This window comes from Brevinematia bacterium (assembly GCA_039630355.1).
Classification (GTDB): domain Bacteria; phylum Spirochaetota; class Brevinematia; order DTOW01; family DTOW01; genus SKYB106.
Genome location: JBCNVF010000013.1, coordinates 1 through 57,671 on the forward strand (window position 1 = coordinate 1; position 57,671 = coordinate 57,671).

A 57,671-nucleotide genomic window follows, 5' to 3' on the forward strand; every position below is an offset into this window, starting at 1 on the left:
TAGGGGATAGGTATCCTGGTGGTAAGGTGGAGAGGAGGGAGGTGGTGATAAGGGAGGATGAATTGAGGAAGGTTGGGCTGAGTATTGAGGATGTTAAGAAGGAGTGGCTGAAGGTGTATGATATGTATGTTGAGGAGGAGAGAAAAAGAGGGGAAACAGGGTTTGAGGATATTGAGAAAATAGAATATTTTGAGACAGTACCTAATCCACGCTTTTTAGGTGGAAGGACATACATGTTTGGTAAGAGACTGATGAGTAAATACCTCGACCAAGCAACTTTGAAAAAGATATTCCTACAAGAGGGAAAGGTAGGGGATCTGTTTATCGAGAAGGTATACTACTCTGAGAAGTACGGTGCTTTTTTAGTGCTCTGGAAAAGAGTTTTCGACGGATATATTCAGGAGGAGATTTTATGTTTGATGGATAATAGGCTTGATATAGTTTGGTTTCTGAATATTAGTCAGTTGTTAGGGGGGAGTATTACAGGGAGTATATTGTTTTACACTAAAGGAGGTGATATTGTGTTAAGAGGAAGGGATAATTTTTTGATTCTTAGAGACATTATTTACAAGTATTAGGGGGATGGGTGTTATGGGAGTAGTTAAGGTGTTAGGAGTGGTAGTATTCTGGGTGGTTTTTGGTAGACAGTAAAGGTAACTTTCTTAAGTTAACTTGAGGTATGAAAAAGTTAACAAATATAATTTTTGTCTGATTCATTTAGGAGGAGGATATGAGGAAGTTGTATGTAGTGCTGATGGTTATCTTTGTAGTAGGTAGTGTATGGGCTGAGTTTGAGAGGTATGTTATTGATACGAAGGTTGGGGCTGAGGAATTTGCAAATGTTGAAGTAGTAGAAGAGGTAAGTTCTAAGGCTGTTGGTTGCAGTGTTAGTTGGGTTCTTGAGGATACTGGAATTTATTTGCAAAACAGAGGAGTTTTTGGAATCCAGAGTGACTTAACTATTAGGGGAAGTAGATTTAATCAGACTTCTGTTGCAGTGAATGGTGTTGTAATGAATGATATACAGAGTGGGCACTTGAATCTTTCTCTTCCTATTACAATCTATGATGTGGGGGTTTTGGGTGTTCAGAAGTCTGGGAATTCTACTATCTACGGTAGTGATGCAATCGGTGGGGTTGTGGACTTTAAGTTTTGGGATGTTCCGGAGGAAAATGTGAAGATTAAGCTATATTCGGGTGATTATGGTCTTATTGGCAGTGTTGCTTCGGTCTCAAGGGGTTTTGGTCCTATAGGGATTAGGCTTTCGTTTGATAGAAAGAGAAGTGATGGATATAGGTTCAATACGGACTTTGATACTTGGATTGCAAACTTAACTTTACTTTCAAAATTTTATGGATTTGATGCTTTAGCTTTTGTTGGGCATCTTGAAAAGTTCTATGGAGCTAGTAAGTTTTATAGAACTGAGGCTAGGGAGAGAGAGATTGTCACTATGTCTATGTTTGCTCTTTCAAAAGATAACTTTAAGTTTAATGTGTTTTATAAAAGGAGTTTGGACAATTATACCGTTAATATAGTGGTTCCTAATTCTCAGGTGAATACTCACAATAAAGCTAGTGGCGGTGTAGATATTCAAAATACATTTAGTTTTGGAGACTTGGGCAATTTGTTTGTTAAGCTTGAAGGTAGGTGGAATGTAATAGACAGTGTTGCTGATATTGGTGGTGTTGTTACTAACCTTCTTGGTAATAGATATGACATACCATTTGCAGTTGTTGGTGAATATGGTATTATGCCCTTAGAAGCTCTTTCGCTTGCCTTGGGACTTAGAGCAGATTTTTGGTATGTTGGTGATAGGAGATACGGTATTATTCTCTCACCTTCGTTTAAGAGTTACTATTACCTACTACCATCTTTGAAAGTTTCGGGAAGTGCTAATAGATTTTTCAGGGTACCTACTTATGTGGAGTTGTATTACTACGATGGGGTAGCTTTTGGTAATACTAACCTTCTGCCAGAAGAGGGATGGAACTATGAGTTGAATCTTTCTTATTTCTTTGACAGGGGGAAGAAAACTTTTGCATACATTTCTGGTTTTTGGAGGGATAGCCTTAATGTTATAGATTTTGCTGATGATAAGACTATTCCTGGGATCAGGTATGAAGCTACGAACATAAGGTGGATCAGTGGTGGAGGCGTTGAAGTTGGTTTAAACTTTGATACCACTATGCTTCTAAATAATGATGGTAAGGTTAAAGTGTTCTACGCTTATGCAAAGTTTGATTCTGGTGTTCCTCTTAATTTCACTTTCAGGTATGATAAATACTTGGAGCATCAACTTAATGTCTCGGTTTTACAGAAGTTTGGAAGACTTGAGTTGTATCTTCTTACAAGTCTGAGGAATAGGTTTGAAGGAAGAGACAGTGCTGGTAATCTACTACCTTATACTACCTATACTCTTGTCAATGGTAGGTTGGCTTGGGAGGTTCTGAGTGGTTGTAAGGTTTTTGTTGAGGGATATAACTTAGGAGATGTAGGGTATGAGGACATAAGTGGTGTTAAGATGCCGGGAAGGTGGATATGGGCCGGGATGGAGTTTAATATGATGTAGATGGAGGTTACTGGGGTTTAGAGTTACTTTGAAAGAGTTTGCTTTAATGTTTTAAAATTAGCTTCTACCCTACTACTGGGGAAGAAAATGAAATTTCACATAAATTCAGATGTTCTTGGAAAATTGCTAAAGCCGGTTGTCAAAGCATCTTCTTCTAATAGGACTCTTCAGATTCTTAACCATATCCACTTTAGGGTTGGTGGCGGTGGAGTGGAAATAGTTGGAGCGAATCCTGAGTATACAGTTAGGGTTAAGGAATGGGCAGATGTTGAGTCTGAGGGAGAGTTTTTGGCATTAGGGGATAAGTTTTTTCAGATAGTGAAGGTGCTTCCACCTGATCTCGTAACAATAGAGCAGAGTGGCGAAGGAAGTATTTTAATAAGGTCCAGGAGTAAAGCTACAAGCTTTTTGCTCCAAACAGTGTCTGTTGAAGAGTATCCTAAGCAGATACTTGAAAGTATTGAGACATCTTACAACCTAGAGGTTTCTCAAGGTGAAATGAAAAAGATCGTTAGAAAGCTTATAAAGTTTTGTTCCGATAGTGATACATTACAGGCAGTTTTCACCGGTTTTCTGTTTGATTTGAGAGAAAATGGTAGGCTTGTTGTGGTTACTACTGATACCAAGAGAATGGGTGTGTTTTATTCTTCATACAGATCTGAGGATGGGTATAGAAACATTAAGTTTGTTGTTCCTTCGGATACTCTTGAGATACTTGAGGATGTGTTATCTGATGAAGGACCTTTGAAAGTAGGGATAAACTATGATGAAGAGCAAAGTGTAAGGAATGTTGTATTTACTACTCATTCGCTTACGATCTCCTCTTCGGTCATATCCGGCACTTTTCCAAACTATGAGGCGGTTATACCGGAAACTTTAGCTAACTATGCGATTATAAATAGGAAAGATCTTGAGGAAGCTATAAAGAGGGTTTCTGTGATTTCGGATAGGGAGAGTAATAGAGTGATATTTTCGTTTGATTCTGAGAAATTGACTGTAAAAACAGAGAACAGTATTTTAGGGCAAGCTAGCGAGGTTATTCCTTGTAGGTTTTTTGGAAACCCTGATTACGTGTGCTTTAATTACGAGTTCATACTTGACTACCTCTCTACCTTAGAAAGCGAAGAGTTTTACTGGGGCTTTAACCACTACGAACATGTAAACAAGTTCTGGTCTGAGAAGGAGAAGGAATTCATCCATGTTGCAATGCCTTTGAGGAGGGTGTGATGCCCGGGGTTGAGGCTTCTTCTCTCAGAAGAGGTCACATTATCTTGGTAGATGGGAAGTTTTTCATGGTTATTGACAATCAGCACATAAAGTTAGGCAGAGGGGGAGCAAACTCTAGGCTTAGGTTGAGGTCATTGGAGAGTGGTAATATAGTAGAGAAAACATTTGGTTCAGATACAATAATTGAGAAACCCGAAGTTGAAGTTAGGGAGATGAATGTAATTTACATTGATGAAGATAATGTCGGGGTTATGGATAGCGAAACCTATGAGCAGTACGATATTCCTAGAGCTACGGTAGGGGATAGTATTCTTTACCTAAAAGAAGGGGTTAATGTTATTGGATACATAAGTAGCGGGACTATAATAACAATCTTACCACCAGATTTTGTTGAGCTTAGGGTTGTTGAAACAGATCCTGGGCTTAGGGGAGATACGGTGAGTGGGGGATCTAAACCTGCTAAGCTTGAGACTGGGCTTGTGGTGCAGGTTCCGCTTTTCGTACAGATAGGAGATGTAGTTAAGGTTGATACTAGGGAGAATAGATATGTAGAGAGAGTGAAGTGATGTTTAGGAAGGTTGTTATTTTTATAGCGGGAAGGTATATAAACTTTTCTGGTAGGGATATAATATCAAAGATTTCGCTGGTTTCATTTTTGTCAGTTGTTGTGGGAGTTGCTACCTCAGTTGTTGTTCTTTCAATAACTAATGGATTTAGAGAGGACTTGAAGGACAAGATGATAGGTAAGGATGCCCACATTTTGGTCATAGGAAGGGGATTGGGAATAGAAAACTATGAGTTTTTGATCAATGACATTAGAGCAAATCTTAAGTGGGCTAAGGAAGTTGAACCTTACTACCAGGGACAAGGGTTACTCCGAAGATGGGGTGATAATATCCATGGAACTTTAGTAATGGGAGTGACAACTAACTCTATTAGAAGGTATAGTAGGTACTTTAAGTTGATTGATGGTAGCTATGAGCTTGGAGATGGTGAAATACTTCTTGGTGAGACACTTGCATACAACCTCAGGGCAAGAGTAGGTTCAGAAATAGAGGTTATCGTTAAACCACCTGTGGAGGGTGAGCTTCCTAGGATTAGAAAAGTCAGGGTTAAGGGAATTTTTTCTGCCGGTTATGGAGAGTATGATAGTATTTTGTCGGTTTTGCTCCTGAAAGATGCTCAGAAGTTGTATCAGGTTGGGAATATAGCTTACGGGGTAAGCATAATGGTTGATAATGTTGATAAGGTTAAGGAGTATAAGTATGCAATACTCAACCGTTATTCTGGTGCTTTCATTGTTCTAACTTGGCAAGAGACAAACAGGAATCTTTTTGAGGCGTTGCATAACCAGAAGACTGTGATGTTCTTGGTATTGTTCTTATTCTTCGTTGTAGTATCGTTTGGAATAATTGGAACTATGATGTCGCTTGCTCTGGACAAAAAATCAGAGATCGCCATCTTAAAGGCAATAGGCATGCATAGTAGAGATATACTTCAGATTTTTACAATAGCTGGAGCAGTTCTTGGAACTGTTGGTAGTTTTTTCGGTCTCTTGATAGGTGTATTTATCTCAATAAATCTTGAAGCTATAACATTGGGGATAGAGGATTTTGTAAATTATGTCCTCTTTAATCTTTCATATCCTGTTGCTAAGGTTGTGAACCCTTTTATCAGTTATCCGGAGAAGTTTGAGTTTTTTAAGAGCAATGTTTACTATATAAAGTCTTTCCCCACTAAGGTTGAGTTTGGAGATTTGATTTTGATCTCTTTGTTTGCAGTGAGTGTGTCGGTGTTTGCTTCTCTGATTCCAGCACTTAGAGCTTCAAAGTTAAAGCCTGCAGAAATTCTTAGAAATGAATAAAAGTCAGAGTATGGAAACAAACCTAGTTACCTGAGTTTTGTTTTCTCTTTTTCCAGTATTCAACTTGGTATATGTTGACATACTTTTGGTGTTCTTGATAGGTTCTGGAGAAAACATGAGTTCCATCATTTTTGGACACAAAGTATAGGTAGTCGGTATCGTAAGGCATAACTGCTGCCTTTAGTGATTCTAGTGAAGGGTTTGAGATAGGTGTCTTTGGTAGCCCTCTGCGGGTGTAGGTGTTGTATGGAGTATCATATTGTAGGTGCCACTTGTGCAGATTGTTGTTTTTCCACATATTAAGGTCCATAAGGCCGTATATTACCGTAGCACATGATGCTAGATGAATACCTCTATTTAGCCTATTGTGAAAAACCGAAGAAACAAGATACTTCTCATCTTTGGGTCTTCCTGCTTCTTTCTCTATTATTGATGCCAGTGTGACTGCCTGCTCAAAGGTTAGCCCAACTTTGCTTGCAAGGTAAGAGTATTCTTCTCTGTCTACGAGTTTAAAAAAGGTGTTGACAAATAGCTCAACTATTTTGTCAGGTTTATCTTTGTAGTAGAATGGAATGTAGTAGGTGGATGGGAATAGGAACCCCTCAAGTCTGTCAGATTTTATGTTATACTTTCTAAGAAGGTCTGGATTCTTTACTGCTTTTACTATTTCTCCTGGTTTGGTTAATTTTGCCTCGGCAAGGATTCTGTCAATATCGTAAGATGTTGCTCCTTCAGGGATCCTTACCTTTATGGTATAAATTTTCTCGTTTAGCAAAATGTCTATTATCTGAAATACATTCATTTTTGATGTTACTTTATAAGCTGAGGGGACGATCTTTTTTTCCAATCCTACGATTCGTGAAAGAAAGATAAATATTCTTCTGTCCTTAATGATTCCTTCATTCTCTAGTTTTTTCCCAATGCTGTGAAGGGTATCCCCCTTTTCAACTATCAAAATATACTCTTTGTATTCTCCGCTGGCTTCTTCAAACAAGAAAATGTAGGTTATTATTCCTGCAACTATAATTAAGGTCAAGAGAGAAAGAAGAAGAAAGATTTTCTGAAAAGGAGGATTGCGTTTGATCATAAGTATATTATAATGGATAATCCAAAAGTTTTCTACTTCATTTCGTTCCATGCTCAATGAGTTCCAAAATTTAACAACTAGTATGCTCCTTTCGTGGTTTCATCAAGACTGGGTAAATGCTTTTCTTGATGATCGCTCAAAAGCCTGGTATGAAGTGGAGTTTTGTAACTGACGAAAACTAGAGGAGATAAGTAAGGAAAGATTTGTAATTTTGCCTACTTGCCTAGTGGAGATTGGAATTTATTGAAAAATCCAGTTTTTCTGGAGGATTATCAAGTTTTATTGTGTTATGCTAGTTGCGGGCTGTTTGGAATTTGGTGTGGATTTTTATTATATTTTTTCCAAGGAAGTTGAGGATGGTGGTTACTCCTGAGGATATAAGGAAGGATTTTCCAATTTTTCAGAGGAGGGTTAGAGGCAAGGAACTGGTTTATCTTGATAATGCTGCAACTTCGCAGAAGCCTATTCAGGTGATTTCAAGAATTGAGAGTTACTATAAAACTCAGAATGCTAATATCCATAGAAGTATACACATATTAAGTTACGAATCTACTGTTGAGTATGAGGAGGCTCATAGGAAGGTTGCTAGGTTCATAAATGCTAGAAGTTGGCGTGAGGTAATTTTTGTAAGAAATGCTACTGAGGGGATAAATCTTGTTGCGTACGCTTATGGGTTGAATAAGCTTAGGGAAGGTGATGAGATAGTGTTAGCTATTTCGGAACATCATTCTAACTTAGTTCCGTGGCAATTTGTTTGTAGAAAAACTGGTGCAAGGCTGAGATTCATAGATGTTGATGAAGATTATAGACTAAAATTGGATGAATTTAAGCAAATTTTGTCTGAGAGAACAAAGATAGTTAGTATTGGTCATGTGTCAAACATAACGGGTGTGATAAATCCGATTAGGGAAGTAGTTTCCTTAGCCAAGGAAGTAGGAGCTTTGACGATTATTGATGGTGCTCAAGGACTTCCTCATCTTAAAGTAGATGTGCAGGATGTGGGGTGTGATTTTTACATAGCTACTGGTCATAAGATGTGTGGTCCTACGGGGATAGGTTTTGTATATGGTAAGGAGGAGATATTATCAGAAATGGAACCATTTCTATATGGTGGTGATATGATAGATACTGTTACGCTTGAGACAAGTACTTGGAATGAGCTTCCTTGGAAGTTTGAATCAGGGACTGCTAATATTGCTGGAGGTATTGGGCTTGGTGCTGCTGTTGACTACCTTGAGGGAATAACTATGACGGTTGTTGAGGAGATTGAGAGGGATCTTACCGAATATGCTTTGGATGTGCTTTTGGGGGTAGAAGGACTGAGACTGTTTGGTCCTAGGGATGTTAGAGATAGGATAGGGGTTTTTTCATTTATGCTGGATGGAATTCATCCGCATGATGTAGCACATATCCTTGACAGGGAAGGGATAGCCATAAGGTCTGGACATCACTGTGCTCAGCCTTTTCTTAATAGGATAGGTGCTGAAAGTGGAACGGCAAGAGTGAGTACTTATATATACAATACGAAGTCTGATATTGACAGGCTTGCTGAAGCTCTGGAAAAAGTTAAGAAGATTTTTAGAGTTTAGTAAAATTTTGGGTTTGTATGAGGGTTTAAAATTTTTGAAAGTTTTTACTAAGACGAAAATAGAAAGTATGGGTATGAGATACTGCTTAGTGATTGTATTACTTTTCATCACGGGGCTATTGGCTTACTCGGAAACGGTTAAGTTGAAGGAGATAGCTACTGTGTGTGTAGGAGAGGAATTGATTCAGGGTTATGGATTAGTTGTTGGGTTAAAGGGCACAGGTGATTCTACGAGGAATTACTCAACTGCAAAGACGATTTCAGATCACCTTAGGGAGTTTGGGTTAGATGTTGCTCCGACGAACTTTTTTGCTAGAAACTCTGCTTCTGTGGTTGTTTCTGCTAGAATTTCACGAAACCTGAGAGAAGGAGTTTCTTTTGATGTTAATGTTTCTTCTCTATTTGACGCAAGATCGTTGGAGGGAGGCTTTTTGTTGAAGACACCCTTGAAGGATAGTGAGGGGAGGATTGTAGGATTTGCTCAGGGAAATGTAACTACGCCTAAGGGAAGTGTAAGAACAACGGGTGTTGTTCCGAACGGAGGGATATTGGTCCTAGATCTTGGTTCGGAATTTGAGAATAGGGTTTTGAAAATATCTTTTGATAATGTTTCGCCTTCTACCGTGAATTTAGCTGTTAAATCACTTAGGGAAAAATTTAGTGGTTTGAATGTTCGGGTGGTAAATCTTTCTTGTCTGGAGGTAGAGGTGCCTGAGGAGTTTCAGGGGAATGAGTTTGAGTTTATAGCAAAACTTATGGAGACAGAGGTTGATGTATTGGAGGAGGCGTTTGTGGTTGTGGATCAAAAAAGTGCAACGGTAGTGATAACTGGAGATGTTAAACTTTATCCTGTAAGTGTCTCGTATAAGGGGATGAAGGTAATATCTTCAGAGTTTGGCACTTTTTTTGAAAGTGGCGAAATATATAGCATTCCGTCAACCAGTCTAAAGGGGTTTGTAGATGCTCTGTCAAAGATTGGTGTGAAGGCTGAGGATCTTATTCAGATACTTTTGTTAATGAGGGATGCTGGGGGAATAAAAGCAAGATTTATTGTGAAATAAGGAATTTCAACAAAGTCTAAAGCTTACGATTAAGTATAGTTTCTTTTTCTTTCTCTCGCAATCCCTGTCGGGACTGGGTGAATACTCTTCTTGATAAGCGTCTAGGAGATTTGGTGCAGGGTGAGGTTTGGGACTGAGGAGCGCTAAGACGAGTTGAGTAAGTAAGGAAAAGTTTGGAATCTTGTCTACTTGCCTTTTTCTAGAAAATTCTCAAGCTAATCCGATATTATACCTAGGAGATCTTTATGAGGGTGAGAGTTTTTGTGTACATAGTATTTATAATACTGCTGTTATTGGTTTCGCTAGAAGGTTTTTGTGATAGGTTGACGATTGTTACGCTTGATGGGTCTGTGATAAATGTGCCAATGAATCCTCAATATACTAATATCACGATAAGGATAAGGACGGAGTATGGTGAGCTTGGTTTCAATATAACTTCAATTCAAAAGATACTGTTGGTGACGAATAATATTCACAGTGTGCAAACATTTAAGGGGGAAGTGATTAGAGGGACAATAACTTCGCCTAATATAGTTGTTCCAACTAAATATGGTAGCTTAACGATTCCTCCTGGTGAGATAGGAAAGCTTATAGTAGTAGTTACTAACAAAAGCTTCTGATAGAGGGGAAGGATTTGGAGGGGATTATACCCCTCCTTTGTATTAATACTCAATGTCACTCATTCCAGGCTGATGTTGATCTTTTTTCTTTTCTGGTTTTTCCGCAACTAATGTTTCTGTTGTTAGTAGCAATGAAGCTACGCTTATTGCGTTTTGTATAGCAATTCTTACTACTTTAGCTGGGTCAATAACTCCATCTTTTGCAAGATCCTCAACCCATTTATCGGTTAAGGCGTTGTAACCGAAGCCAAACTTAGCATTCTTAACTTTTTCAACTGCTACTGCTCCATCTATACCAGCGTTTTCACAGATTTGCCTTAGAGGTTCTTCAAGGGATTTTTTAACGATCTCTATACCGATTTTTTCTTCAGGGAACTCAACTGTGATATCGTCCAGTTTATTAGCTAGGTATAAGTAGGTGACACCACCGCCTGGCACGATTCCTTCCTCAACTGCTGCTTTAGTGGCGTGCAATGCATCTTCAATTCTGGATTTTCTTTCTTTTACTTCTACTTCGGTAGCTCCACCAACCTTTATAACAGCTACGCCTCCAGAGAGTTTTGCTAGCCTTTCCTGTAATTTTTCTCTGTCATAGTCGGAGGTTGTTTCCTGGATTTGTTTCTTAATCTGAGCTATTCTTGCTTGGATGTCTTTTTGGCTTCCAGCCCCGTTTATGATGGTAGTGTTTTCTTTATCAACCTTAACTTTTTCTGCTCTTCCGAGCATGTCAATGGTGGTATTTTCCAGTTTCATACCTTTTTCTTCGGAGACAACCTGTCCACCTGTTAGGATAGCAATGTCTTCTAACATTGCTTTTCTTCTCTCTCCAAAGGCAGGAGCTTTAACTGCGACACTTAGTAGTCCGCCTCTTAGTTTATTGTAGATTAGGGTTGCGAGTGCTTCTCCTTCAACATCTTCAGCGATTATGAGCAAGGGTTTACCAGATTGAGCGATTTTTTCTAGAAGTGGAACAATCTCTCTTACGGAAGAAAGCTTTTTGTCGTAGATGAGGATGAATGGGTTTTCAAGCTCAGCAGTCATTGTTTCGGCGTTAGTTACCATGTAGGGTGAAATGTACCCTCTGTCAAACTGCATTCCTTCAACAACTTCAAGGGTGGTTTCTAAGGATTTACCTTCTTCAACCGTTATAACTCCATCTCTACCAACTTTTTCCATAGCTTGTGCGAGTAGTTCACCAACTTTGGTGTCGTTGTTAGCGGAGATTGTAGCAACATTCTTTATGTCTTCGCTAGACTGAACCTGTTTTGCTATTTTCTTTATCTCATCTGCGATCTTCTGTGAGGCTTTGTCAATGCCTCTTTTGATCATCATAGGATTGGTTCCTGCAGTGACGTTTTTGATACCTTCCTTTACAATAGCTAGGGTTAACAAGGTAGCGGTTGTCGTGCCGTCTCCAGCAACATCGTTTGTTTTTGTAGCAACTTCTTTTACAAGTTGTGCTGCCATGTTCTCGTAAGGATCTTCAAGTTCTATTTCTTTAGCTATTGTTACACCATCGTTACTTACAAGTGGGGCTCCAAATTTCCTCTCAAGTATTACATTTCTGCCCCTTGGACCTAAAGTTATCTTTACTGCATTAGCAAGTTTTTCAACTCCTCTTAAAAGAGATTGTCTTGCGTTTTCTCCAAAAGACATTATTTTTGCCATACTACACCTCCTAGGATGAAAACAGATAGGACTAAAAATTTGTATAAAAATATAACAAAAAAACCTTGCTTCGTCAATAAACCCTGTGAAAGTAGCTTTAGATTGTTTGTCAGAAGGCTTGGTGGTATTGTAGTTTGTGATGGTAAAGAGGATTTTTGTAATTTGCAATGGATAGATTTGTACATTTACCATATTAGTCCTTGGTTTGAGGGATGAGATGCTTGTAGTTCAGAAGTATGGTGGCACATCGGTAGGTAATGTTGAGAGAATAAAGAATGTAGCAAGAAAAGTTGCGAGAACCAAAGATCAGGGGCACGATGTTGTAGTTGTTGTTTCTGCTATGGGTGATACTACTGATGAGTTGATAGCATTAGCAGAGCAGATATCTAAAAATCCTCCGAAGAGAGAGTATGATCTTTTGTTATCAACTGGAGAGCAGGTTTCTATTGCTTTACTCTCAATAGCTTTGCATGAGCTTGGATACAAGTCTAAAGCGTTTACGGGTGCACAAGTAGGAATAATAACTACTTCAGATTATACTGAAGCAAAGATATTAGACATCAATACAACGAAGATAAAGAAAGAGTTGTCTGATGGTAAGATAGTAATTGTTGCTGGTTTTCAGGGAGTTACAGAAGATGGGGATATAACTACTCTTGGTAGAGGAGGATCTGACACTACTGCGGTGGCATTAGCTGCTGCACTGGGGGCAGATATCTGTGAGATATACACAGATGTGAAAGGTGTGTATACTGCTGATCCAAGGATTGTTAAGGACGCAAGAAAATTAGACTCTATCAATATAGATGAAGTTTTGGAGTTAGCAAGTGTTGGGGCGCAGGTATTGCATCCTAGGGCTGTAATATTTTCAAAAAAGTATAAGGTTCCATTAGTTGTAAGGTCATCTTTTGAAGATGACCCTGGAACAAAGATTGTGGAGGATTGTATGGAGGGATTGGTTGTTACTGGTGTTGCTGTGAAGACTGATGAGGCTAAAGTCACAGTTTTGGATGTTCCCGATGTTCCGGGAATTGCGGCAAGGCTTTTCTCAGAAGTGGCTAAGGAGAAGATAAATGTGAACATGATTGTGCAAGGGACTAGTAGAAACGGGCTAAGTGAGATAAATTTCACTATACCAAAGAAAGATTTGACAACTATTAAGAGTATTGAGGACAGGATAAAGGCATCCATAAAGTGCTCAAATATTCTCTATGATGATGATATAGCAATAGTGTCGGTTGTTGGCACAGGGATGAGAAGCCATTACGGTGTTGCAGCAACGGTGTTTGAAGTTCTAGCGAGTAGAGGAATAAATATAGAGATGATCTCAACTTCTGAGATAAAGATATCTGTTGTTGTGAGGAAAGACAGAGCAGAAGAATCTGCAAATGCCCTGCATTCCGCATTTAGACTTTCAGAGGTAGAGATAAAGACTGAGTGATTATAGGTATTTCCCAACGCCAATGTCGTTTTGCCTTATTCTCTTAGTGTAGGGTCTTATTTTCATAGCTTCTTCAGGAGTCAGTATATAGCAGTATTTACAACCTTTTATCACTACCTTGTCTCTAGGCTCAGCTTGAAAGATCTCTGCATATATTACATCCCTAGGACCTAACTTAGAACCACATACTGGACAGTGCCTAGGTTTAGTAGCATAATTCTTGTCTTCGTTTTCTTCATTGTGAGCTTCTCTCTTTCTACTAGACCTATCGTTACCTCCATAGCTTCTTAGGTTCATAAGTAGGAGGAATATTATGAGCCCTATTATTATTCCAATTATACTCCAAAGGATCATACATTAAAAATTTTTACTCACATACACAGATAAATTCAATCACAATTTACTCAAGCCAACAAATTCTGATTTCCACCTTTTGAAAGGTTAAAAGTAGTTAAGTTATGTTAACTTGTTTGGTGTTACCCAAAAGCCCAGCTTCCTATCCGGAAGACCAAAAATTACCCTCTTAGTTGTTTTTCCACTTGAGGGACTAAAAGAAACCCTAGGACCCATCACACTCCAAACACCAATAAATTCCAGAACTTAACAACTAGGCAATGGTTTTTTTGTTTTTCTTGCGGTTTCTTTGGAGCTAGGTAAATGCTCTTTTGATGAGAGCTTGAGGGGCTTGATGCAAAGTGAAATTTTGTGATTGACGAAAAAACAAAAGATAAGTAAGAAAAGTTTAGAATTTTGCTTACTTGTCCAATAGAGTTTGGAATTTTATTGGCTCAAGTTTTGGTGGAGGGATTTTAACTTTTAATTACTTTATGGGATTATAAAAAATAAATCATGTTTTCTAAAGGAGGAGGGTATGATAAGTGTAGTGATAAATGGGTGTACTGGTAGAATGGGAGTTACTAATGTTAGAGTTTTTGCTGGGGATGACTCTATAAGGATAGTTGGCGGAGTGGTTGAGCAAGGGAATCCAAATGTTGGTAAGGATCTAGGTGAGGTTGCTGGAATGGGTTCTATTGGTGTGAAGATAACAGACAATATTGAGGAGTGTATTGATAAGGCTGATGTTATTGTGGACTTTTCGGTTCCGCAGGCAACGAGTAATCTCATTGATGTGGCGTTAAAATACAAGAAAAAACTGGTTATTGGGACTACGGGGCTTGACAAGGAGATAATTGAGAAGTTGAATCTTGCTTCAAAGGAAATTCCTATTGTTCAGAGTCCAAACTTCAGTGTTGGGGTAAACCTTATGTTTGAGCTTGTTAGGAAAGCTGTGCAGGTGCTTGGAGAGGAGTTTGATGTAGAAATAGTTGAGATCCACCATAACAAGAAAAAGGATTCACCTTCGGGAACAGCGCTTAAGCTCGTTGAGAGTATAAGGAGTGAGAGAGGGGATTATAAGGTGCTTTACGGTAGAGAAGGTATTGTTGGGGAGAGGCCTAAGAAAGAGATAGGAGTTTTTGCAGTAAGAGGGGGAGATGTTATTGGAGAGCATAATGTTATGTTTTTGGGCTATGGGGAAAGATTTGAGATAGTACACAAGGCATCGTCAAGAGAGACATTTTCAAGAGGTGCACTAAGAGCAGTGAAGTTTGTATATACAAAAGATAAAGGTCTTTTCTCTATGAGGGATGTTTTGGGGTTGTAATTCCTGACTACTTTACAAGCGTTATGATGTTAGTTTCGCTAAAGTTACCTCCTAGGTCCTCCAACCAGAATGCTACTTTAGTAACTTTGTTCTTTAGTTGCAGTGATAGATATTTGACTTCGTCAAAGACATCTTCGCTAACTAGCTCACCATTGAGTTTGTAATGTATGCGCTTTACACCACTGCCATATTCGCCGTCTGAAAACTCAACGAATACAGACACTATTGAGTCTTTTACTCTAAATTTCCCTTCAGAAACCTTGACCGAGTTTTCTACTTCTATTCTCCTAAAGAAAGGTTTTTCTCTGTCTAACTCGGAAGGTGAAACTCTAAATTTCAATTCTTCGTTTTTAAGGTTACAGCTTGTGTCCTTATATCTGATACTGCACTCGTAATCCCCCTCAGGGAGGGATAGATATACAACCTCATATGGATTTCTTTCGGATTCTCTGTTTAGTCCTATTAGGGGTGAAATGTTTGTAAGCACATTTTTGCCTTTGCTTATTACTAAGCTAGAGTTGCTAAAATCAATATCTGAGATATCCATAGGGTCAGACCATTTCAATTTGATCTTGTTAGTCCTATAGAAGGCAGAGTTGTTTGTTGGGAAAATGAACTTAAAGGTGGGAGGAGTCTTGTCAAAAGAGACTTTACTTGTAAATTCACTTTCACCAACTTTTATCAGATATTCACCTTCTTCGGAAAAGTTGTATTCAATGAAATGTAGACCTTTTATTCTCGCGACTTGTTGGGAGATTGTAAAGTTTGTTGTTTTACTTCCGATCTTGGTTATCATTGCTTCGCAGGGAGAGTGGTAGACAAAGAAGAATTGTATTTGTCTGAGGGGGGTTCTAGGAATCTCTATTTCTCTTAAACCCTCGGATATGATAATAGGATGCTGAAGATTCTTAGAGACTTGGAAGGAAATGTTTGTTTTGAATGTCGCTTTTTTACCTTCAAAAATGGTGAAGGAGACAGTTTGATTTTTGCCTTGGGGTAAGGTATAGGGGAAGGGGAGGAATAGTTTTATCTTATCTTGAGACAGTCTGTTGAATAAAACATCTTCTCCTATTGTGAAGGTCTGGGTTTTGTGGTTAGCCTTTATTGAAAGTTTTACTTTGTTGTGAGGATTGATACATCCGCATTCCTTTAGAAAGTATGAAATTTCTGCTATGAATATTGGGTTGGTGGGTATAGTGTTGGTGTAGTTGAGAATTTTGAATTCTTTGATAATGAAAGTTGAATGCAAATGTGAGAAGGAGTTTGTTATTCCTACTGTAAGGGTTAAAGTAGTAATGGCAAGCAAGAGAGATTTGTGCTTCACAACGAAATTATAGTAGCTTTCTTTGAAGATTTTCAAAGAAGTTCTGTATAATGTGACTTTTAGTTTTTAGTTTTGTAGGTAGGTTGGATGGTAGATTGTTGAAATAGGGTGATTTTTACATACAAAATCTCACTAAAATTTTCGGAGGTGTTTGTATGGGTATGTTGGTGAAATATCATCTTTATGCTCCTGGTCCGGTTGAGATACCGCCAGAGGTTCTTTCCGAGATGTCTAAACCTATTTTTCATCATAGGACTTCTCATTTTAGTGAAGTTTTGGTTAATGCATGGGAAGGGCTAAAGTATATTTTCCAAACAAAACAACATGTGTATATTCTTGCTTCTTCTGGCACTGGGGCAATGAATGCTGCTGTTGAAAATACTCTCTCTGTTGGAGATAAAGTCATAGTTCTAAGTTTTGGTAAGTTTGGTGAGAGGTGGGAGAAGATATGTAAGGCATATGGCTTGAATGTAGTGACTCTAAAAAAAGATTATGGGTATTGTGTTGAACCTGAAGAAGTTGAAAAAGCTCTTAAAGAGAATCCCGAGACCAAAGCAGTATTGCTTCAGCACAGTGAAACTTCAACAGGTGTTGCCTGTGACCTTAGGAGTATTGCAAGTATTGTTTCACGCACTGAGGCTATGCTTATAGTGGATGGTATTACTTCTGTAGGTTGTGATGAGGTTAAGATGGATGAATGGGGTATTGATGTGCTTGTTGCAGGGTCACAAAAATCTTTTATGCTTCCTCCTGGTCTTTCGTTTATTGCCTTATCTGAGAAAGCGAGAAGATATATGGAGAATTCTAACCTTCCGAAGTTTTACTTCAATTTAAAAGAAGAGGAAAAAGCTGTCGCTGATAAAACAACTGCCTGGACGCCAGGTATAACACTCATTATGGCTCTTAATAAATCTATTGAACTTATGAAGAAAGAAGGGCTTGAGAATGTAATAAAAAGACATACTGTCATTTCAGAAGCAGTTAGAGAAGGTGTTAAGGCTTTAAAACTTAACCTTTTCTGTAAATATAGACTTTTCTCAAAAGCAGTTACCGCTGTTGAAGTCCCTCAGGGAGTTGATGGAACACAAATACCTAAACTTATGAGAAACAAATATGGAGTTGAAATCGCTGGAGGGCAGGGCAGTATGAAAGGACAAATTTTTAGGCTTGGACACCTTGGATATGTGGACAAAGGAGATGTTGTGGTTATGCTCCAAGCTTTAGAATTCACGCTTAAGGACCTAGGATACAAATTTGAACCTGGGGTGAGTCTATCAGCTGCAAATAAAGTGCTCGTTGAAAAGTATGAGTTTTAAAACCTATACATATATAGCCTAAGAGCAGATCTTTTGAAGTTTCCAAAAGTTATGTTAACTTGTTTGTTTTCTCTCAAAGGAGAACACTCCAGAGACACCAATAGATTATTTAAGAAAATTGGGGGGGGGAAAAATTATGTTAACTTATTTGTTTTCCCCCCAATACACAACAACAAACAGCAACAAAAAAAGAAAAGCCAAACACCCAGAACCCACCAACATTTCCTAGAATCTTCAACAGAAGGACAATTAAAATTACTCACAGAACACTGTAAGGGGATAGAAGATGGATAAAAAAGAGTTTCTCTTAAAAATAGAAGCTCCTCAGCATGCTGTAGATATTCTTTCTACCGCTAAAAAAGTGAACATTGCTTTAACTGTTGAGGATCTATATAACCTAGTTGTTGAAGGTATGGAAAATGGTGTGAAGAAAGTTTTTTATGAGGTTGAGGAGAGGGGGGTAGTTCACGAAGCGGAAGTTATAAAAGTGAAGAACGGAATCGCTGTGAACTATGTGGAACCTTACATGAGAAGAAGAGACCCAAATAGTATGCTCATAGGGGACGATTTGCCTACTGACAAGCCTAGGTTTAAGGATACTATAGGATATGACTTCTCTTTGCTTCGTCAGAAAACTTTTGACTGGTTAAAGAGTCAAGAGTTAGCTACGTTTGTTTTTGGAGTAGGACAACTGGATCTAGGAATATATGGTCTGGTGATAGCTCCAGCTAATGCAGGGTTTTTTGGCCTTGCTTTGGCTACTCTTCAGAGAATCGAGGATGTCAGCAAATTTAGCGAGAGGAAGAAGATAAGTATTATTCTTTATGTTGCACCTCCATTTAGGCATACAGTTTTTCAAGGTAAACAGAGAGTTGTTCACTTTAGAAGTGAGGGACTACACGAAATTTTCAGTTACAATCTCTATCCAGGGCCTAGTGCTAAAAAGGGGGTTTATTCAGCTTTGCTAGACATAGGAGAAAGAGAAGGATGGCTTACACTACATGCTTCCAGTGTGTTGGTTATAACCCCTTATGGGAACAGAGTAGGTTTTTTGCATGAGGGGGCAAGTGGTGGTGGTAAGAGCGAGATGAATGAGAATATCCATAGAAGTGAGGATGGAAGGATACCATTTGCAGAGAATATTGTTACTGGTGAGAAGCTGAAGCTTTCTTTGCCCATATCGTGTAAGTTGAACCCTATTTCTGACGACATGACAATGTGTCATCCAAAGATTCAGAACAATGATGGGGGACTTGTCGTTGTAGATGGTGAGAACGGTTGGTTTATAAGAGTTGACCACATAAAGAGGTATGGTACAGATCCTGACATTGAGAGACTTTCCATATATCCACCCAGGCCTTTGCTCTTTCTAAACCTTGATGCTAAACCGTATTCTACGGCACTATTGTGGGAGCATATTGAGGACGAACCTGGCAAGCCCTGCCCTAACCCTAGGTTTGTAGTGAGCAGAGAGTTGATAAGAAACATCATAACAAAACCTACCTACATTCATGTAAGAAGCTTTGGGATAAGAACACCACCTTGCACCAAAGATAACCCAACCTATGGAATCGTTGGCGTTTTTCACGTATTGCCTCCAGCTATAGCTTGGATATGGAGGCTTGTTGCCCCGAGAGGGCATGCAAATCCAAGCATAGTTCAACTCGGTGCTACGCTTGAAGCTGAAGGGGTTGGCTCATATTGGCCTTTTGCAACTGGCAAGCAGGTCACACATGCAAACTTGATTCTGAAACAGATGATCAATACTCCTAAGGTTAAGTATATAGTTACTCCGAACCAACACATAGGTGCATGGAGGGTAGGATTCTTTGCTGAATGGATAACTAGAGAGTATCTTGCTAGAAGGGGGGGAGTTAGGTTCTCAAAGGAGGAACTGGTGAAATCCAGAGGCGTGCTACTTGGGTACTCCCTGAAGGAATTTATATTTGAAGGACAAGAGATTGACATCGGGTTTGTGAGAGTTGAGCTTCAGCCTCTAGTAGGTGAACAGGGGTATGATGAGGGATACAAGCAACTATATGACTTCTTTGTAAGCAAAACACTACCATTTTATGAAAGTCCAGAACTAGACCCTATAGGTAAGAAAATTCTTTCCTGTCTCTACGATAAGGGAAGCATTGAAGACTTTGAAAGTATACTAAATATTGAAAGTTTTGTTGATCTGGACAAGACAGGATAAACTCAATTTGTTTGTCAATGAAAAAGATTGTTACGCTTTTTGTTGCAGTGGTAACTTTTCTAGATCCAGCGTATTGCTTTGAGGTTTGGATAAACTCTCAGGAACTTTCCCACTTTGACTACATTCAGGTAACTTTGAAAGGATGGAAAGGTGATAGCAGTGAACTAAGACTAGTCCTTTTGAAAGATGGAGGAACCTCTGTAGACCTTTTGGGTAGAGACACAGTTACCCCAAGACTGGTAGGTGAGGATCTAGTTTTCCTCTATATTCCTAACTACGGAGTTAGAGATGGGATTTACGAAATTTTAATCCTTTCTAATGATGTTGAGATTTTTAGAACAAATGTAGTTTTCGTATCTCGTCAGCAGTTAAAACTCTGTGAGCCACTGAAGATTTTGACGTTTGAGGAGAATGTTTCTATTCTAAAGCTAGTGACTAATAGGGGGAGAGTGAGCTACAAGGAGGTTGCTAATCTAATAAGTAGCTTGATGAAGAAGATTGGTTTAAACACCTTTGTAATACTTGGGGGACAGACTACTTTCCTTAAAAACCCTAGGGAGGTTTGGTATTCAGGCGTTCTGTCTAACCTGAAAGTTCTGAAACATCTTAAGGAGGAGGGTATACAGACAGGTGCCTACGTTATGTGTTTTCTCACTCTCGGACAAACTAAAAAGAATTCTTTCAAGGGATATCTTCCAAACCTGGTTTTCAGGGGAAAAAAGATAGAAGAAGATTACAAATACACTTCCATTTTATCTCACAGGAGGGTTGAGGATATTGTTGAGATTTTGACTTACCTTGGTAGAAGAAACGATATAGACTTCTTAGGACTTGATTTTATTAGAGTAGGTGATTACGGAGGATATGAGATGTTCTTTGATTTTTACGAAGAGATCTACTCTAAACTTAGCACTAATTCAGTTCCTTTTATTGCCCGCCCTAAGGGAAGGAGGAAGGAAGTAGAGGAGTTTGCTAAGCTTGTTTCGAGAAGGGAAGATGTGCGAAAGATCTTCAGGTGGTATCAGGCAGTGAGAGTGAGTAGAGTAATAAAAGCCATAAGAGACAAGCTGAGGGAGAGGGGAATAACTAAGCCAATTGTAGCTTTTATGTTAGGATGGAATGCTGGTAGAGAGCATGGGCAAGATCTCTTTATGTTCAGAGATGCAGGTGTAGACTATGCGTTTTACATGCTCTACGAATTCTACAATGACAGGATGTTTGAGGAAGCGGGAAACTACTACCTTAGGTATGTTTACAACCTTGACACCAATATTGTATTCGGTAACATAATTGATTCTGTTCTGAATAGAGGTTCTAAGGGGCCTTTAAAGACTTTCTCTGAGAGGCTTAAGAAGTTCGTTACCTACTACTCTTATTTTCCCCCAAATGGATTTTTCTTCCATGACATTTACCGCCTCTACTTTGGAAGGTTAGGTTCTTTTAAAACAGAGGATTGGATAAAGGAGATAGAGGAAGCTGTTATGTTTATTGATGAAACAACCTTTTCAGAAAATAGGAGTTTTCCCGAAAAGACTACACTTGGTAGCTCCGAGTGAGTTATGTATTTTTAAAGGTTTGTAAGATATCTTTGTAGATCCTAAAGCTTCCGAAGATTAAATAATTTTCGTTTTCTATGCAAATGTCCCTGACATCTTTAACAACTCTGATATTGCTAAATCCGAACCTCTTAAGATACTTTGAGAGTCTTTGACTACTACCTTTTGCTTCAATTTCAATTATCTCTATTTTTCTGATACTACTCATATACTTAGAAAGGACCATTGATATCTTTTTCAGCTCCTTGTCTTTCATTAGTCCAACGATAATGCTGAAAGTCTGCTTTCCCAGAAGAGAAGCATAGTTACTGATGAGTTTATCAACCGATTTTGGAGTATGAGCAACATCAAAAACAACAAAAGGCTCCTTGCTAATAACCTCAAACCTTCCCTTGATTGTGAAATCAGTGTTACTTAACACAGATCTATCCAAAGGATACAGAATGTTAACAGCCTCGTAGGAGAGAAGAATATTTTCAATGAACTGCTCTCCTATCATTTTGGAATTTACACTGAATATAACACCACTTGGCAAGTGTTTTACAGTTGACGCTGTTCCTTCAAGTGAGGTTTTGGTTGATAATATCTTATAGACCTCATCTATGAATACCACTCTAGAGTGGCTTGAAAGTGCTTTCTGAAGTATTACATTTCTTGCAGTTGCTTTTTGGTATGATGACACGACTGGAACTGAAGGTTTTATTATGCCTGCTTTTTCTGTGGCAATTTTTTTTAAACTTCTTCCCAAAACGTTTGTATGATCGTAGTCAATTAGGGTTATTACTGAAACCTTCGGGTTGCAGAAGTTGGTAGAGTCTAATCTTCCTCCTAGTCCAACTTCAAGGACCACATTGTCTACATTCGCTTTGTGAAAGTACACCATAGCCATAACAGTTAGGAAATCAAAGGTTGTTAGGGGAATAGAACTTCTTTCCAAAAACTCTCGTACTTCACTTGCAAGTGAAGCAAAGTCTTCGTCACTTATGTTTTCTTCAATTCCATTTGAGAATACAGATATTCGCTCATTGACCTTAACAAGATGTGGAGAAGTAAACAATCCAACCTTGGTTTGGGCAAATTTTGAAAGTAGGAAGGAGGAAAAGTATGCTACAGTTCCTTTTCCCTTAGTTCCTGCTATATGAATTATGTTCTTTTTATTATACTCTACGCCAAGAAGATCCAAGGAAAGCTTAACGTTTTGGAATCCTTCTATTTGTCTGAATTTTCTTGAATTTTCAAAGTTAGTTAGAGAGTAGATGTAGTCAATTGACTCTTTGTAATTCATTATTGAAATTATACAAATTTCCAAGTCTTTCTTGCTTTCTTAATGCAAATGCTTAATAAATTCCAATTTTGGTTGGTAACTAAGCAAGATTCTAAACTTTTTGCTTAATTACTCTCTTTGGTTCCAGATAGTGCTCGTTTATTGCAAGATTTGACCCCATACCAAGCATTCTAGGTGCTTGCTAAAAGAAGTGTTTACCCAGCTACAACAGAGATTGTGGGGGAAATATAGAGAAGACTAATCTCAGTTGTAAATCTTGGATTTTATTGTAGAGGGAAACCATACCTACGTCAGGTTTTAGGAGCTGCTGTTTCTGGAGATCAAAAAGATCAAAAATGTTGATAAAAAACTTTTAGGATTTAAAATATATAGAAAAGTTTGAGGAGGTTTAGTTATGGCTGGGAGCAAAAAGTATGTATACTTTTTTGGGGAAGGTGTAGCAGAAGGCACTGGTAAGATGAAGGATATACTGGGTGGTAAAGGTGCGGGACTTGCGGAGATGACGAATGTTGGGTTACCCGTTCCACCAGGCTTTACCATTTCTGCAGAAGTGTGTGATTACTACTACAAGCACGGGAATACATATCCTGATGGGTTAGTGGAGGAAATAGAGCAGAACTTGCAGAGACTGGAGAAAGTTTCTGGTAAGAAATTTGGTGATACCAAGAATCCTCTTCTAGTTTCAGTTAGGTCTGGTGCTGCTGTTTCAATGCCGGGGATGATGGACACTATTCTTAATCTTGGGCTTAATGACGAAAGTGTAAAAGGGCTAGCAGAGTCTACCAACAACCCTAGGTTTGCTTACGATGCTTACAGAAGGTTTATACAGATGTTCGGTGATGTTGTTTTGGGGATAGAAAAGAAAGAATTTGAGCATATACTTGAGGAAAAGAAAAAGCAAAAGGGTGTTAAGTGGGATAGTGAGCTTAGTGCAGAGGATCTTATGGAGGTAGTGGAGAAGTATAAGGAGCTGTATAAAAAGCATGGGTTAGAATTTCCTCAAGATCCGAGAAAGCAGCTGGATATGGCGATAGAGGCGGTGTTTAAGTCCTGGATGAACGAGAGGGCAGTGAAGTATAGAGAGATAAATGAGATAAGGGGACTTCTTGGGACAGCGGTGAATGTGGTGCAGATGGTTTTTGGTAATATGGGTGAAGATTCTGGAACGGGGGTAGGATTTACAAGGAATCCAAATACTGGTGAAAAGGAGTTTTATGCTGAATTTCTGCCAAATGCTCAAGGAGAGGATGTAGTTGCAGGTATAAGAACCCCTATGAAGATAGATGAGCTTAAGAAGAGGTTACCTGAGGTATATGATCAGCTTCTTAAGGTTGCAGAGCTTCTGGAGAGACACTATAAGGACGTGCAGGATATAGAGTTTACGGTGGAGAGAGGTAAACTTTACCTTCTGCAGACGAGGTCTGCAAAAAGAACAGGAGTATCGGCAGTGAGGGTAGCGGTTGATATGGTTGAAGAGGGAATACTGACTGAGAAGGAGGCGATTCTGAGGGTCCAACCCGGACACATTGATCAATTGCTTCACCCGATGATTGATCCTTCTGAGAAGTATCAAGACAAGGTGATTGCGAAAGGGCTTCCTGCTTCGCCAGGAGCTGCAACTGGGCAGGTGGTGTTTTTCGCCAAAGATGCGGAAGAGTGGGCTAAGAAGGGTAAGGATGTTATACTCCTAAGGCCTGAGACTTCTCCCGAGGATGTGGGAGGTATGCATGCTTCCAGAGGAATATTGACTGCCAGGGGAGGCCTAACGTCACATGCTGCAGTTGTTGCTAGAGGTATGGGTAAACCGTGTGTAGTGGGATGTGAAGATTTGATAGTTGATGAAAAGTCAAAAACCGCTAAAACCAAGGATGGTAAGTACACAATAAAGGAGGGAGACTGGATCACGATAGATGGTAAGACTGGAGAAGTCATATTGGGCCAGCTAAAACTCATAAAAGGAGAGATAACTGGGTATTTTGCTAAATTTATGGAGTGGGTTGACAAGTACAGGAAAATTGGAGTAAGAGCAAATGCTGAAACACCGGAGGATGCAAGGAAAGCAAGAGAATTTGGAGCCGAAGGAATAGGTCTTGCAAGAACTGAGCATATGTTCTTCGGGCCTGAGAAAGAGAGAATACTGTATTTCAGAAGTATGATAATCTCTGACACTTACGAGGATAGAGTAAAAGCTCTGAGTAAACTTCAAGAGTTCCAGAGGAAAGATTTTGAAGCATTGTTTGAAATAATGGAAGGGCTACCAGTCACGATAAGACTGCTTGATCCACCACTTCACGAATTTCTACCGCACGAGGAAGAACAGATGAAAGAGGTTGCTAAGGAACTAGGCGTTCCCGTTGAGAAGATAAAGACAAGGTATGAACAGCTTAAGGAGTTTAACCCAATGCTAGGGTTTAGAGGTTGTAGATTAGCGGTAGTTTACCCAGAGATATACGAAATGCAGATAAGAGCAATATTTGAAGCAGCTTGTAATTTGAAGAAAAAAGGCAAGAACATTATCGTTGAGATAATGATACCTATCGTAAGTGAAGTTAAGGAGTTTGTTTGGATAAAGAAGAGGTTGGAGAAAGTTGCGAAGGAGACTATGGATAAGGAAGGAATGCAGATTGAGTATAAATTTGGGACGATGATAGAAGTTCCCAGGGCAGCACTAACTGCGGATGAAATTGCTAAGGAAGCTGACTTCTTCTCCTTTGGCACAAACGACCTGACACAGATGACATTTGCATTCTCAAGAGATGACATTGGAAAGTTTATTGATTCCTATAAGACTACGAATATACTGGAGGATGATCCTTTCAAGACCTTGGATATAAAGGGAGTGGGAGAGCTTGTGAAAATAGGAATTGAGAAGGGAAGAAAGGTTAATCCTAATCTGAAAGTAGGGATATGCGGAGAGCATGGAGGAGACCCAAGATCTATCCATTTCTGCTACAACGTTAAAATGGACTATGTCAGTGCCTCCCCGTTTAGGATACCTATAGCAAAGTTAGCGGCAGCTCAGGCGAGTGTAACTGAAGGAAAGGGGTTCTTTGAAGATAAATAAAGAATTAGTGCTTTGCCAAGTCTGGAGGGGGACTGTGCGTAAACCAATGTGCAGTCCCGCTCCCTAGGCTTTGGGTTCTATATTCTGTTTAGAATCTTATCTATCCTCAGCTTTATACACTCAACTATTGCTTCAAATATTATCCTTCCGTTCATCTTACTAGTACCCTTTTCCCTTTCCTTAAAAACTATTGGTATCTCAACTATTCTAAATCCTTTGACATAGGATCTATACTTAAGCTCTATTTGGAATGCATAGCCATTGGAATCTATTTTATCTAGGTCTATACTTCTTAACACTTCAGCTCTATAACCGTTGTAGCCACCAGTCATGTCTGTAAGTTTTAGTCCCGTAACAACTCTCGCGTAAAGACTTCCAAGTTGACTTATTATAAGCCTTTTCAGGTCCCAGTTCAGTACTCTTATACCGTTTATATACCTAGACCCGACAACTACATCGTATTCCTGTAAATAGTTGTAGAAGTTCGGAATTTCCTTTGGATCATGCGAAAAATCAGCATCCATTCCTATAAGGTATCTATACTCTCTACTTAGTCCCCATTTGAAGCCATCAACATATGCTCTACCTAATCCCCTCTTACCATTCCTCACAAGCAGGTTAACCCTCTCGTTGTTTTCAAACTCCTTCTTTACAACCTCTGCCGTTCCATCAGGAGAGTTATCATCAACTACGAGAACATCAGCTTTATCAAATGAATCCAAAATCTCTTTTATTAAGCGAGAGATATTCTCCACTTCATTGTATGTGGGTACAACTACAAGTACTCTTTCTAAGTTCTTCATACCTTTGCTTTAGGAAGTAGTTTGTAAATTTCATTAACAATCATTGGCTTGAACATCTCAATTATCCTTTCTATTGAGGCATCTATAGTTATGTTACCGTGCTTTACTAATACCCCCCCCTCTATGTTACCCTCTAGAACCTCAACCAACCAATTCCTAGACTCCAGTTCTTTTATTATCTCGTCTTTGTGCTTCTTGTAATCCTCTGGCGATAGTATTATCGCTACCCTTCCTTTTGAAGAATCCAAGGAAAGTGCTGAAAGGGATTTATCTATGATTGAGAGTAATAGACTTCTTTGATCTTGAAAAGATGAAAACTTACTCTTAATCTCTTTAACTACCTCTGAGTATATTGCTCTGAATACCTTGCTAGTCGTTTTGTTTATCATTTTATTCATTTCAGAATCTATAAACAGTTTCTCTAAAGTGAGTTTTCTGTGATACTCCTCATGAATCGCTCGTTTTTGTGTTTCTATCTCCTCATCTATCTTACTCTTTGCATCCTTAAGAATCTTCTCCCTTTCTTCCATCGCCGAGGATAGTATTTGTGAGATTTCCTTTTCCACTTCTTCTTCAACTATCTTCACAATTTTGTCAATTGCCATAAGACACTCCTCTACAGTCTTATTCCTATGGTTTCTCTTACTATTCTCTTTATTATCGCCTCGTAATCTTCGTATTCCTCTACGTTATACATAGGATCTACCTCCACAACTGTTGGTCTTGTGTTGTTCAATGCAAATTCTTCCAACTCTTTTCTTACCTTTGAGGAAAGATTCTTGGAAATTAGAATTGAAAAGATGTTTTTGTTTTTCTTGAACTCTTCTAGATAGTCAATTATTTTAGCTGATAAGTTAGGATCCTCTGGAGACAAAGAAAAAGACTCCACTCCAAGAAATCTGAAAACTTCTGAGGTATACTTATCAAAGAGTCCGACTACTTTCATACTTTATGTTTATTTTCAAGGAAGAGAGAAGATCTTTTCAATTAATGAAAACTGAACTCCAACAAATCCCAATTTCCACTGGGTGAGTAAGAAAGATTCTGAGCTCTCTGCTTACTTACACTCTTCGTTTCTAGATAGTATCCATATTGTTAAGCTCCAGAACCATTGACTGAACAGTGAGGAGTTAGTTAGATCAAAGAAGCTGATAGATATCCCTAAGCCTAGGAAGAGAGGAATCCTTTTTTGAAAGTATTGGGTGACTGATTCCTGCTTCTGCAAGTGGCCATTCTATTCCTATTGTCTCATCATTCCAGAGTATTCCTCTGTCGTACTCGGGAAAGTAAAACTCTGTAGTCTTGTATATTACATCCGCTAATTCTGAAAGGACTAGGAAACCATGTGCAAACCCTTCAGGTATGTAGAGCATCTTCATATCGTCATCAGAGAGATACAAACCAACCCATTTGCCAAAAGTTTTAGAACCTTTTCTTAGATCAACTGCAACATCAAATATCCTGCCTCTAGCAACTCTAACTAGCTTTCCCTGCGGGCGAGGAAGCTGAAAGTGTAGTCCTCTGAGAACACCTTTTATTGATCTAGAGTGGTTATCCTGAACAAATTTTAGCTTCAGTCCTACTTCTTCAAATTCCATTTCGTTCCAGCTTTCTAAGAAAAACCCTCTTTCATCTCTGAAAGTCTTGGGCTCTATTACAACCACCCCGTCTATATGAGTCTTTGTTACGCTAAACTTAGCCATAAGAGTTGTTAGAATTTTCGTATCAGTGCTAGAAGAAATTCAACTTCATACCAAGGTAAGCCAATAGATTCAAAAATTCAACAATCAGGCTGGTTCTTCTCTCATTTCTCTTGCAACGCCCATCGGGACCGAAGGTGAAGAGTCTTCTTAATAGGCACATAAGAGGCTTGATTAAGGTGAATGGTGTTATTTGTAGTTTCGGGAGAGGAAAACCCCCTCCCGTTACTAACATTCTATAGCCTTATCAAGGTATCAACATTAATGGTAGTCTGGTGATCAACTTTATTATTGTTGAAGTCTCTATATCCTTCCTTTCTTTGGTCTATTTTAGCGTTTAGGGAAATTGAGAAGTTTCTATTGAGTGTATATTCAATTCCGCCAAGGTAATAACTTCTCTCATCGTCTTGAATAGCAACATTAGGCTCAAGTAAGTAATACGCTCCTACGAGTGAGACTTCTTTAAGCCCAACAAAACCAAAATTAAGCTTTCCGAGTATGCCAAAATAATTTCCATGTGTGCTGGAGACATTCTGTAGGATAGTAGTATACACAGAATATTCGGAGAACACTCTTATCGGACTATAGTTGATACCAATTCCTATTCCATAAAGTTCGGTTCCTGATGCATTTGTCATGTCTGGTGTAAGAATTGTGTTGTATGTGTGCAAAGCTACTACCATATTTAGGAAGTTGGTGTCTCCTGTTAGTAGATAAACCGGTGCTATTACCACTCTTGTGCCTATTTCTTTGGAGACATTTATGTAGTTTAGTTGGTTTGTAGTTACCGTCATGACCAAGTTGTTTCCAACTATCCTGAAGTTTGTAACAACCTGGATAGTTTGAACATCATCCGAGCCTCTGGAGAATCCGTTCCCATCAAATATACCTGCAAATACTTCAAACCCTTTCATTGGAGTGAGGGTTAAGCTTACACCTATGTCTACCGAGCTTCTCAACCTAAATCTATCGGCAGGGCTTAAAGTGATATACCTCATTCCGACGAATTCGTCAACATATCCAATCCATTCAGTTCGTGTGATACCACCTGATACGAGTAACAAATCCCTGATGACACTTACGTCAACGAAAGCGTGTCTTAGCCTAAGGATCCATCCACTAGTCGTTGGGTTAACATCCGGAGTAACTCTCAGTCTGATCCCGTTCTTGAAATCAACCTTAAAGTCAACAAACGCTCTGTTTAGATAGAAAGAGTTAAAGTTAGTAGAATTGTTCTGTACTGTAGATGGGTTGTAAAGGTATCCCGAAAATACTGTAAACTCAATCTTTACCTCAGGTTTGTCATCCTTCTTTTCCTCCTTTTTAACTTCCTGTTGCTTAGGTTCGGAGGAAAGCTGAGGCTCAGGTTGTGCAGGTTGAGCATATGCAAAGCTCAAACCTAATAGGGTAATGAGGATTAGTATTAGAAGTCTTTTCATAGTTTCCCTCCTTTTTGCTTTTGATTTAATTATGGTTGGTGATTGTAAAGACTACGAAAAGCTTTTGTTAAGCTAAAGGAAATTTTTGCCCAATTGCAGGTTTCACGCTCTGCTACCAGAGAAGAGTTAGAAAGGAGCTAGGCCCCGGGTTTAAAATACTGTAAACGAGATACTCTGCCATGAGGTTCCATACAGAATACCTTTGGTTTAATACAAAAAACAGGATTGAGTATATAATGATAACTGATAGCGTCAGGGAAATTGTGAAGAGAAGTGGTATAAAGGAAGGATTTGTATTAGTCTCTGCAATGCATATAACCGCTGGGGTTTTCGTAAATGATAACGAAAAGGGATTTCAAAAGGACTTGAGTGAGTTATTGGAAAGGCTTGCTCCTATGAATGCCCATTATCATCACAACTATACAGGTGAAGATAATGGTTATGCTCATCTGAGAAGTATACTTGTAAATCATGAGGTCATAATTCCCGTGACAAACGGAGATCTGGATCTTGGACCTTGGCAACAGATATTCTACGCCGAATTTGACGGTCAAAGAAGAAAGCGCCTTGTAGTTAAAGTCATTGGCGAATAGCTTAAAGCTTCACCTTACGCCGGAATTCCCAAATGTTTATCAGGAAGAGTGTTTCATGGTTCTAATAGATGCTGTGAGGAAAGTAGAGGAAAAACTGCCTAATTGCTAAGTTTTGGAATTTGCTGTTAAATTTTGGGTTATAGTGAATCTGAAAGGTTTTGTTGTTTAAAATTTAGAACTTTGCGAGGGAGGGAAGGGTATGGACTATGAGTTTGAGAGAATAGAGAAGAAGTGGCAAGAGAGATGGGAAAAGGAAGGGATTTTCAAGTCATCGTTTGATGTGGGCAAAAAGAAATACTATGTTCTTGTTATGTTTCCTTATCCTTCGGGTAAAATCCACATGGGGCATGTTAGAAACTACACTATAGGTGATGTTGTTGCGAGATACAAGAAGATGAAAGGGTTCAATGTTCTTCATCCGATAGGTTGGGATGCATTTGGCTTGCCTGCTGAAAACGCTGCTATCAGTAAGGGTGTGCATCCCGCTAAATGGACATATGAGAACATTGAAGTGATGAAGCAACAGCTAAAGAGGTTAGGGTTTGCCTATGATTGGGATAGAGAAATTGCAACTTGCGATCCTGAATACTACAAATGGAATCAGTGGTTTTTCCTGAAGATGTATGAGAAGGGTATTGTGTATAGAAAAGCTTCTCCCGTAAATTGGTGTCCACACTGTGGAACTGTTTTAGCTAATGAGCAAGTTATAGATGGTAAATGCTGGAGGTGTGACTCTGAGGTTGAGATAAGAAACATAGAGCAGTGGTTTATCAAGATAACGGAGTATGCTGATAGACTGCTTGAGGATCATTCAAAACTTGGCAAATGGCCGGAAAAGGTTTTGTTAATGCAGAAAAACTGGATAGGTAAGAGTTTTGGAGTTGTGGTCAACTTTAAGCTTGAGGATGGAAGGGACTTTCCTATATTTACCACAAGAGCTGATACAATCTTCGGTGTTACCTTTATGGCTATTGCTCCTGAGCATCCCCTTGTTGATGAGATAATCAAAACCAATCCTAGTATAGAACCTGAAGTTAGAAAGATGAGGAAAGAAGACTACCGTCTCAGGACGTCTGAAGAATATGAGAAAGAAGGAGTATTTACAGGAAAATATGTGATCAATCCATTGACCGAGGAGAGAGTGCCATTGTGGGTTGCAAACTTTGTCCTAATGGAATATGGCACCGGAGCTATAATGTGTGTTCCTGCGCATGATGAGAGAGACTTTAAGTTTGCTAAAAAGTATGGATTGCCTATCAAGGTTGTAATACAGCCCGAAGGAGAGAACCTAAAACCCGAGGAGATGACTTCTGCATATGTAGAAGAGGGAATTATGGTAAATTCCGCTCAATTTTCGGGAATGAAAAGCAGTGAGGCTTTGATAAAGATAATTGACTACATTGAAGAGAAGGGGTTGGGTAGGCGAAAGTATAACTATAGGATAAAGGATTGGTTGATATCCAGACAGAGATACTGGGGAACTCCAATTCCCTTTGTAAAATGTGATAAGTGTGGCTACGTTCCAGTGCCTTACGAACAGTTGCCAGTTTTACTCCCTACTGATGTAAAGTTCACAGGAATGGGTAACCCTCTGGAAACGAGTGAAGAGTTTCTGAAAACAGTTTGTCCAAAGTGTGGTGCTCAAGCAAGAAGGGAAACTGATACTATGGATACATTTTTTGACTCAAGTTGGTATTACGCTAGGTATACATCACCTAAATCTCATAAGCTCCCTTTTGATAGGGAAGAAAGCAGATATTGGCTTGATGTTGATCAGTATATAGGTGGTATTGAACATGCTATTTTGCATTTGCTTTACGCAAGGTTCTTCCATAAGTTTATGAAGGATCTGGGACTTGTTGATAGTGATGAACCATTTGTTAACCTTCTCACTCAGGGGATGGTTTGCAAGAAATGGGTTAGTATTTCGTCAATGTTGGAGTTTTTATCACTTTCTGAGGATAGTTCAGATGAAGAGCTTATCGCAGCTCTTAAACAGCGTTACCCTGATGCTAAGCTTGAGTTAACTGCTAACGCGAGAACTACCATAAAAGATATTATGGAGAAAAATCATCTAAATTTAGCTAGCAATGTATCACTGCTTTTTGAAGCTATGAATAATAAGGTTTTGACTAATGAGATTCTAAGGAAGCTTGAGGAAGAGATAGGTGAATTAGCAAAAATGTCTAAGTCCAAGCATAACACCGTTGATCCTGATGAAATGGTAAGGAAATATGGAGCAGATGCAGTAAGGTTATTCATACTTTTTGCTGCACCTCCCGAGAAAGATCTTGAGTGGAGTGATGAAGGTATAGAAGGAGCATATAGGTTTGTAAATAGGGTTTGGAGACTAGTGACTGGTAATCTAGAACTGCTGAAGTCTTCACCTTCTATTGATTACTCTAACATTGAGTCTCTTTCGCTTGGTAAAAGTGAAAAAGACTTACTGATAAAGATAAACCTTACCATCAAAAGAGTTTCCGATGATATTGAAAGAGATTTTAGCTTTAATACCGCTATAGCTTCACTTATGGAACTTACCAATTCTCTCTATGCTTATGTTTCCGGTGAAAACGTTTGTGGTTCCGTTTTTAGGGAAGGCATTGAGAAACTTCTGATTCTTATGTATGTTTTTACTCCGCACGTTGCTGAGGAGCTTTGGGAGATGATAGGAGGTGAGGGGATGGTGTGTCAGAAGAAGTGGCCTGCTTATGACACTAGATTTCTGACGTACGATACTATAGAGATTGTAATCCAAGTGAATGGGAAAGTAAAAGCAAGAATAACTGTTCCAGCCGATATAAGCAGTGAAGAACTTGAGAGGATAGCACTTGATAATGAGGTAGTAAAAAGGAATCTCCGTGGTGTTCCAAAGAAGGTTGTTGTTGTTCCAAAGAGATTGGTAAATATAGTGACTTAGTTTTATTCTGGTATTGTGAATTTGAAATACATCGGGACTTCTTTGGGAATAAAGGTGTTCGTGGGTATATCCTGAATCAGTGTTACTGCATCTACCGGTAAATAATTTGTAAATTCATGGAAGCTATCGTTTGAGCTAACAGTTATCTCTCTCTTTCCAAAATAGACAGCAAATGGGTTTGCGGGTCCTATTGTGTTTTTATCTCCAGGTGCTACTTTTATCAGATACTCCCCTGGAGATAAACTTGTGTGTAGCTTTGATAGCTTATTTGAATACCCTGAGTTGTCGTCACTTGCTATCCTGATGATATTCTCTTGATCTATTTTGTAAAGATATAAGATAGTGTCTGGAAAGTTTGCCATGTTGTTAGATAAAGGAATTGTGCAAACGTAGTAAGTTCCTCCTTTACAGATCCAAGCGTTTCTTAGAAAAGTATTAGTCCTATATTCGGAAGAAGTAGCAGAGGGATAGTATAAAAGTACTGCTCTTATTAGGGAACTTCCTACTGAGAAGTCATTACCACTTGGGTAGCAGTATATTCTTGTAATGTAGGTAGAATTAGTTTGGTTAGAAACGGTAATTAGCAAGTTTGTAATTTCTTTTTCACCCTCTGTGTCCTGTGATATGGATATTCTTATGCGAACTTCCAAAGGATCGGTAAGACTTGCTAGGATAGTGTCTGCCTGATATATGGGAACTCTCACCATCTTGTTTGATGCCCTGATAGTTGTCAATATACTGAGAGAATTTGGCGAATCCAAATAGATTCTGTTTGGGGTCAAGAAGGTGAAATCAGGGTAATAGTATTGTAACTCTATGTTAGTTAGGTCAGTTGGCACCCATTCTGGAATAAACCATACATATGGTCCTATGACAATACCTTCGGGACTTCCGATCACACAGGAGGTTAGTAAAATTACCAGATGGATCATTAGTGAAATGATAATAATATTCCTTATTTTCCTCATAAATCCCCCCGTAAATCTAAAACTTTATTTTCACTCCTATACAGGGACCTAGAGCCCACTTTTCACTGAGAATACTCTTCATGAAGTTTACTTCAAAGATTACGTTGTAGTTATATGAATTTAGTAACAATACCCCAGCGGTGAATATTGAAGTCAGACCTAGACTTGTGGGAGGGACCGGGTTTGGTGTATAGTAGGTGAATGGTGAAGGAACATAAGTAAGTCTAACCTTTGCACCGAAGTAAAATCCTAAATCTTTTGAAGGCATTACGTCTCCGAGTAGAGCTATGGATAATGCCATTAAGCCTCCAGGTGTTGTTCCTGGGTAAGTTGGTATAGGAACGAAGGTTGCTCCAAATTCAAGGTCTGCGGAGCTAGCAAATAGCGAATCTTTATCTCCAAGAAACTGCAATTTTATATCAGAAAGAAAGCCCATAAGTCCCCATAACCTTATGCCTACGTCCACATTGTCTGAGATACCATACCTTAGGAATAAGTCTGGATAGCCAACGAACGAAAGCTGGTTTGTGTATTCGTAGGAAGGGTAAATGTAACTTGGTACCTGAAATATTGAAAAAAATGTTCCGACGCCTATTTCAAATTTTCCTTCTTCAAGTGTTCTAGGATATTGATAAAAACCTGCAGAGCACCCAGAGTATAAAATTATTGTGGAGAGATATGTCAAAATAGCAATGGTTTTTTTCATAGATACAACCTCTTCTTCTATAGCTTTATTCTAAGTCCGGAAAATCCTTGGAAGCAACTTAGTATATTAGAGTTTTTGGGCTTTATTCAATTCCGATAATATTAATTATGTTAACTTAAGCAGTCTCTCAAGCTTAACACTCTCTTTTCTATCTCTTTACACTATCTTTACATTGATGATCCAAAATTGTTCTTAATGTAACTTCCTTACGACTCTGTGTGGAGAATATGAAGAGAGACACTTCTTTTATGGTGACGAATACTTTCAGAAGAAAGTTTGTGGATTTTGCATCTAGGATTGGTGTCTACGTGGTAGCAGGATTAACTATAATTCTTCTTGCTTTCGTTATAATCTTTATATTCAAAGAAGCTTTTAGTCTTTTTACAAAGGGTTATGTAAGCGAAAACGCAAATTTTAGAAACCTACTCTCTCTGTCTTGGCAGCCAATAAACGTAGAACCTAGGTATGGTATTATCCCTCTGATAATGGGTTCGCTAAAAGTTGCTTTAATTGCATTAGTTATAGCTCTTCCATTGGGGGTATTGTCTGCTTTGTATGTGAGTGTATATGCATCTAGGAGGGTTAAAGAAGTTGTTAAACCTGTAATTGAGCTAATAGCTGGTTTACCTACTGTAGTTATAGGCTTTTTTATGCTTATAGTTGCCGCCTCTTTTCTACAAAGTGTTTTACAGTGGGATTTTAGGTTGAATGCAGTAGTTGGAGGTATGGGTGTATCACTAGTTATAATACCTGTTGTCTTTACTATAAGTGAAGACGGGATGAATGCAGTGCCAAGGAGCATTATAGAGTCTGCTTATGCTATGGGAGCTTCAAAACATCATATTGCGTGGAAAATAGTTCTACCCTCATCTCTTAATGCTGTTTTCTCAGCGGGAATAGTTGGGGGTATGAGAGCGTTTGGAGAAACAATGATAGTTTTGATGGCTACAGGTAATGCTCCTATACCACTCTGGGATCCTTTGCTTCCGGTCAGAACCATGTCTGCTACAATTGCCTCTGAAATGGGTGAAGTTCATATTGGTAGTGAGCATTACGTGGTTCTGTTCATAATAGGGTTTATTTTGCTTGTAGTTACTTTGATATTCAACACCATTGCAAATGTGGTTGCTTCGTTACTGAGGAGAAAACTTTATTCATAAGGGGAATTGTATGACCCAAGGAGGAATTTCTCAAACTCTTGTTAGGAGAACAAACCTAGAAGAAAACAGAAGTTTAAAGAGACTAAAGAGTAGGTATAAGGTAGAAGATACTCTAACACGCTTCTTACTGGGTTTTTCAGTAGTATTGATAGTGTTAATCTTTGTGATTATTTTGACAACTATATTCATTGGTGGTTATCAAAAGATAACGTGGGACTTTTTAACCGGGGCTCCAGAGAAAGGCATGACGGAAGGAGGAATATTCCCGGGAATAATTGGGACTGTGCTACTTGTGCTAGTAATGTCTATCTTCTGTATTCCTGTTGGGGTGATTACTGCAATCTATCTTAGTGAGTATGCTAATAAAGAATCTTACTTTTATAAGATAGTGTATTTTTCAATTAGCACTCTAGCTGGCATTCCGGGTATAATCTTGGGGCTGTTTGGTTTATCGTTTTTTGTCATTACCCTGGGAGGAACGATAGACAATCTCTTTTACGGTGGTAAGCTTACTTGGGGCAAACCTGCACTTATATGGGCTGGCCTTACCATGGCAGTTTTGACAATGCCGGTTGTTATAGTGTCCGTAAAAGAAGCGTTAGAATCGGTTCCAGAAACACTTAAAGAAGCTGCTTTCTCATTGGGGGCAACTAAGTACGAGACCGTATTTAAAGTGGTATTACCTAGGGCAATGACGGGAGTTCTTACTGGAAGTATCCTTGCGGTATCTAGGGGAAGTGGGGAGGTTGCACCTATTCTTTTCACAGGTGTTGCCTACTATCTGCCCTACTTACCAAGCTCACTAACAGATCAGTTTATGGAATTAGGATACCACATATACATAATGGCTACACAGTCTGTGGATGTGGATGCAACCATGCCAATTCAGTTTGGAACCACGCTAGTCTTACTTGTACTAACATTTATGTTAAATCTGTTTGCTATATTCTTAAGAGGAAGACTAAGGAAAACAAAAAATATATAATTCTTGGGAGGGATGATGGCTAACTTATACAGCGAAGGTAAGAAGGCCGAAAAGATAATAATAAGCATAAAATCCCTGAACTTTTGGTATGGAGAAACAAGAGCTTTAAAGGACATAAACATGAACATCGTGAAGAACAAGGTAACTGCACTGATTGGGCCTTCAGGTTGTGGTAAAACAACACTGCTAAGAACCTTAAACAAGATGTATAAGCTACTTGATGGAGTAAGAATAGAAGGTGAGATAATTTTGGAAGGCAAGAACATACTAGATGATAGCTCCATGGATGACTTTGAACTAAGGAGCAAAGTAGGAATGGTGTTTCAAAAACCTAATCCGTTTTATACCTCAGTATACAATAATGTTGCCTTTGGTCCAAGGCTAAGAGGGATCAAGAAGAAAAGCACTTTGGATGAGATTGTGGAAGATTCCCTTAAAAGAGCAGGACTGTGGGAAGAAGTGAAAGATAGACTGCATAAATCTGCTCTCTCACTTTCTGGAGGACAACAGCAGAGACTTTGTATAGCAAGAGCACTGGCAGTAAAACCCGAAATACTTCTTATGGACGAACCAACATCTGCGTTAGATCCCGTATCAACAGCAAGGATAGAAGATCTCATAGTTGAACTCTCTCAGAGCTATACTGTGGTGATAGTAACTCATAATATGCAACAGGCGTCCAGAATATCAGACTATACAGGCTTTATGCTTTTAGGCGAACTTGTGGAGTTTGACGAAACAGAAAAGATATTTACCTCACCTTCTGACAAAAGAACCGAAGATTATATAAACGGCAGGTTTGGTTAGCTTATAAGGAGGTATGTATGATAAGGCTGGAAAGAGAGGTTAACCAAATAGAAGAGGACCTAATTAATGTAGCTTCAATGATAACTGAAATGCTTTACGAGGCAGTGAAAGGTCTAAAGAAGTTTGATCAGAAAAAATGCGAGAAGGTAATAAAAAACGACGAAAAGGTTGACCAAATGGAAATAAGTATAGAAAGCAAAATAATAAGAGCAATAGCTCTCTATCAGCCAGAGGGAGAGATACTAAGGAAATTAGTAATGGCAATAAAGATGAACAAGGATCTTGAGAGAATTGGTGACCATAGTGTGAACATTGCAAGCAACACCATCAAATCTCTTAGTATAGGAAAGATAGAAATTCCCGAAGAGATAGAGTCTATCTTCAACACCTTAACAATCATGATAAACAAAACAGTTAGAGCTTTCATAGACCACAATTCTGACATGGCAAGAGAGGTAATAACCATGGATAGGGAAATTGACATGCTTAGAGACAAAGGAGTAAGAAGAATCATAGAAGAGGCAGAAAAGGACCGAGATATGGAGAAAACTCTCCTTCTTATCCTCGCATTCAAGGATCTTGAGAGAATAGGAGATCTACTAACAAACATATGCGAGGATATAGTGTACATAATTGAAGGCAAAATGATAGAGCATATGTATAAGTAGTAATTGCAAAAAACTGAAAGAACCTGCCCTTTGCTACCTCCACTATCCTACTCCCACCAAGTGGTATTACACAAATATATGTTTATCAGTATCTGGTTCTCCAAATTGGAATTTCTTGATCCTTTCCGATAAAATCCTTCTATGAGAAAGCTAGCCATATTCGGCTCAACGGGATCGGTAGGAGAAAAAGTTCTAGAGGTTGTCAGAATTTTTCCGGAAGATTTTTTGGTGAAAGCCTTGGGAGTAAGGAGAAACATAGATAAGGTTTTGGAACAAGCAAAAGAATTTAGTCCCAAGTATGTCTATGTGGATGAACCACCAGAGAGCATAAGTGTAAGTACGGAAAACCTTGGATGTGAAGTCTTAACGGGACACGAAGGAATAGTTAAGATATGTAATGATGAAGAGATAGACACAGTAGTAGTTGCAGTAGATGGATTTTCGGGAGTTTTTCCTACTGTTGAAGCCATAAAGGGTGGAAAGAGAGTATTGACTGCTAATAAAGAGAGCATTTTTATGTGGGGATACGAGATAATGAATCTTGCGAGAGAAAATAACCTAGAAGTAATACCCCTAGATAGCGAACATAATACAATATTCAACTTGGTCTCCAGAGTTGGGAAAGAAAACGTAGAGAGATACATTATTACTGCTTCAGGAGGGCCATTCCTGAATAAGCCCCTGCAAGAACTTGAAAAGATAACCATTTCTGAGGTTATGTGTCACCCTAACTGGAAGATGGGGAAAATTGTTACATTTAACAGTGCTACAATGTTTAACAAGGTCTTGGAAGTTTTTGAAGCACATATATTCTTTGGAACTAGCATAGAAGACATAGAGGTTGTAATTCATCCAGAGTCAAGGATTCATAGCATGGTATTACTTAAGGACGGAACTGTGTGGACTATATATTACAGACCTGATATGATATTCCCAGTAGCAAGTGCTATGTTCTATCCAAGGATACCAAGACTATTGGATAAGTCAGTTAAGGGTGAATCTCCAGTAGGAAACAACATAAGATTCCTTGAGGTAGATGTCTCAAGGTTTCCTCTGATGTCTATAGTAAAAGATCTGCAAACGTCGGAGAGAAAAAGAAGAATTTCACTTAATGTAGCCAATGAAATATGTATATCCCTGTTTGAGGATGGAACTATAAGGTTCAACCAGATACCATGGATTCTAATGAAAGTTTTCTACGATTTCTCACCCTCAAGAGATGTAGGAATATCTGAAAACCTCAAGAATGAAATGAAAGAAGTTGAGTTGGAAGTAAGGAATTTCATACTACAGTTTATTCAGTAAGTCTCGTATTTGCCCTTACCGTGGCGTAGAAGGAGATTTTCTACATAAGCTATAAGCCTTCTCTTGTTTTCATTAGAAAGTTCATCATATTCAACACCTATTTCGTTTCCACTGCTGTTTCTGACTATGCACCAAGCTTCAATGGTAAAGGGTTTTCCTTCGTACATTATTGGAAAGACAATCTTTATCATGTCCCCAGGGACAAATATTTGCCTAACCTCTACCTTCATCCCAGTTTCCGAAATGTCAAGGATAGTACATCTACCCTTCATCCTCTTAAATTCGTATACTGCCTCTATATTTACAGGTACTCTTGAAGCTCTAAGTCTACTCTGCTTTTCCTCCATAGTTTCACTTTTCAGTCTCAAAGATATCTTTACTTAGGTGCTTCACCTTTACCCTATATTTTCCTGAGAAACAAGAATTACAGAAATTTTCGTTCCCCTCCACCAATTCCATCATATCGTTCAATTTTAAATATTTTATACTCTCAACATTCAAGTATCTCCTAATTTCGCTAATGGTTTTCTGATTTGCTATAAGCTCTTCAGTTGAAGGAAAATCTATACCAAAATAGCAAGGAGATTTTACGGGTGGTGAAGCAACCCTAAGGTGTATTTCCCTTACTCCGTTCTTCTTCAACAGTTCAACAATTCTTCTCATCGTTGTTCCCCTTACAATTGAGTCATCTATCAGAACCAATTTCTTGCCCCTAACTACATCCGTGGGCACAAAAAATTTAGTTTTTACAACCCCATCTCTCATACTCTGAGAAGGTTGGATGAAAGATCTACCTGTAAAGTGACTCCTTATCAGTCCCATAATCATAGGAATTCCCTTTTTCTTCGAGTACCCCATGCCTGCTATTAATCCCGAGTCAGGAACAGGAATCACCCCGTCAAACCTCTCACCTTTGTCATACTCTGCTAGTTTCTCTCCACACCTGTATCTGAAACTATATACACTTTGATTGAAAACATTACTTGACGGTTTTGCGAAATACACAAGCTCAAATATACAATGGTTGAAACTTTCTTCTCCAACTACTCTTTTTCTGTGCATCCCCTCCTTACTTACAAACACAACCTCACCCGGCAGAACCTCTTCATACTCAAAAATATCTATACTCCTAAGTGCTGTATCTTCAGAAGCAAAAAACCAGGTTTTACCATCTTTTCCAAAAACTAATGGCCTAAAGCCATATCTGTCCCTAAATGCTATAACACTATCATCAAAAAGCAAAACTATAGAAAACGCTCCCTCAAACGTCCTAATAGCACTTTCAACCGAGTGTTGTATGTCTAGACTTTTATTGTATTCCTTCACAATGTGGTGCAAAACTACTTCGCTGTCAGTTGTAGTAAAAAAAGTGTGCCCTTCTCTCATCAGAGAATTTCTAACCTCAAGCGCGTTCGTTACATTACCATTGTGTGCAAGCGCTATTGTTTTCCCATCAATTGTCTTAGAAACGAAGGGTTGCAAGTTTGATATATCATCCGAACCTGTGGTTGAATACCTAATATGCCCTATTAGACTTGTAGCTTCTCTTATTTTCTGAATTTCTACTGAGAAAAGATCCTTAACAAGCCCCCTAACTACCAGTCTGTGAAATTCTCCCTGAGAGTAAAATGCTATACCTGTTCCTTCTTGCCCTCTGTGTTGTAGTGAGTTCATTAGTATGTATGCCTTTTGTGTGATCTCATCAGTCTGTCCATGAATTGCAATAATTCCACATTTCTCTTTTAGGTCTTTGTTCATGTTGTAATTATGTGTGATTGTTGCTTGTGTTTTAAAGGTTTGTTTTTGTGCTCTCTTTGGTTTTTGTGTATACACAATCAAGTTAACATAATTATGCAAAGTTTTAAAACCTAAGGTTTAAAACTATGTATAGCCCCTCCTTCTATTGGGATTGGCTTGGGTTTTTGTTTTGTGTCTGTTTGTTTAGGGGTAAAAAAACAATTTAACATAATTATATAAGGCTTTTTGGAGTTTTAGAAACAAACGACCTAGTTCCCCAACTCGTAATTCCTACTTTGTGCAATTTATAATTCCAAAGCACTTTCCAGAACGGAGGGGACAGATGCCCGTTTTTCTTAAGAAAGTTGAGCTTTTCGGTTTTAAATCTTTTGCAGACAGAAGTAAGATTGAGTTCAACTCTCCGGTTACCGCAATCATTGGACCAAATGGAAGCGGCAAAAGTAACATAATTGATGCAATACGATGGGTATTAGGAGAAAGTAGCTCAAAAGCCCTAAGAGGTAACACTTTTGAAGATATTATCTTCGCAGGATCCCAATATAGGCCTTCCCTAAGCGTAGCCGAGGTATCTCTTCTTTTTGATAACACAACAAGAATATTACCCATTCCAATAGATGAAGTTGAAATCCTAAAAAGATACTACAGATCTGGGGAAGGGAAAATTCTTATAAACAAGCAAGAGGTAAGAGTAAAGGACGTAGTAAACCTTTTTCTAGGAACGGGTTTTGGGAAAGAAGGATTTTCAATAATAGGACAGGGAGAAATAGAAAAACTTGTTGTAGGAACACCGCAAGAGAAAAGAGATTATGTAGACGAACTACTTGGTTTAAGTAAGGTAAAATTTAAGAAAAAGGAAGCAGAAAAAAGACTACTTGAGGTAAACTCAAACCTTACAACACTTATTGCTAGATTTGAGTCAATAGAAAAAGATTACAACAGACTTAAGATTGAACTAGAAAAACTCAACATATACAGAAAACTCTCCGAAAAACTAGAACACCTTGAAAAGCTCCTTTCATTGCTTAAAGTAATCCACTACCAGCAAGAACTAACTCCCCTACTCCTAGAAAGAGAAGCAATAGAAAAAGAAATAAAATCCCTAAACGATAAACTACAAGAGTTCACCAATTCCCTCTCATACTTAGACACCCTACTCCAAGAAGAAAATAACCTACTCTCCATAAAAAGAGAAGAACTAAACGAAGTTGAGAAACTAATAAAATCCAAAGAACTAGAAAAGAAATCTCTAGAAACAAAGATAGAAATGTCCAAACGAACTATTGACATATACACCTCCTCCATAACAAAAGAACTTCAAAGAAAAGAAGAACTAGAAAAAGAGAAACTCCTACTACTTGAAACAATAGAGAAACTCTCAAATGAAGCAACTGAAATTCAACACCACACCCACGAACTAAAAGAAACTATCAAAAATACTGAAACCGAAAAAGGTGAACTTGAAAACCAAAAGGAAAAACTACTATCAAAAGTAGAATCTATAAAAACAATAATCTCAAAAATAGATACTCTATCAAAGGAAACAAACTGGCTTTACTCAAAGAAGGAAGAACTAATAAAATCTAAAGCTGAGTTATCAACTCTCATCCAAGAGATAGAAAAGTCTTTAAATGAAACAAAAGCAGAAAGAGACAGAATAGTTCTAGAAATAGAGAACCTAAGACAGGAAGCAGACACTATCTCCCCAGAACTATCCCGAAAGCTATTAAATATAAAAACACTTGAAGATAAAGCTAACGAAATACAGACCTTAATAAGCAACCTCTCAAAACAGTCCGAAAGAATGTTTCAAGAGTTCTCAAACAATATAAGTAGTAGTGCAATAAAGATAGGAGAATTCATAAGCCAAGTAGACCTAACCTCTCAGCAAATTACAAATATCTGCGAAATAATCCTAAGCCAAAAACTGGAACAACAAGAAATCAAGATAAAAGTAGAAGAAATAAAACAACTATCAACAACACTCTATGAAAAAATTAAGACCTTACCATACCTATCAACCGCAACTGAATTCATATCAAAGAAGATAGAGATAGATGAAAACATCCTATCACTGAGAAAATCCTTTGAGGAAATCCAAGAAAAAATCTACGTCCAAAAGGATGAGATTTCAGAACTGCGTGAGAAGCAAAAAAGAACTGAGATAATACTATCAACAAAAGAACAGGAGCTTACGAAAAACGAAAAACTCATTGAATCCCTGCAAAAAGAACTTAAGGACAAACTCCAAAAACTGGAAAGCTTGGATAAAGATCTAAAACAAATTCTATCTGATATCCAAAGCCTTCAACTTGACTCCGCAAACATTCTAACCAAACTGTCAAACTTAGACATTGATAGTAGTAACACTCCCTCAGAAGAGAAAACAACAGAACCAGACCTATCTCAGCTAAAGCCTTACCTAGAGGAAAAACTAAAAGCCCTATCCCTAAAAGAGATTGAGGAAAAAATTAAGGAAAAAGATATCCTGATCTCCCACAAAAGAAGTGAACTCTTGCAACTTGAAACCAAAAACACAATAATCCACTCAGATATCAAGTCATCAAGAGAAAGAATAAGAAAAATTGAAGAAGAAACGGAGAAAATAAAAGAATTTACAACAGCTAAGCAAAAAGATATACTAACCGAAGAAGAAAACATTAAAAATTACCAAATACTACTAGAAAACTTAACACTCACCCTTGAAGAACTCTCAAACCAGAGAGACAACCTTCTAAAAGTAGTTTCAGAAAAATCCTTAAACATAAAAGAGCTTAACCAAAAGTATAGAGAAACCACAAACAAGAAAGAAGAAATTTCTAAAAAAGTTAGCCAACTTGAAAAACAACTTCTGCTAACAGAAGAAAAGATTAAATCACTACAAAACAATATAGAGACAACAAATCTCCAACTAGCAGAGAAGTACGGATTGACAATAAAGGAAATTGAAAATCTGTTTTCTCAGGAAGAACTAGGAAAGTCTCTAGAAGAAATAACTAAAGAAACCTTAACCTTGAAAAATAAAATAAGAGGGATAGGATTTATAAATGAGAATGCGGAAAAAGAATTTAAAGAAGTTGAGAAAGAATACCTATCCCTAAAAGCAAGCCTAGAGGATATCCTTCAAAGCAAACAAAAACTTGAAGAAATGATAAACAACATAAACAGTGAAATAGAAAAGATTGTCTCAAACTCCCTGGAGGACATTAGTAGAATAATAACAGATGTGTTTAGAGAAATCTTTGGAGGAGGGGGAGTAAGAATAGAAATTGATAAAAACGATCTAATAGAAGGAGGAATAGAACTTAGTGTAAACATTCCTGGGAAAAAAGTGAGAAACTTATTACTTCTGTCAGGTGGAGAAAAAGCCCTAGTCGGAATAATATTCGTCTTCTCCGCCCTTATGATAACCAACACTCCTATCGTAATACTAGATGAAGTAGATGCTTCACTTGATGACGAAAACACCGAAAGGTTTAAAAGACTAATACTCTCCTTCAAAGACAAAACACAATTCATAATTGTCTCCCATAACAAATCAACAATAGAACTCTGTCAGGATATATACGGAGTTACAATGGAAGAAAAAGGTGTCTCTAAGGTCGTATCCTACAGACTCCAGGATCTGGCAGTGTAACTGCTCTTTTTTTCGTGATTTTGTCCTTGCTTTTGTTGTTTTTGGGAAAAACAAACAAGTTAACATAATTTAACCCAAAGGCTAATCCTTTTTCAAGACTTTTTCACCAAATTACCAACCACACAACTTGTAGCTATGGAAAACACGTGGAAATTAAAGTTTATCAAAAAGTGAGTTTAGTTACAACTCCTTTGAAAGCAAGAAGTATAATGTAGATAACACTTAACAGTAGGGTTATTAGCACTCCTGTTGGTAGATCAAGTTCGTAGCTTATGCCAATACCTATAAATTGGACAAAAATAGCTGTAAAAGTTGACAGTATTATCATTGTTGAAATTCTTTTTGTGAAGAAACTAGCTATAGCTGAGGGGAGAGTTATCAATGCTATTGAAAGAATCACCCCCACAGTTTTGATCATAAGAAAGACTGTGATAGAGATAAGCAAAATCAGAAGAGTTAAGAACACTTCAGGAGCAATGCCTCTAATCTTGGAAAATTCTTTATCAAAGCTTACCAAGACAAACTGATGGAAAAACACAACTGTTATACCTAGCACTAGGAAAGAGATAATGAGTATATATGCTATATCCTCAGTAGATATAAGAAGTATATTACCGAAAAGATAGCTTGTTATATCTGTAAATCTTGGGGTAAGGTACGCAAAAAGTATTCCCAAGGACATTCCAACTATCCAGACTACACTTATAGCAGTATCAACCCTTTCCTTTCCCCAAAGATAGAACACACTTATTATGATCCCTGAAAGTATTGCAAACAGCGCTCCTCCAAGAGAAGGTGAGAGTAAATTTATTCCCAGCACCGTATTCAAGTATAAAGAAACTCCTACACCACCAAGCACAGAATGACTTATTGATCCCGCAATATAACTCATTCTATTCACCACAGTAAAACTACCAACAATTCCTATCGGAATACTTGACAAAAAAGCTGATATAACCGCATTCCTCACAAAAGACATCTCAGGATCAAAAAGTGCCTTAAAAAATTCCATACAACTAACCCGCATGTAACACCTTTTTACTCTTTCCAAAACACCCAAAAATCTCCGCTAATGCCTTATCTGGAGTAACACCATGTTCCTTAACCTTTCCACCACTTATGCATATAGTTCTATCTGTTAGATCATTCACAAAACCAGTATCGTGCGTAACAACTATTATTGTCTTCCAACCTTTAAGTCTCTCCAAAAGAGAATTTACAATTTCCTCACCTTCCATATCTATATTTGAGGAAGGTTCGTCAAGTACTAAGATACAAGGTGAAGAAGCTAAAGCCCTGGCGATCAGAACCCTTTGCTGTTGTCCCCCAGAAAGCGAAGAAAAGCTCTTCCTCATCAAATCAGAAATCTTTAACTCCTCAGCTAAAGCTTTGATTCTCTCTTTATCAACACTAAAAATCCTCCCAAAAGGTTTCAAAACTCCTCCAAATAGTACTTCCTCAACCGTTATAGGAAATTGAACATCAAAATTCCCAATTTGTGGCACATAACCAATCTTACCACTATAATCCTTAGGATCTTTCCCCAAAACCAAAACCCTACCTTCCCTAGGTCTCAAAAGACCCAATATGATCTTAACAAAAGTCGTCTTACCAGAACCATTAGGACCCACTACAGTTATAAACTCATTCTCGTAGATCTTCAAGCTAACATTCCTAAACAGCATCAAATCTTCGCTATAACCGAAACTTACATTTTCAAATGATACCACAACATTCATAGAATTACCTGTAACTATCCCTTATAAGAATAGCTATCCTCCTCATATTTTCAAGATAATCATACTCCAGAGGATTTATCTCAACTACAGTTCCTCTAATCTCCTTTGCTAGCACCTCAGCACTTTTCCTTGAAAAACCCGGCTGAACAAACACAACCTTTATCCCCTCCTCCTTAACAACTTTAAGGATTTTTACAAGCTCTCTCGGCGAAGGATCCTTACCTTCCCTCTCCAGTGCTATCTCAACAACCCCATACTCCTTCTCAAAATACTTAAATGCAGAGTGAAAAACTAAAAACTTCCTACCTCTGAGATCATAAAGAATTTTCCCAATCTCTTCGTGAAGTTCTTTTAACTTCTTCACCGTGTTTCTATAGTTTTCTTCATAAAAGTCTCTATTCTGAGGATCAAGACCAACAACAACTTTCAAGATGTTACTAGCCATCACTATCATATTAAGGGGAGAGAGCCATACATGAGGGTCATACAAACCAGAATAGTAATGATGTTCTTTACCAAAATGTTTCTCACTCAAAGCTAGCTTACTAAGCCCTTCGGACATATCAACAACTCTCACCTTTGGAAATGACTTTCTCACTTTACGAATAAGATTCTCTTCAGAATCCCCAAGGCCTAGAGAAAAGAACACCTCAGCTTTACCTACTTTCTTCACAAGTGAAGGAGAGACTTCAAAAGTGTGCGGATCCCTCCCCCTCTCAACAATAACCAAAACCTCAAACTTATTGCTAACTATACCATCAACAAGCCACTTTTGTGGCAAAATTGTGGTAAATATTACCCTTTTCTCACCATACCCTATAAGTGCAAAAGAAAAAACTATAAAAGAAAACACAACAAACTTTAACTTTGCTAAAAAGCCATTAATAAAACACATATACGAATACAAATGTTTTATATAATATACAAAATTCTATCACTTAGGTCAAGATTATATACTATCACATCTCTTGACACTACCAAAAAACATCAAAAACATCATCAAATACCTTAACCACTATCCCTACCTTCACTATACACCATTCCCGATAAGACTGTGAGAAAAGCAGAAAACAAAACTAATAGCAAACTCCAGACTCATTTTTGTTAGTTTATTGAAAAGCAAAGTCCTTTCTTAGATAATATCAGTATGACATTACTAAGTTTCGTGAAAAGTTTCCTAAACAGTAAAGGCTTCTCTCTTGTAGAGATTCTGATAGTGCTAGCAATAATAGGAATATTACTGACAATAGCTATACCAAACCTGTTTAAGGCCGAAGAAGCTACAAGAAAAAGAGCTACGGAAATGGAAATCAGGGGAATAATAGCTGCGATATACAACTATAAACTAGCTACTTACTCCTTGCCTAAATCTCTGAGAGACCTAGTAGATGGAGGATACATAAAGTCCAGTGCGCTTTATGATGAATGGAACAGTGAATATAAGTTTGAGACAAGAGGTAACAAAATAGTTATAGTAAGTCCAGGTCCTGATAGAAAGCTTGGCACGAAAGACGATATATCAGTAGAAGAGATATTTTAGTTACCAAGTAAGAAATGTAAATTAGACCTCATTGCTTTTGAATTTTGGTTTCTTGAAAGACTAAGAGAAAACCAAATATAATACTTTTCTAGGGTAAGGTGTATGAAGAAGGGCATTCATCCTGTACTGAAGGTTTCTAAGGTGAGGTGCGGTTGCGGAAATGTTATTGAAATATTATCCGTTTTTGAAGAAGAACACATAGAAGTGTGTTCCAATTGTCATCCATTTTATACTGGTAAGAGAAAAATCGTTGATACTGGCGGTAGAGTTGAGAAGTTTAAAAAGAGGTATAAAGTCAAGTAGTTTATGTATAAGCTAGTAGTGGAAGGGGGACACAGGCTATTTGGTGAGGTTGAAATAAGCGGTGCCAAAAATTCCGCTCTCCCTATAATGTGCGCTTCTCTTCTAATTGAGGATGATGTAGTCATCCACAATATTCCAGATCTAGAGGACGTAAGAGTAATGAAAGTCCTTCTAGAGAAGCTAGGTAAGGAGATTCTGTTTTCCAATAACACCATGGTGATAAAAACTAGAAGTGAAGATGCGTATGAAGCCCCCTACGAGATAGTGAAGAAAATTAGAGCATCAATAGCAGTTTTAGGACCTCTGCTTGCTAAAAGAAAAAAAGCTAGAGTTTCATTTCCCGGAGGTTGTGCAATCGGTCCTAGGCCAGTTGATCTGCATATCAAGGGAATGAGAATACTAGGAGCTAGCGTTAAGGTTGAATACGGCTACATAGTTGCCGAAACAGATGGACTTACCGGAGGTCTTGTCAACATGCTTGGAGTTAACGGAACAAGCGTTGTTGCTACCGAAAACGTTATGATGGCAGCAACCCTAGCAAAAGGAACTACTGTCATTGACAACGCTGCTATGGAACCAGAGGTTGTTGACTTAGCAAACTTTCTCATAAAGTGCGGAGCTAAAATCAAAGGACATGGAACAAATACAATAGTTATTGAAGGTGTGAAAAAGCTTAGAGGAGCTGAATACACAATCATCCCCGACAGAATAGAGGCAGGAACATATATCTTAGCAGGTATGATGACAAATGGAGAAATCATCGTTAAAAACTGTGAACCCAACCATCTCAGAGAACCCATAAATGTGTTTAAACAGATGGGTGCTAGAGTAGAGATACTTGATAAAAATAGAATACTTGTAAAAGGTGTTGAAAAATATGAACCTGTAAATGTCACTACTCTCCCCTACCCACTCTTTCCAACAGACTTACAAGCACAACTGATGGCAGTCTTAACCAAAGCCAAAGGAATAAGTATCATCGTTGAAAAAGTATTCCAAAACAGGTTTGCTCATGCTGCAGAAATGAATAGGATGGGAGCAGATATAACTATTGAGAACGCTTCCGCAATAATAAAAGGTGTTGACAAACTTTACCCAGCCACGGTAATGGCATCAGATCTAAGAGGAGGAGCCGGATTAATAATTGCTCTTCTCGGCGCAGATGGCACAGGAGAGTTACTTAGACTCTACCACGTAGATAGAGGATATGAGAGAATAGAAGAAAAACTATCTAAACTTAGTGCAAAAATCAAAAGAGAAAAAACAGATATTATATGATATCCCAAATACTTAGCTTCTTCAAAATACTTAGACTGCTCTTACAAAAAGGGAAAATTTACCTATTCTTTCTAATACTCTCTATCTTCGTCTTCTCTTCTTTCGTTGTGATAGTTTTGGGAATCAGAAATGCTATACACAGAACCGTTGAGGAAAGCATAGGCTCAAAATTACCACCAGACATAATAAAAGTCACCCCCAAAATAATACCCAGAAACATATTCTCCGGCAACATCAAGGGCGCAGAGATAACATCAAGCGATTTTCACAAAATATCTAAAATGAAGGGAGTTAAGAGAGTATACAGGGTCATGGAAATTCCTTTCCCCAGCAGTGTGATACTAGTAGTATTCGGCATAACCGGAAGATCAGATATGGTCACTTACGGTGTCGATTACGAACTTGTTAAAAAGGACATATTCAGAGGACTCTCCTTCAAGTACAATGAAGGAGAGAATACCATTCCATTTGTTGTGCCTAAGGGAATCATTGAAGGGTATAATTTGGCTTTCGCCAGAGGACAAGGAACCCCTACCGTCACTGAAAATTTGCTCAAAGGATTAACCTTTACCTTCTTCGCAGGTAAATCAAGCTTTAGAACCCTTCCTAATTACTTAGAAACTAAAGGCATTATTGTCGGAATAAGCGAAAACATCCCACCACTTAGCATATGTATGCCCATAAACGCCGCCTCATACCTGTCAAAACGATTAGTGCCAAATTACAAAGAAACTTACTCAATGCTATACGTGGAACCCTATTCCCACGACTACGTTAACGAGGTTATAAACAAACTCAGAAAAATGGGATTTGTCGTTGAAACTTCTACCGACAAAACTGTATTCGTAGAAAATATAAAGGGCTTCATATCTTACATTGTGCTCGGACTAATCGCTCTAGTTGGTATATTCGCAGTTGTCTCCATTTTCATCTCAATAATGCTCTTCGTCACCACAAAAGTTGAGTTTCTATCTCTATTGAGACTACTAGGAGCAAATAAGATCTATATCTCGGTTTTGATAACCTCCCTAATAAGTGTTGTAGTATTTTCGTTCTCACTACTCTCAAGCTTGTTGTCTCAGACAGTTTTCATAAACTACTCATCCTTGCTCATAGAGAAATACGAGGTCGTAAGTACCTTTATAAAGAAGGACTTCTTCCACTTAGGCCTTAGTGATGTTATCACACCAGTTCTTATAAGCACCTTACTGTCAATTCTTTCCTCCGCCTTCGTCTCATTGAGATTTCTTGTCAAGAATATCTAAAAAGGATCTTTCAAAAAAGTGAGTTTGAAAGGAATGTAAAAAGTCCTTATAATAGTTCTCAGAGGTAAGAGAAGATGCCAAACGTAGTACCCACTAAGCTTAACTTGATAACCACGAAAGAATTCCTATCACTCGCAAAAGACGGAAGAAACTTACTGGACGAGAAAAAAGAAGTATTGATCACTAATATTCTCTCAGTCGTAAAAGAGGTAAAGAAACTTAGATCGGAGTTTGATGAATTAGTAAGGGAGATATACAACGATTTCATCTACATAAAGTCCATCCTGGGAGATGAGTTTGTATACAACGAGCTTAAGTGTGCAAATGTTAGAGAGATAGAGTTTGACATACTACATAAAAACATAATAGGCGTCATCGTGCCAGTGGTTAAGTCTATGAACATTAGAATGGATACCCATATAAACTACTCCTCTTTCTTCTCATCCTACAGACTAGAGTCTATAAAAAGTAAGTTTGAGACCTTGCTTAGAAAAATAGTAGAGGTTGCTGAGAAGGAAGCAGTACTATGGAATTTGATAAAAGATCTCAAGAAAACCCAAAGGAGAGTAAATGCCCTAGATAATGTCATAATACCAGAACTTTTAGAAAATATAAAGTTTATAGTAGATTCCCTTGAAGACAGGGAGAGAGAGGTTCTTTTCCAGCTTCAGAGAATGAAGGGAAGGAAGACAAAGGAATATGAAGAAGCTAAGGATACTAGCACTTGGTGATATCATCGGAACCAAAGCTGTAGAAATTTTGTCAAAATATATCCCAACCCTAAAAACTATAACCCATTCAGATGTAGTGATAGTAAATGGTGAGAATGCTAGTTTTAGCGGAGTAGGAATAATGGAAAAGGAATATAAAATGCTTTCAAGCGTAGGCGTAGATGTGATTACCACTGGTAACCATGTGTGGGATAAAAAGGAGGTCCACAATTTCATAAAAGACGCGGAAAAGCTATTGCGCCCTATAAACTGTCACCCCTCCCTCCCAGGAAAAGGAAGCACTATCATCCCCATCAATAACGATCAAAGCCTAAAACTTGGTGTAATAAACGTAATAGGAAGCATCTTCATGGATTCACCCTTCGTTTCTCCTTTCTACGCAGTTGAGGAAGAAGTTAAAAAAATAGGACAATTCACAAACTTGATAATAGTAGACTTTCATGCAGAAGCTACCGCAGAAAAAATGCTTATGGGATGGTTCTTAGATGGAAAGGTTTCTCTACTGTTCGGCACACACACCCATGTTCAAACTTCAGACGAAAGAATACTACCAGGTGGCACAGGATATATAACAGACATAGGAATGTGTGGTTTTTCAAAATCCGTGATCGGTAGCAAAGTTGAAGAGTCTATGAAAAGACTAGTGATAGGAATACCTGAGAGACTAAACCCATCCACCGAAGGAAACTTTGAAATAAATGGTATAATCGCAGATATTGACACCACTACAGGGAAAACAATAAACATTGAGAGAATTAACCTCAAGATATCTCATGACATGAACTTGTAGGAGAAATTATGACAGACATAAACTATTATGACTTTGATCTTCCAGAAGAACTGATAGCACATACACCACTTCCAGAAAGAGATAGGTGTAGATTACTAGTCGTAGACAGACTCTCACATTCCTTTTACGAGAAAACATTTAGAGACATAGTTGATTACTTAGAACGAGGCGATGTGTTAGTTCTGAATAATTCAAAAGTAGTAAAATCCAGAATATATGCAAAATGTGAAAGAACACAGAAGGAACATGAGATGTTAATCACCAACTTTCTAAAAACTAAAGAATTCCTAGCACTCGTTAGAAAAATAAAAAGGCTTAGAGTAGGAGACATCCTAACTATCAGAAATTTTAAATTCACTTTCAAAGGTGTAGAGAACGGGTTAGGTTTATTTGAATCCGACAAGCCTTTCTCAGTAAACGATCTTGAGGAGATTGGTGAGATCCCACTACCACCATATATAGAGAAAAAAAGAGAAAAACTCAACCTACCCAGAGTTACAGAGGCTGATAATGTCTTCTATCAGACAGTATACTCCTCCGTTGCAGGTTCCATTGCCTCACCTACCGCAGGATTGCACTTTACAGAAGAACTGCTAAAAGAGATTGAAAGAAAGGGAGTTCTTATAAGATATGTCACACTCCACATAGGGCTAGGAACATTTGAACCTATCAGAACCAAGAACATTGAGGAATTTAGATTGAAGGGAGAGTATATGGAAATTGAAAAAGAAGTCATAGATGATATTATTGAATGCAAGAAACGAGGAAATAAGATTGTTGCGGTTGGAACAACAGTAGTAAGAGCCTTGGAGACAACTTTCCTAGATATCTCAAAAAATAGAAATGGTTTCAAAGGAATAACAGAGCTTTTCATCTATCCAGGGTTTAAGTTTAACGTTGTGGATAACTTGATAACCAACTTCCATCTTCCGAAATCTTCCCTAATCCTTCTAGTCTCTGCCTTTGCTGGAAAAGATCTGATAATGAAAGCTTACAGTTATGCAATAGAGAAGAAATTCAGATTTTACAGTTATGGTGACGCTATGCTAATTGTTTAGAGTTTCTTATATACTCCTTGATCTTTTCAGAAACTTCCATAACCTGTTCAACAGACCTCCCGATAAAATCCCTAAAGGAATCTATCTTCTCAACACTCTCCCTCAGAACCTGAGGCACATCTTTCTCAAGAAGCTCATCAAGTAAGCTTATATTTTCTCCTTCTCTACCTTTCTCCACAACCTTCATAGCCTTGTCTCTTATCACCTTGTGCAAGATCTGTCTATCTCCTCCCTTTTTGACAGCCCTCATAAGTATGTTTTCAACCGCATAGAACGGCAGTTTTTCCTTCATTCTTTGAGTTATCACTGTCTCATTAACCTTCATCCCCTCAACTATCTTCTTATAGAGTATCAGAATCGCATCTACGCATAAAAAAGCCTCTGGAATAATTATTCTCCTATTCGCTGAGTCATCAAGAGTCCTTTCAAGAAACTGAGTAGCATGGTTTTGCAAAGCTACCAATGGTAATGTTGTGAGGTATCTTGCAATAGAATTTATTCTCTCACTCAGGATAGGATTTCTTTTATACGGCATCGCAGAAGATCCTACCTGCTTTTCACCAAACGGCTCTTCAATCTCTCCTATGCTTTGCAGATACCTTACATCATTAGCAAACTTTGAGGCTGACGCAGATATCATTGCTAGTTTAGACAGTACTATAAAGTCATATTTCCTTGGATAAGTCTGTCCTGTTATCCAGAAACTCTCCTTAAAGCCGAGTTTAGACGATACAATCTCGTCAAGCTTTTTTACTTTCTCGTGATTCCCCTCAAAAAGTTCAACGTAGCTAGCCTGTGTTCCCGTAGTTCCCTTAACTCCCCTAGCCTTCATAGTTGGCAAGAATCTGTCAATCTCTTCAAGATCAAGAAACAAGTCATAAGCCCATAGTATAATTCTTCTTCCTACTGTTGTAGGTTGCGCTGGCTGTAGGTGCGTATAGGAGAGGCAAGGTAGATCCTTGTATTTCTCCCCTACGTCAATAAGTCTCTCAATGACATCAACCAATCTTCTTCTCGTCAAGCTTAATGCCTTTAGGATTATATACGCCTCGGAGTTATCGGTAACTTCAGAACTCGTTGCACCCAAGTGGATTATTCCCCTAGCCTTTTTAGCTTGTAACCCAAAAGCTTCAATATGAGCCATTACATCGTGGTTAAGTTCCTTCTCAATATCTCTTGCTACATCAATATTGAGATCACTCTCATACCTCTTCATCTCCTCTATCTGTTCATCTGTTATCGGTAGCCCAAGCTCCTTCTGAGCCTCCGCAAGTGCTATCCAAAACTTTCTCCAAACACTGTATTTGAACTCTTCAGAGAAAATTTCTAACATCTCCTTGGAAGCATACCTTTCAGCAAGAGGATGGACAAAAGTCATAGTAGAAGTTTAACTAACACTCTTTGCTTGATTCAAGTCAAGCATTCCACTATGAATTGCTACTTGGAGTTCTCTCTTAAAAATTCTTCTAGCTCTTTTAGCTTTCTCGCTCCCTCTACAAAATCCCCCTTCCCAGTAAGTTTCTTATACTCCTCAATATATTGCAACGCTCTTAAGATCACAGTTTTTGAGACTCCAGACTTCTCAGACCCCCTTAAGATCACCTTTTCTATCTCAGATACATCAATCCTGGAAGCTAGGAAAAGCTTTGATATAGCTTTAGAAACTGTCTCATCCCATACTATTTTCTCACCATCCGACACCGCAATTCTTCTAAACTCCGGTATCTTCGCCTCCTCCGCCTGAAGATATATCGGCTCATAATAGAAAAGAGAGCTCTCAATAGGTAAAACCATTAGATTACCCCTGAGAACTTGAGAACCTTGTTGGTTCCATAAAGTTATTTGAGCGGAAATTTCGGGATCTTGACTTATCCTAGCCTCTATCTGCAGAGGACCAAACACAAGCCTGTCTTTAGGCATTCTGAAAACAACTATTTTCCCATACTCCTCAAAGTCACACTCAACAGACATCCAAGCTACAAGATTATCCTTATCCTTAGGCGTAAACGGAGTAACAAGTATGAACTTAAGGTTCTTACTCCCAGGAAGTTTAGTAACAATGTAGTAGGGCTCCACATCAATAGTTTCACCAAATTTTATCTCCTTTGCTACATTCCAAACATCCTCCTGGTTGAAAAAAACTTCAGGATCGCGCATATGATAAACCCTGTATATGTTTCTCTGGATCCTCAAGAGTCTTTCAGGATACCTTATATGCTTCCTTAGACTTTCATCCATCTCACCCAGTTCCCTAAACTTTATCTTAAACATATTCTTGAAAACTCTTATCACTGGCTCATTGGTATCTACCACATAAAACTCCACATTCCCGTTGTAAGCATCAACTACAACCTTAACCGAGTTTCTTATGTAGTTTACATCTTCAAAATATCTTGAGTATGGAAATTTATCAGATACTGTGTAACCATCTATAACCCAGTATAGCTTTCCTTTTGAAATGACGATATAGGGGTCACTTTCATAGTATATAAAGGGCATTATCTTCTCAACCCTACCAAGTATATTCCTGTTTATCAAAACTCTTGTTTCCGGGGTTATATACTCCGAAAAGAGAATTTTTATATCCTCACCAAGATACAAAGCAATCAGAAGTTTTTTCCAAAAAGTGTCAATTTTTATTCCTGCACTACCCTTATACCTAGTGTATACATTTTCCTCTCCACCTTCAAGCGATGAAGGATAATCAAATTCGTCTATTCCAGCATTAACAAACACATAGTGATCCGTAAGCTCTCCAAAGTAAATTCTTGGTTCTTCAACCGAAAGTTCGGGATACAGTGCTACGGGTGGTATATCCTTCACAAAAAGCTTGGGCATGCCATTCGGTAATATTTCGTTCACAGGAGTTGCCACCACCCCTATCCCATGCGTATACCTAAAGTGAATATTTATCCAGCTCTTTGAATTCTCAGGCAAGGATTCTATATCCAGCTCTCTAGGCGAAATCATTATCTGCCTCAAAGTTCCCCCTAGAGAATATCTATCTATGTCTATGTCATTAAACTTGTAGTAAAACCTTATTGTTTGTATCTGCCTATACGCATCTCTTAAAGGTTTCCAGTCCCAGAGTCTCAGGTTCTGTATCACCTCTCCGTTTCTGAAAATCGTCTCAGAAGTCAGAGGTTTAGCATCAAAAAATACCTCGTTCACATTGTTAAGACCGTAGGCTACGAGAGTAGCCTCTATGTTGTGCTTTATGAATTCCCTCTGTTTATCAAGTTCTGACGGCTTGACTACAAATATCTCCACGATAGACGGATAAACCACAAAGATTGACAGCGATACACCAACAACAACCCCAGAAAGGATAACTATTCTCCTCATCTGATTCCTAAACAATAAGAATACAGAAACTATTGAAAGCAGTATGACTAAAACTCCAGTGAGCCTAATCACCGGAAGAACAGCATATACCTCCTTGTAACCAGGACCACTGAAAAGTCCATTGTCAACAAACATTATCTGGTAAGGCGTAATAAAAGTTATTCTACACCCTAATACAAATAACCACACGATTAAGACAAAAACCGAATACCTGAAAATACCTCTTGCTAGCTTATTTGGCATTCTACCAGAAAACACAGCAAACCAAAAACTCACTCCATAAAACCCCTCCTGAAACCTGAGGTAAACGTATAGGATGAACATAGTAAATACTGATACAAGGAAAAGAAACCACAGAACATTGTTAAAAACAGTCTCTATGAAGGGCAGTGAGAACATATAGAATTCTGCTGGCATACCAAATATCGGGTCTATGTAGCCAAGAGTGCTAACCTTGCTAAAAAACTTAGCAATACTCATCCAATCAGTTGTAGCAGCTACATATCCAAAATACCCAGAAACAACTAAAAGTATAAGCCAAACCAAAATATTTGAAAACTTCTCTATAGCTTTCATTAATTCAAACTCTTTAACTTTTATCAGTCCTATTGGGAACCTTGGAAAGAAAAGCTTCATAGGAATA

The 57,671-nt window shown here is 38.3% G+C and carries 48 protein-coding genes (1 of these 48 running past the window's edge); 29 read left to right on the forward strand and 19 right to left on the reverse strand.

Going from position 1 to position 57,671, the window contains the following annotated elements:
- From ABDH28_00740 to ABDH28_00760, 5 genes are all read left to right on the forward strand, one after another.
- On the forward strand, window positions 1-578 hold a 578-nt coding region (locus ABDH28_00740), incomplete at its 5' end, for a hypothetical protein (protein MEN2997556.1).
- Between the two features lie 152 nt (window positions 579-730).
- Window positions 731-2,569 (forward strand): TonB-dependent receptor, encoded by a 1,839-nt coding sequence (locus ABDH28_00745; GenBank protein ID MEN2997557.1) that lies wholly within the window; start codon window positions 731-733, stop codon window positions 2,567-2,569.
- Window positions 2,570-2,656: 87 nt separating this feature from the next.
- On the forward strand, window positions 2,657-3,796 hold the full coding sequence (gene dnaN, locus ABDH28_00750) for a DNA polymerase III subunit beta (protein ID MEN2997558.1): 1,140 nt from the start codon (window positions 2,657-2,659) through the stop codon (window positions 3,794-3,796).
- Window positions 3,796-4,362 (forward strand): elongation factor P, encoded by a 567-nt coding sequence (gene efp, locus ABDH28_00755; protein ID MEN2997559.1) that lies wholly within the window; start codon window positions 3,796-3,798, stop codon window positions 4,360-4,362. The genes dnaN and efp overlap by 1 nt, the downstream gene beginning before the upstream one ends.
- Entirely contained in the window at window positions 4,362-5,660 is a 1,299-nt protein-coding gene (locus ABDH28_00760) for an ABC transporter permease (protein ID MEN2997560.1), read from the forward strand. Before efp ends, ABDH28_00760 begins: the two co-directional genes overlap by 1 nt.
- Window positions 5,661-5,682: 22 nt before the next feature.
- Here the strand turns inward: ABDH28_00760 and mltG are convergent, their stop codons facing one another.
- Window positions 5,683-6,747 carry an endolytic transglycosylase MltG gene (mltG, locus tag ABDH28_00765; GenBank protein MEN2997561.1) on the reverse strand — a complete coding sequence of 355 codons (1,065 nt, stop codon included), beginning with the start codon at window positions 6,745-6,747 and terminating at the stop codon, window positions 5,683-5,685.
- Window positions 6,748-7,103: 356 nt separating this feature from the next.
- Here mltG and ABDH28_00770 point away from each other — a divergent pair, with 356 nt between their 5' ends.
- The 3 genes from ABDH28_00770 (at window position 7,104) to ABDH28_00780 (ending at window position 10,016) form a co-directional block, all read left to right on the forward strand.
- The gene (locus ABDH28_00770) at window positions 7,104-8,336 is read left to right on the forward strand and encodes a cysteine desulfurase (protein MEN2997562.1); all 1,233 of its coding nucleotides are present in this window, start codon (window positions 7,104-7,106) and stop codon (window positions 8,334-8,336) included.
- Between the two features lie 67 nt (window positions 8,337-8,403).
- Window positions 8,404-9,396, forward strand: coding sequence for a flagellar basal body P-ring protein FlgI (locus ABDH28_00775; GenBank protein MEN2997563.1), 993 nt, complete (start codon window positions 8,404-8,406; stop codon window positions 9,394-9,396).
- 245 nt (window positions 9,397-9,641) lie between these two features.
- Window positions 9,642-10,016 (forward strand): hypothetical protein, encoded by a 375-nt coding sequence (locus ABDH28_00780; protein ID MEN2997564.1) that lies wholly within the window; start codon window positions 9,642-9,644, stop codon window positions 10,014-10,016.
- Window positions 10,017-10,058: 42 nt separating this feature from the next.
- On the opposite strand, the gene groL is transcribed toward ABDH28_00780, so the two are convergent.
- The gene (gene groL / locus ABDH28_00785) at window positions 10,059-11,684 is read right to left on the reverse strand and encodes a chaperonin GroEL (GenBank protein ID MEN2997565.1); all 1,626 of its coding nucleotides are present in this window, start codon (window positions 11,682-11,684) and stop codon (window positions 10,059-10,061) included.
- A 217-nt stretch (window positions 11,685-11,901) separates the two neighbouring features.
- Between groL and ABDH28_00790 the strand changes: the two genes are divergently transcribed.
- Window positions 11,902-13,125, forward strand: a complete 1,224-nt coding sequence (locus ABDH28_00790) for an aspartate kinase (protein MEN2997566.1) — start codon at window positions 11,902-11,904, stop codon at window positions 13,123-13,125.
- Here ABDH28_00790 and ABDH28_00795 read toward each other — a convergent pair whose 3' ends face one another.
- On the reverse strand, window positions 13,126-13,479 hold the full coding sequence (locus ABDH28_00795; protein ID MEN2997567.1) for a hypothetical protein: 354 nt from the start codon (window positions 13,477-13,479) through the stop codon (window positions 13,126-13,128).
- A 517-nt stretch (window positions 13,480-13,996) separates the two neighbouring features.
- Here ABDH28_00795 and dapB point away from each other — a divergent pair.
- Entirely contained in the window at window positions 13,997-14,788 is a 792-nt protein-coding gene (gene dapB / locus ABDH28_00800; GenBank protein MEN2997568.1) for a 4-hydroxy-tetrahydrodipicolinate reductase, read from the forward strand.
- A 7-nt stretch (window positions 14,789-14,795) separates the two neighbouring features.
- Here the strand turns inward: dapB and ABDH28_00805 are convergent, their stop codons facing one another.
- A complete protein-coding gene (locus ABDH28_00805) occupies window positions 14,796-16,112 on the reverse strand; it encodes an Ig-like domain-containing protein (GenBank protein MEN2997569.1) in 1,317 nt (438 codons plus the stop codon).
- 155 nt (window positions 16,113-16,267) lie between these two features.
- Here ABDH28_00805 and ABDH28_00810 point away from each other — a divergent pair, with 155 nt between their 5' ends.
- From ABDH28_00810 to ABDH28_00820, 3 genes are all read left to right on the forward strand, one after another.
- Entirely contained in the window at window positions 16,268-17,428 is a 1,161-nt protein-coding gene (locus tag ABDH28_00810) for an alanine--glyoxylate aminotransferase family protein (protein MEN2997570.1), read from the forward strand.
- A gap of 286 nt (window positions 17,429-17,714) precedes the next feature.
- A complete protein-coding gene (locus ABDH28_00815) occupies window positions 17,715-19,628 on the forward strand; it encodes a DUF4914 family protein (GenBank protein ID MEN2997571.1) in 1,914 nt (637 codons plus the stop codon).
- 17 nt (window positions 19,629-19,645) lie between these two features.
- Window positions 19,646-21,184 carry a hypothetical protein gene (locus ABDH28_00820; protein ID MEN2997572.1) on the forward strand — a complete coding sequence of 513 codons (1,539 nt, stop codon included), beginning with the start codon at window positions 19,646-19,648 and terminating at the stop codon, window positions 21,182-21,184.
- A 1-nt stretch (window position 21,185) separates the two neighbouring features.
- Here the strand turns inward: ABDH28_00820 and ABDH28_00825 are convergent, their stop codons facing one another.
- Complete coding sequence (locus ABDH28_00825; protein MEN2997573.1) at window positions 21,186-22,469, reverse strand: Mur ligase family protein; 1,284 nt, start codon at window positions 22,467-22,469, stop codon at window positions 21,186-21,188.
- A 394-nt stretch (window positions 22,470-22,863) separates the two neighbouring features.
- On the opposite strand from ABDH28_00825, the gene ppdK reads away from it, so the two are divergent.
- Window positions 22,864-25,533, forward strand: a complete 2,670-nt coding sequence (ppdK, locus tag ABDH28_00830) for a pyruvate, phosphate dikinase (protein MEN2997574.1) — start codon at window positions 22,864-22,866, stop codon at window positions 25,531-25,533.
- A 77-nt stretch (window positions 25,534-25,610) separates the two neighbouring features.
- On the opposite strand, the gene ABDH28_00835 is transcribed toward ppdK, so the two are convergent.
- The 5 genes from ABDH28_00835 to ABDH28_00855 all read right to left on the reverse strand — a co-directional run bounded on the left by ABDH28_00835 (window position 25,611) and on the right by ABDH28_00855 (window position 29,475).
- The gene (locus ABDH28_00835) at window positions 25,611-26,336 is read right to left on the reverse strand and encodes a polyprenol monophosphomannose synthase (GenBank protein ID MEN2997575.1); all 726 of its coding nucleotides are present in this window, start codon (window positions 26,334-26,336) and stop codon (window positions 25,611-25,613) included.
- Window positions 26,333-26,941 (reverse strand): hypothetical protein, encoded by a 609-nt coding sequence (locus tag ABDH28_00840; GenBank protein MEN2997576.1) that lies wholly within the window; start codon window positions 26,939-26,941, stop codon window positions 26,333-26,335. The genes ABDH28_00835 and ABDH28_00840 overlap by 4 nt, the downstream gene beginning before the upstream one ends.
- Before the next feature lie 11 nt (window positions 26,942-26,952).
- On the reverse strand, window positions 26,953-27,282 hold the full coding sequence (locus ABDH28_00845) for a V-type ATP synthase subunit F (GenBank protein MEN2997577.1): 330 nt from the start codon (window positions 27,280-27,282) through the stop codon (window positions 26,953-26,955).
- Window positions 27,283-27,475: 193 nt separating this feature from the next.
- The gene (rfbC, locus tag ABDH28_00850; GenBank protein MEN2997578.1) at window positions 27,476-28,039 is read right to left on the reverse strand and encodes a dTDP-4-dehydrorhamnose 3,5-epimerase; all 564 of its coding nucleotides are present in this window, start codon (window positions 28,037-28,039) and stop codon (window positions 27,476-27,478) included.
- 233 nt (window positions 28,040-28,272) lie between these two features.
- Window positions 28,273-29,475: a hypothetical protein gene (locus ABDH28_00855; GenBank protein MEN2997579.1), complete on the reverse strand. Its 1,203-nt coding sequence runs from the start codon at window positions 29,473-29,475 to the stop codon at window positions 28,273-28,275.
- A gap of 179 nt (window positions 29,476-29,654) precedes the next feature.
- Between ABDH28_00855 and ABDH28_00860 the strand changes: the two genes are divergently transcribed.
- Window positions 29,655-30,068 carry a secondary thiamine-phosphate synthase enzyme YjbQ gene (locus ABDH28_00860; GenBank protein MEN2997580.1) on the forward strand — a complete coding sequence of 138 codons (414 nt, stop codon included), beginning with the start codon at window positions 29,655-29,657 and terminating at the stop codon, window positions 30,066-30,068.
- A gap of 199 nt (window positions 30,069-30,267) precedes the next feature.
- A complete protein-coding gene (gene leuS / locus ABDH28_00865; GenBank protein ID MEN2997581.1) occupies window positions 30,268-32,988 on the forward strand; it encodes a leucine--tRNA ligase in 2,721 nt (906 codons plus the stop codon).
- Window positions 32,989-32,990: 2 nt separating this feature from the next.
- Here leuS and ABDH28_00870 read toward each other — a convergent pair whose 3' ends face one another.
- Both ABDH28_00870 and ABDH28_00875 read right to left on the reverse strand, forming a co-directional pair.
- Window positions 32,991-33,956 (reverse strand): hypothetical protein, encoded by a 966-nt coding sequence (locus ABDH28_00870; protein ID MEN2997582.1) that lies wholly within the window; start codon window positions 33,954-33,956, stop codon window positions 32,991-32,993.
- Between the two features lie 16 nt (window positions 33,957-33,972).
- Window positions 33,973-34,662: a hypothetical protein gene (locus ABDH28_00875; protein ID MEN2997583.1), complete on the reverse strand. Its 690-nt coding sequence runs from the start codon at window positions 34,660-34,662 to the stop codon at window positions 33,973-33,975.
- Between the two features lie 227 nt (window positions 34,663-34,889).
- On the opposite strand from ABDH28_00875, the gene pstC reads away from it, so the two are divergent.
- The 5 genes from pstC (at window position 34,890) to ABDH28_00900 (ending at window position 39,587) form a co-directional block, all read left to right on the forward strand.
- Window positions 34,890-35,822, forward strand: coding sequence for a phosphate ABC transporter permease subunit PstC (pstC, locus tag ABDH28_00880; GenBank protein MEN2997584.1), 933 nt, complete (start codon window positions 34,890-34,892; stop codon window positions 35,820-35,822).
- A gap of 10 nt (window positions 35,823-35,832) precedes the next feature.
- Window positions 35,833-36,807 (forward strand): phosphate ABC transporter permease PstA, encoded by a 975-nt coding sequence (gene pstA, locus ABDH28_00885; GenBank protein ID MEN2997585.1) that lies wholly within the window; start codon window positions 35,833-35,835, stop codon window positions 36,805-36,807.
- Between the two features lie 15 nt (window positions 36,808-36,822).
- A complete protein-coding gene (gene pstB, locus ABDH28_00890) occupies window positions 36,823-37,614 on the forward strand; it encodes a phosphate ABC transporter ATP-binding protein PstB (protein MEN2997586.1) in 792 nt (263 codons plus the stop codon).
- A 17-nt stretch (window positions 37,615-37,631) separates the two neighbouring features.
- Complete coding sequence (gene phoU, locus ABDH28_00895; GenBank protein MEN2997587.1) at window positions 37,632-38,282, forward strand: phosphate signaling complex protein PhoU; 651 nt, start codon at window positions 37,632-37,634, stop codon at window positions 38,280-38,282.
- A 141-nt stretch (window positions 38,283-38,423) separates the two neighbouring features.
- A complete protein-coding gene (locus tag ABDH28_00900) occupies window positions 38,424-39,587 on the forward strand; it encodes a 1-deoxy-D-xylulose-5-phosphate reductoisomerase (protein ID MEN2997588.1) in 1,164 nt (387 codons plus the stop codon).
- Here ABDH28_00900 and ABDH28_00905 read toward each other — a convergent pair.
- Window positions 39,581-39,934: a PilZ domain-containing protein gene (locus ABDH28_00905; protein MEN2997589.1), complete on the reverse strand. Its 354-nt coding sequence runs from the start codon at window positions 39,932-39,934 to the stop codon at window positions 39,581-39,583. The genes ABDH28_00900 and ABDH28_00905 overlap by 7 nt on opposite strands.
- A 4-nt stretch (window positions 39,935-39,938) precedes the next feature.
- A complete protein-coding gene (gene purF, locus ABDH28_00910) occupies window positions 39,939-41,345 on the reverse strand; it encodes an amidophosphoribosyltransferase (protein ID MEN2997590.1) in 1,407 nt (468 codons plus the stop codon).
- Window positions 41,346-41,667: 322 nt separating this feature from the next.
- Here purF and ABDH28_00915 point away from each other — a divergent pair, with 322 nt between their 5' ends.
- Window positions 41,668-44,979, forward strand: coding sequence for an AAA family ATPase (locus ABDH28_00915; GenBank protein ID MEN2997591.1), 3,312 nt, complete (start codon window positions 41,668-41,670; stop codon window positions 44,977-44,979).
- Window positions 44,980-45,142: 163 nt separating this feature from the next.
- On the opposite strand, the gene ABDH28_00920 is transcribed toward ABDH28_00915, so the two are convergent.
- Genes ABDH28_00920 through ABDH28_00930 form a run of 3 tightly spaced genes read right to left on the reverse strand, consistent with a single transcriptional unit; the run spans window position 45,143 to window position 47,613 of the window.
- On the reverse strand, window positions 45,143-45,991 hold the full coding sequence (locus ABDH28_00920) for a metal ABC transporter permease (protein ID MEN2997592.1): 849 nt from the start codon (window positions 45,989-45,991) through the stop codon (window positions 45,143-45,145).
- A gap of 4 nt (window positions 45,992-45,995) precedes the next feature.
- Complete coding sequence (locus ABDH28_00925; protein MEN2997593.1) at window positions 45,996-46,718, reverse strand: metal ABC transporter ATP-binding protein; 723 nt, start codon at window positions 46,716-46,718, stop codon at window positions 45,996-45,998.
- Between the two features lie 4 nt (window positions 46,719-46,722).
- The gene (locus ABDH28_00930) at window positions 46,723-47,613 is read right to left on the reverse strand and encodes a zinc ABC transporter substrate-binding protein (GenBank protein MEN2997594.1); all 891 of its coding nucleotides are present in this window, start codon (window positions 47,611-47,613) and stop codon (window positions 46,723-46,725) included.
- A 252-nt stretch (window positions 47,614-47,865) separates the two neighbouring features.
- Here ABDH28_00930 and ABDH28_00935 point away from each other — a divergent pair, with 252 nt between their 5' ends.
- The 7 genes from ABDH28_00935 (at window position 47,866) to queA (ending at window position 53,683) form a co-directional block, all read left to right on the forward strand.
- Window positions 47,866-48,258 (forward strand): prepilin-type N-terminal cleavage/methylation domain-containing protein, encoded by a 393-nt coding sequence (locus ABDH28_00935; protein ID MEN2997595.1) that lies wholly within the window; start codon window positions 47,866-47,868, stop codon window positions 48,256-48,258.
- 102 nt (window positions 48,259-48,360) lie between these two features.
- Window positions 48,361-48,561, forward strand: a complete 201-nt coding sequence (rpmE, locus tag ABDH28_00940) for a 50S ribosomal protein L31 (GenBank protein MEN2997596.1) — start codon at window positions 48,361-48,363, stop codon at window positions 48,559-48,561.
- Window positions 48,562-48,564: 3 nt separating this feature from the next.
- Window positions 48,565-49,839, forward strand: coding sequence for a UDP-N-acetylglucosamine 1-carboxyvinyltransferase (gene murA / locus ABDH28_00945; GenBank protein ID MEN2997597.1), 1,275 nt, complete (start codon window positions 48,565-48,567; stop codon window positions 49,837-49,839).
- The gene (locus ABDH28_00950) at window positions 49,836-51,104 is read left to right on the forward strand and encodes a hypothetical protein (GenBank protein MEN2997598.1); all 1,269 of its coding nucleotides are present in this window, start codon (window positions 49,836-49,838) and stop codon (window positions 51,102-51,104) included. The genes murA and ABDH28_00950 overlap by 4 nt, the downstream gene beginning before the upstream one ends.
- 74 nt (window positions 51,105-51,178) lie before the next feature.
- Window positions 51,179-51,835 carry a V-type ATP synthase subunit D gene (locus tag ABDH28_00955; protein MEN2997599.1) on the forward strand — a complete coding sequence of 219 codons (657 nt, stop codon included), beginning with the start codon at window positions 51,179-51,181 and terminating at the stop codon, window positions 51,833-51,835.
- Complete coding sequence (locus ABDH28_00960) at window positions 51,804-52,625, forward strand: TIGR00282 family metallophosphoesterase (protein ID MEN2997600.1); 822 nt, start codon at window positions 51,804-51,806, stop codon at window positions 52,623-52,625. The genes ABDH28_00955 and ABDH28_00960 overlap by 32 nt, the downstream gene beginning before the upstream one ends.
- Window positions 52,626-52,633: 8 nt before the next feature.
- Window positions 52,634-53,683, forward strand: a complete 1,050-nt coding sequence (gene queA, locus ABDH28_00965) for a tRNA preQ1(34) S-adenosylmethionine ribosyltransferase-isomerase QueA (GenBank protein ID MEN2997601.1) — start codon at window positions 52,634-52,636, stop codon at window positions 53,681-53,683.
- On the opposite strand, the gene purB is transcribed toward queA, so the two are convergent.
- Both purB and ABDH28_00975 read right to left on the reverse strand, forming a co-directional pair.
- Entirely contained in the window at window positions 53,667-55,061 is a 1,395-nt protein-coding gene (purB, locus tag ABDH28_00970) for an adenylosuccinate lyase (protein MEN2997602.1), read from the reverse strand. The genes queA and purB overlap by 17 nt on opposite strands.
- A gap of 59 nt (window positions 55,062-55,120) precedes the next feature.
- Window positions 55,121-57,671: the 3' portion of a UPF0182 family protein gene (locus ABDH28_00975; GenBank protein ID MEN2997603.1), read on the reverse strand. The gene runs 296 nt beyond the window's last position; the window shows 2,551 of its 2,847 coding nt (coding positions 297-2,847); its start codon lies off the right edge, out of view; its stop codon occupies window positions 55,121-55,123.

Bases quoted from the DNA above. Each gene is read 5' to 3' on its own strand.
- ABDH28_00745 (MEN2997557.1), top strand. From the start codon at position 731: ATGAGGAAGTTGTATGTAGTGCTGATGGTTATCTTTGTAGTAGGTAGT.
- dnaN (MEN2997558.1), top strand. From the start codon at position 2,657: ATGAAATTTCACATAAATTCAGATGTTCTTGGAAAATTGCTAAAGCCG.
- efp (MEN2997559.1), top strand. From the start codon at position 3,796: ATGCCCGGGGTTGAGGCTTCTTCTCTCAGAAGAGGTCACATTATCTTG.
- ABDH28_00760 (MEN2997560.1), top strand. From the start codon at position 4,362: ATGTTTAGGAAGGTTGTTATTTTTATAGCGGGAAGGTATATAAACTTT.
- mltG (MEN2997561.1), bottom strand. From the start codon at position 6,747: ATGATCAAACGCAATCCTCCTTTTCAGAAAATCTTTCTTCTTCTTTCT.
- ABDH28_00770 (MEN2997562.1), top strand. From the start codon at position 7,104: ATGGTGGTTACTCCTGAGGATATAAGGAAGGATTTTCCAATTTTTCAG.
- ABDH28_00775 (MEN2997563.1), top strand. From the start codon at position 8,404: ATGGGTATGAGATACTGCTTAGTGATTGTATTACTTTTCATCACGGGG.
- ABDH28_00780 (MEN2997564.1), top strand. From the start codon at position 9,642: ATGAGGGTGAGAGTTTTTGTGTACATAGTATTTATAATACTGCTGTTA.
- groL (MEN2997565.1), bottom strand. From the start codon at position 11,684: ATGGCAAAAATAATGTCTTTTGGAGAAAACGCAAGACAATCTCTTTTA.
- ABDH28_00790 (MEN2997566.1), top strand. From the start codon at position 11,902: ATGCTTGTAGTTCAGAAGTATGGTGGCACATCGGTAGGTAATGTTGAG.
- ABDH28_00795 (MEN2997567.1), bottom strand. From the start codon at position 13,479: ATGATCCTTTGGAGTATAATTGGAATAATAATAGGGCTCATAATATTC.
- dapB (MEN2997568.1), top strand. From the start codon at position 13,997: ATGATAAGTGTAGTGATAAATGGGTGTACTGGTAGAATGGGAGTTACT.
- ABDH28_00810 (MEN2997570.1), top strand. From the start codon at position 16,268: ATGGGTATGTTGGTGAAATATCATCTTTATGCTCCTGGTCCGGTTGAG.
- ABDH28_00815 (MEN2997571.1), top strand. From the start codon at position 17,715: ATGGATAAAAAAGAGTTTCTCTTAAAAATAGAAGCTCCTCAGCATGCT.
- ABDH28_00820 (MEN2997572.1), top strand. From the start codon at position 19,646: ATGAAAAAGATTGTTACGCTTTTTGTTGCAGTGGTAACTTTTCTAGAT.
- ABDH28_00825 (MEN2997573.1), bottom strand. From the start codon at position 22,469: ATGAATTACAAAGAGTCAATTGACTACATCTACTCTCTAACTAACTTT.
- ppdK (MEN2997574.1), top strand. From the start codon at position 22,864: ATGGCTGGGAGCAAAAAGTATGTATACTTTTTTGGGGAAGGTGTAGCA.
- ABDH28_00835 (MEN2997575.1), bottom strand. From the start codon at position 26,336: ATGAAGAACTTAGAAAGAGTACTTGTAGTTGTACCCACATACAATGAA.
- ABDH28_00840 (MEN2997576.1), bottom strand. From the start codon at position 26,941: ATGGCAATTGACAAAATTGTGAAGATAGTTGAAGAAGAAGTGGAAAAG.
- ABDH28_00845 (MEN2997577.1), bottom strand. From the start codon at position 27,282: ATGAAAGTAGTCGGACTCTTTGATAAGTATACCTCAGAAGTTTTCAGA.
- rfbC (MEN2997578.1), bottom strand. From the start codon at position 28,039: ATGGCTAAGTTTAGCGTAACAAAGACTCATATAGACGGGGTGGTTGTA.
- ABDH28_00855 (MEN2997579.1), bottom strand. From the start codon at position 29,475: ATGAAAAGACTTCTAATACTAATCCTCATTACCCTATTAGGTTTGAGC.
- ABDH28_00860 (MEN2997580.1), top strand. From the start codon at position 29,655: ATGAGGTTCCATACAGAATACCTTTGGTTTAATACAAAAAACAGGATT.
- leuS (MEN2997581.1), top strand. From the start codon at position 30,268: ATGGACTATGAGTTTGAGAGAATAGAGAAGAAGTGGCAAGAGAGATGG.
- ABDH28_00870 (MEN2997582.1), bottom strand. From the start codon at position 33,956: ATGAGGAAAATAAGGAATATTATTATCATTTCACTAATGATCCATCTG.
- ABDH28_00875 (MEN2997583.1), bottom strand. From the start codon at position 34,662: ATGAAAAAAACCATTGCTATTTTGACATATCTCTCCACAATAATTTTA.
- pstC (MEN2997584.1), top strand. From the start codon at position 34,890: ATGAAGAGAGACACTTCTTTTATGGTGACGAATACTTTCAGAAGAAAG.
- pstA (MEN2997585.1), top strand. From the start codon at position 35,833: ATGACCCAAGGAGGAATTTCTCAAACTCTTGTTAGGAGAACAAACCTA.
- pstB (MEN2997586.1), top strand. From the start codon at position 36,823: ATGGCTAACTTATACAGCGAAGGTAAGAAGGCCGAAAAGATAATAATA.
- phoU (MEN2997587.1), top strand. From the start codon at position 37,632: ATGATAAGGCTGGAAAGAGAGGTTAACCAAATAGAAGAGGACCTAATT.
- ABDH28_00900 (MEN2997588.1), top strand. From the start codon at position 38,424: ATGAGAAAGCTAGCCATATTCGGCTCAACGGGATCGGTAGGAGAAAAA.
- ABDH28_00905 (MEN2997589.1), bottom strand. From the start codon at position 39,934: ATGGAGGAAAAGCAGAGTAGACTTAGAGCTTCAAGAGTACCTGTAAAT.
- purF (MEN2997590.1), bottom strand. From the start codon at position 41,345: ATGAACAAAGACCTAAAAGAGAAATGTGGAATTATTGCAATTCATGGA.
- ABDH28_00915 (MEN2997591.1), top strand. From the start codon at position 41,668: ATGCCCGTTTTTCTTAAGAAAGTTGAGCTTTTCGGTTTTAAATCTTTT.
- ABDH28_00920 (MEN2997592.1), bottom strand. From the start codon at position 45,991: ATGGAATTTTTTAAGGCACTTTTTGATCCTGAGATGTCTTTTGTGAGG.
- ABDH28_00925 (MEN2997593.1), bottom strand. From the start codon at position 46,718: ATGAATGTTGTGGTATCATTTGAAAATGTAAGTTTCGGTTATAGCGAA.
- ABDH28_00930 (MEN2997594.1), bottom strand. From the start codon at position 47,613: ATGTGTTTTATTAATGGCTTTTTAGCAAAGTTAAAGTTTGTTGTGTTT.
- ABDH28_00935 (MEN2997595.1), top strand. From the start codon at position 47,866: ATGACATTACTAAGTTTCGTGAAAAGTTTCCTAAACAGTAAAGGCTTC.
- rpmE (MEN2997596.1), top strand. From the start codon at position 48,361: ATGAAGAAGGGCATTCATCCTGTACTGAAGGTTTCTAAGGTGAGGTGC.
- murA (MEN2997597.1), top strand. From the start codon at position 48,565: ATGTATAAGCTAGTAGTGGAAGGGGGACACAGGCTATTTGGTGAGGTT.
- ABDH28_00950 (MEN2997598.1), top strand. From the start codon at position 49,836: ATGATATCCCAAATACTTAGCTTCTTCAAAATACTTAGACTGCTCTTA.
- ABDH28_00955 (MEN2997599.1), top strand. From the start codon at position 51,179: ATGCCAAACGTAGTACCCACTAAGCTTAACTTGATAACCACGAAAGAA.
- ABDH28_00960 (MEN2997600.1), top strand. From the start codon at position 51,804: ATGAAGAAGCTAAGGATACTAGCACTTGGTGATATCATCGGAACCAAA.
- queA (MEN2997601.1), top strand. From the start codon at position 52,634: ATGACAGACATAAACTATTATGACTTTGATCTTCCAGAAGAACTGATA.
- purB (MEN2997602.1), bottom strand. From the start codon at position 55,061: ATGACTTTTGTCCATCCTCTTGCTGAAAGGTATGCTTCCAAGGAGATG.